Genomic DNA, 57671 nt, shown 5'->3' on the forward strand with positions numbered 1-57671 from the left:
GGCGCCATCCGGGCCTTGCCGCCGTTGTTCACCAGCGCGGTCACCGCGCTCGCGCCCCAGGTACCGGCGAGCGCCTCGGTCACCTGCCGCTTGAACTCGGGGAAGCCCTCGGTGCGGCCGAGGTCGAGCGGCAGCAGGACGGCCTTCCCGCCGGCCTTCTCCACCTCGGCGACGGTCTCCAGGCCGCGGTCGCGGCTGCCGGCGTAGGTGGCGATGACGCCCCAGCCGCGTTCGGCGAGTGCGACGGCGGCGCTGCGCCCGATGCCGGAGCTGGCGCCGGTGACGATCGCGATAGGCATGATGATGCTCCTCTGTGGATTCGTTTCGGGCCCGTCGCCAGTGGTTTCACCGGCGGCCCTTGTGTTTCAAGCAAAGCAGCGTTCGAGGGTCCCGCATAGGCCGATCCTGGCGGGGTCTTGCACGATCCTGCACGAATCGACCGGATCGGTCGGGGGCTCGCCGACGGGGGTGCTTGAATCGACCCATGTCCCTCGAAGAGCTGCGCGGCCTCGTCCTGCGTCATGCGCGCGACGACAACACGACCGCGATCGACGGCGTGCTCATGTCGGTCACGGCCGTGCCCGCGCCGCCGCACACCATGCCCTCGGGCACGTGCCTGGCGCTCATCGCCCAGGGCGCCAAGCGCATCGCCCTTGGCGAGCGCACCTTCGACTACGGGGCCGGGCAGTACCTCGTGTCCTCGGTGGATCTGCCGGTGACCGGTCAGTTCGTCAGGGCGAGCCGGGCCGAGCCGGCCGTCGGGTTCGGCCTGACTCTGCGCCCGGCAGTCATCGCCGAGCTCCTGCTGGAGCACGCGGACGCGCTTGCGCCGCAGGACGACCGCGGCGCGCCGCTGGGGCTGGCCGTCAGCGACGCCTCCCCCGAGCTCGTCGACGCCGCGATCCGCATGGTGCGGCTGCTGGAGCGCCCACGCGACCGCCCCGTCCTCGCGCCGATGATCGAGCGGGAGATCCTCTGGCTCCTGATCAACGGCGAGCAGGGCGCGGCGGTGCGCCAGCTCGGGCTCGCCGACAGCAGCCTCTCCCACGTCAGCCGGGTCGCGCGGTGGATCCGCGAGCACTACGCCGAGCGGTTCCGGGTCGAGGACCTCGCCCGCATGTCGCGGCTGAGCACCTCCGCGTTCCACCGCAGCTTCCGCGCGGTCACCACCATGACCCCGATCCAGTTCCAGAAGCAGATCCGCCTGCATCAGGCCCGGCTGCTCCTGGCGACCCGGGGCGACGACATCGCCCGCACGGGCCTGGCGGTCGGCTACGACAGCGCCTCGCAGTTCAGCCGCGAGTACCGGCGGCAGTTCGGCGTGCCCCCGGGCGAGGACGCGGTCCGCCTGCGGGCCGGCGGCGAGGCCGGGGTCCCGGCGTAGCGGCGGCCCGGTTTCGGACCTCCGGCGGGGGCGGGACTCCGTGGGAGAATGGCCGGGTGCAGATCGGGATGCTCGGGCCGCTGGAGGTCCGCGGGGACGACGGCGCCCTGATCGACGTGCCCGGCGCCCGGTTGCGGGGCCTGCTGGCGGCCCTCGCGCGCGATGCGGGGCGCGCGGTCCCCAAGGCCGCGCTCGTTGACTGGATCTGGGGCGGGCGACCGCCGACCGACGCTTCGAACGCCTTGCAGCGCTTGGCGTCGCGGCTGCGGAAGGTCCTGCCGGAGGCGGCGGTGGAGGGGCGCGCGGACGGCTATCTGCTGGCGGTCGGACCCGAGGACGTGGACGCCGTGCGGTTCGAGCGCCTCGTGGGGCGGGCCCGCGAGGCCGAGGGGCCGCGGCGGGTGCGGCTGCTGCGCGAGGCCCTGGGCCTGTGGCGCGGCGCGCCCATGCAGGACATCGGGTTGCGGGAGAGCGCCGCGTTCGACGCGACGGTCACGCGGCTGTCGATGCTGCGGCTGAACGCGATGGAGGACCGGTACGACGCCGAGACCGGCTCTGGGGGCGGGGCGGAACTGGTCGCGGAGCTGACCGATCTGGTCGCCGCGCATCCGGTGCGCGAACGGCTGGTCGCCGCGCTGATGCGCGCCCTGGTCGCGTCCGGGCGCGACGCCGAGGCGCTGCTGGTCTACCAGCGCACGCGGGAGGCGCTGGCCGCCGCGCTGGGCACCGACCCCGCACCGGAGCTGTCGGCCCTGCACGTCGCGATCTTGCAGGGCGAACTGCGGGGCGGACCGAAGCCGCGCGAGGAGCGCCGGCGGACCAACCTGCGTGCGGAGCTGACCAGATTCGTCGGCAAGGACGCCGACGTGGCCGCGGTGGGCGACCTGGTCGCCGGGCATCGGCTCACGACCCTGACCGGGCCGGGCGGCGCGGGGAAGACCAGGCTGGCCGCCGAGACCGCGCGCACGCTGCTGGACGGCCCGGAGGACGGGGTCTGGCTGGTGGAACTGGCGGCCCTCGGCGCTGAGGGCGACGTGGCGCAGTCGACGCTCGACGGACTCGGCCTGCGGGACGCGTTGCTGGGCGCCACCCCGGACACGGACGCGACCGACCGGCTCATCGCGGCGGTCCGCGAGCGCGAGGCGCTGCTGGTCCTGGACAACTGCGAGCACGTGATCGAGTCCGCCGCGGCGTTCGCGCAGCGGGTGCTCGGGGCGTGCCCGCGCCTGCGCATCCTGGCCACGAGCCGGGAGCCGCTCGGCATCACCGGTGAGGCGCTGTGGCCGGTCGAGCCGCTGGGACTGCCCGAGGCGGACGCGGACCCCGCCGCGATCGCGGCCTCGCCCGCCGTCCGGCTGCTGCGGGACCGGGCGGGCGCGATCCGCGGCGGCCTCGCCGTCGACGATCGGGCGCTGTCCACCATGGCGCGCGTGTGCCGCGCGCTGGACGGGATGCCGCTGGCGATCGAGCTGGCCGCGGCCCGGCTGCGCACCATGTCCCTCGATCAGCTCGCCGACCGGCTCCACGACCGGTTCCGGCTGCTGACCGGCGGCAGCCGCACGGCGCTGCCGCGCCACCGGACCCTGCGGGGCGTGGTCGACTGGAGCTGGGAGCTGCTCACCGACGCCGAGCGGACGGTGCTGCGCCGGCTCTCGGTGTTCGCGGGCGGGGCGAGCCTGGAAGCGGCCGAACGGGTCTGCGCCTCGGAGGCGTTCGCGGCGCAGCCGGTCGAGGCCGAGCGGGTGCTCGAACTGCTCACCTCCTTGACCGAGAAGTCCCTGCTGCGGGCCGAAGGGGACGACGCGCCGCGGTACCGGATGATCAGCACGATCGCCGAGTACGCCCGCGGCCGCCTGGCGGAGGCGGGCGAATCGGACCCGGCGCGGCGGGCGCACCTCGCGTACTTCACTGGGCTCGCCGAGACCGCCGAGCCGCGGCTGCGCCGGTCCGACCAGTTGACCTGGCTCGCCGTGCTCGAAGCCGCGCACGACGACCTCGGCGCCGCGATGCGCGGCGCCCTTGCCGCGGGCGAGACGGACGCGGCGCTGCGGCTCGCGGCGGGCGCGGGCTGGTACTGGTGGCTCAGCGGGCACCGGGCCGAGGGCCTCGAACTCATCGTCGCGGCGGCCCGGATGCCCGGCGACGCGCCCGACGAGACCCGCGCCATGGTGTGCGCGCTGGTCGTGCTGTTCCTGACCTCCGGGCGCGGCGACGAGCGCCAGGCCGCCGAGTGGATCCGCAGGGCGCACCGGTTCGACCGGCGCAGCCCGCGCCGCCACCCGCTGCTGGGGCTCGTGGAGCCGATGGAGCGGATGCTGCGGTCGCCGGAGGCGTTCCTGCCCGCGTTCGAGTCGCTGCTGGACGATCCGGACCCGTGGGTGCGTGCGCTGGCGCGGCTGCATCTGGGCAAGGCACGGGTCATGCTCGGCCGGGGCGTGGACGCGGACGCGTACCTCGAGAAGGCGCTCGGCGAGTTCCGGGTGCTCGGCGAACGCTTCGGGATCGCCTTCGCGCTGACCGAACTGGCCGAGCAGCTCGCCATGCGCGGCGAGTTCGCTGAGGCGTGCGAGCACTACGAGCAGGCGATCGCAACCATCACCGAGGTCGGGGCCGTCGAAGACCTCATCCGCCTGCGGGCGAGGCAGGCGCAGCTGTACCGGCTGCTCGGCGACGGCGAAGGCAGCGCCTCGGCGCTCGCGGCGGCCGAGCGGTGCGCCGAACGGGTCGCGTGGCCGCACGCGCTGGCCGAACTGGCCCTCGCGAAAGCCGACCTCGCCCGCTGGGACGGCGACGGCGAGGAGGCGCGCAGGCAGCTCGATGCCGCAACGGCGGTGCTCGGCGACGAGGCGGAGCGGGCGCACCTGCGGGCGGCCGCGCAGGACCTGCTCGGCTACCTCGCCGAGGATCTGGGTCAGGCCCGCGCGCACCGCGCGGCGGCGTGCCGGGCGGCGACCGAGGCGCGGCACGCGCCCCTGACCGCGCAGGTGCTCGTCGGGGTCGCCGACCTCGCGTTGCGGCGCGACCAGTGCGAGCAGGCCGCGCGGCTGCTCGCGGCGAGCGCCGCCGTTCGCGGTCTGGCCGACCGCTCCCTGCCGGACGCGGCCCGGATCGAGCGGGAGGCGCGCCGCCGCCTCGGCGACGAGCGGTTCGCGGAGGCGTCGAGTGCGGGCGCGAAGTCGGAATGGGCGGCATTGGCGGCGGTCACGCTCGACACGTGAGGCGGGCGGAAGCGTAACGGACGCCGGTCGTCGCTCAGGAGCCACCGCCACCGCCACCGCCACGACGGAGTATCGCCGCGGTGATCGCCCAGGTCAAGGACCATTCCGGGCGCCGTGTCAGCGTCGTGTCAGCCGGGCGTCAGGCCGGGCCCGGACCATCGCCGTATGCACAGTTCAGCGATCCCCGCCCGCCACGGTTCCACCACAGTGGAGAATGCGACCGCATGACCACCGCCTCCGAGACCCAGCCGCCGGTCGTCCAGCTGACCGGCGCCTCGCGCGTGTACGGCACGCGCGCCACCGCCGTCCGCGCGCTCGACGACGTCGACATCGCCTTCCCCGCCGGCTCCTGGACGGCGGTCATGGGCCCCTCCGGCTCCGGCAAGTCGACCCTGCTGCACTGCGCCGCGGGCCTGGAGCGGGTCACCGCCGGGAGCGTCGCCATCGCCGGCAGGGAGATCACGAACGCCTCCGACGCCGAGCTGACCGAACTGCGCCGCACCGTGGTCGGGTTCGTCTTCCAGACCTTCAACCTCATCGGCTCGCTCACCGCGGAGCAGAACGTCGCCATGCCGCTGCGCCTCGCCGGGCGAAAACCCCAGCGCCGCGAGGTGCACGAGGTCCTCGACGCGGTCGGACTGGCCGACCGGCGCGGGCACCGCCCACGCGAACTCTCCGGCGGGCAGCAGCAGCGCGTCGCGATCGCGCGGGCGATGGTCACCAAACCCGCCGTGCTCTTCGCCGACGAGCCGACCGGCGCGCTCGACACGAAGGCCGCCCGGGACGTCCTGGCCCTCATGCGGTCCATGGTGGACGAACGGGGTCAGACCACCATCATGGTCACCCACGACCCGAGCGCCGCCGCCAGCGCCGACCGGGTCGTCTTCCTCTCCGACGGCCGGCTGATCGACCGCCTGGAGCGCCCGTCCACCCGGCAGGTCGCCCAGCGCCTCGCCCAGTTGGAGGGGTAGCGGTGCTGCTGCTCGCCTGGAACACCTTCCGCGACCGCTGGCAGGTCTTCGCCGGGGCCATCGTGACCGTCTGCCTCGGCGTCGCGCTCGTCCAGTCCTCGCTGCTCACTCTGGTCGCGGCGTCGACCGCGCCGGTCCCGCCCGGGCTCTCGCGGGAGGAGGAGCTCGCGCTCAGCAACGGGTACGGGCTGGCGATCACGCTGCTGGGGATGCTGCTCGCGCTGGCGACGTTCGTTGCCGTCTTCATCGTCAGCTCGACGTTCGCGTTCGCGGTCGCGCAGCGGCGGCGCGAGCTGGCCCTGCTGCGGATGACCGGCGCCTCCCGGGGGCAGGTCCGGTCGCTGCTGGTCGGCGAGGCGGTGCTGCTGGGCCTGGTCGGCTCGGTCCTCGGGGTGGTGCTGGGGCTGCCGGTGATGGTCCTCCAGGTGCGGCTGCTGGTGGAGCTCGACTTCGCCCCGCCTGCGTTCGAGGCGCAGTGGCGGTGGTGGGCGGTCCCGGCGTCGGTCGGGGCGGGCGTGCTCATCGCGGTGGTCGGGGTGCTTGCCGCCTCGCGCCAGGCCTCGCGGGTCCGTCCGCTGGAGGCGCTGCGCGAGAGCGGGCGGGCCGCGCGCGTCATGACCGGTTCGCGGTGGGTCCTGGGCCTGCTGTTCGTCGCCTGCGGGGTGGTGCTGCTGGTGCTGCTCCCGGCGGGGGACACGGGGCTGCCGGTGTGGTTCGTGCAGATCACGCCGTTCCTGGTGTCGGTTCCGCTGGTGGTGGGGTTCGCGGCGCTGGCGCCGCTGATCGTGCCGCTGGTGGGGCGGGTCTTCGGGCTGTTCTTCCGTGGTCCGCTGGGCGAGCTCGCGATGTCGAACCTGCGGTTCGACGCCCGCCGCAGCGCCGCGACCGCGGCGCCGATCATGGTGCTGGTCGCGTTCGTGGCGAGCATCGGGGGGACGCTCAGCGCGGTGAGCGAGGCGGCCCGGCAGGAGACGCTGCGCGCGGTGGAGGGGGATTTCGTGGTCACCGCAGACGGTCCGGTCGGGGCCGAGCTGGCGGCGGTGGACGGCGTGGCGGTGGTGTCCCAGGAGACCACGATGCTGTTCGAGCTCAGTTTCGAGGACGGCTACGGCGGGCAGTGGTGGGAGACGCACGCCGCTGTGGCGGCGGACCCTGAGGCGTACGCGGCGACGCGCGACGTGGAGGCGACCGCCGGGAACCTGGCGAGCCTGGGCGGATCGGCGATCGCCGTGAGTCCCGATGCGTGGGAGCGGGACTGGCGGGTCGGCGACACGCTGCGGGTCCGGCTCGGCGGCGCGGAGCGGGAGGTGACGGTCGCGGCGCTGCTGCCCGCGTCGGTGGCGGGCCCGTACTTCGTCTTCTCGCCCGATGCGGTGCCGCCGGACACCGGTCCCTGGCGGCATCTCGTGAGGCTGGCGGACGGGGCCGACGAGGACGCGGTCGCCGCGGCGCTGGGCGGGTTCGGGACGGTGCAGACCGTCGGCGAGTGGGTCGGGGCGACGGCGGCGGCCGAGGAGCGCGCCACGCTCGACGTCATGATCGTGCTGCTGGGCATGACGATGCTCTACACCGTCATCGCGATGGTCAACGCCGTGGTGATCGCCGCTTCGGACCGGCGCCGCGAGTTCGCGGCGGCGCGCGTGACCGGGCTCGGCCGCGGCCAGGTGGTGCGGGTGGCGTTCTGGGAGTCGCAGGCGGTGGTGCTCATCGGGCTGCTGCTGGGCGGCCTGGCCGCGGCCGGTTCGTACGTGGGGGTGGCCCTGGCGATCCGCAACCTCATCGGGATCACCGTGGTGAGCGTCCAGTGGCCGCTCCTGGTCGCCCTGGCGCTCGGCGCGGCGGTCGTGGTCGGCGGGACCAATGTGGTCACGACGCTGTCGGCGACGCGGACGCCGCCGATCAGGCTGGTCGCCTCGCGCGAGTGAGGGGCCGTGCTCCGGGCGGGCCCTGGCCCGCCCGGAGCACGGTCACGGCAGGTCCGCGACGAGGGTCGTCATGTGGTGCTCGAACTCGGAGACGCGCACGTGGATCTCCAGTTCCCATGCGCCCGGGAGCGGCAGGTGCAGTTCGGTGGCGTACGCGCCGGGTTCGCCGGTGGGTTCGGCCGTGGACTGGAGCGGGCCGAACTCCTGCTCGGGCAGCGACGCGAAGACCATCGGGTCCTCGACGGGTTCCAGGGCGAGGCCTTCGGCATCGGTGAGGTGGAGCGTGAGGGTGTTCGTGCCGGCCGCGCCCGGGGTGAGCACGGCCTCGACCTGGCCGGTCCCCAGCTCCTGGACCTGCGTGACGCCGGCCGGTTCGGTCGGCTCGGGATCGGGTTCGGGGCTCAGGTTGACCAGGACCCCGGTCACGGCGATCGTCAGCAGGAGGATCGCGGCCTCGCCGAACAGGAGGCGCCGCAGGACTTCGAGGCCCCGCGACCGGGTTTCGGCGCTGCGGATCCTGGGCACCAGCCGCCACCGGTTCCAGCCCGCGAGGGCCAGCGCGATCGCGACCAGCGCGAGCTTGACGAGGAGCGCGCGGCCGTGGTCGGTGTCGAGCAGGGACGAGTCGAGGAGGTCGGTCCAGTCCGGGTGGATCATCATCGCCATGGCCACGCCGCTGGCGCCGAGGAGGGCCACGGTGACGCCGGCCCAGGTGGAGAAGCGGGCGACGATCCGCGCGGCGGGCAGCGCTTGGAGGCGGCCGCGTCGGGTCTGGTGCAGGGTGGCGATGAGGGCGGCGAGCCCGCCGGTCCAGATCGCGCCCGCGAACAGGTGGGTGATGTCGGCGGCGAGCATGAGCGTCTGCGGGCCGAACGCCATCGAGTGTCCGATGAGGACGGGTGCGGCGACGGCGAGCGATGCCGCGCCCAGGGCGGCGACGGGGGTCCAGGAGCCGCGGCCGCGGGTGTGCCACCAGTAGGCCGCAAGGACGCCGATGCCGGTGAGGGCCAGGACGGTCAGGGAGGCGCTGGTGACGGTGCCGGTCCAGGTTCCGGGGTCGAGGGCGTCGCGGAGCGGGCGGCCGGCGAGTTCGAGCGCGCCGACCGGGACGGCCAGGGCGGTGGCGGCGATGGCGAGGGCGCCGGAGGCGCGCAGGGTCCGGTGGCGCGGTCGCCCGGGCTGGGGCGGGGCGATCGCGATCTTGAAGAACAGGAAGCCCGCGAAGACGAGCAGCCCCAGGTAGTGGAGGGCGTTCAGGGTCATGACGGCGACGGGCCGCTCGTCGGTGCCGCCCTGGTCGGCCGGCGCGGGCGCCGGGGCCGCGTCGCCGACGGTGAACGCGAGGACGCCCGAGATCGGGTGCGCGTCGGTGGAGATGACGCGCCAGTTCAGGAAGTAGGCGCCGTCGGCGAGGTCGGCGGGCATCGTGACGACGATGTCGTCGTCCCTCGCGGCGGCCTCGACGGGTACGGCCGCTCCCCCGTCGACGATGAGGTGGACGGCGTCGGCGATCGGTTGGACGGGTTCGTTGAACGAGAGGGTGACGGTGCTCGGCATCGCGTCGAGCGCCGCGCCGTCGGCCGGGTCGGTGGCGACGAGCGCGGCGTGGGCCTGCGCGCCTTGGGCGGGCAGCAGGACCAGGAGGAGGGCCGCCAGGGCGAGCAGCAGGGCTCGCCCCGGCGGCGTCAGGCTTCGTGCGGTCACGCCGTTCGACGTCCTCGGAGCAGCGCGAGTCCGGCCAGCACGGTGCCGAGGGCGCCGAGGGCGATCGCCGCGTAGGTGAGCGTGTTGTCCTCGTCCGCGGCGGCGGGTTCGGTCGCGGCGCCTTCGACGGTCGCGGCGGTGTCCTCGGCCTCGTCTCCAGGGGCGGTCACCTCGATGAAGGGCGCCGGGGAGTCGAGTTCGTCGGCGTCCTGGCCGTCTTCGGCGATCTGGATCCAGGGGTGCTCGGCGTCGCCGCAGATCTGGACGACCGGGAAGTGGAGGGTCTGCCCGGCGGTCTCCTCGGGCAGGCGCAGGGAGAGTTCGAAGACGTCGCGGTAGCCGTCGGGGAGCGGGGTGTGCGCGGTGTAGCGGATCTCGCTGACGCGTTCGGTCACTTCGTTCCCGTGGCTGTCGACGACGGGCTCGTCGAGTTCGGTGAGGACCTTCTCGACGTCCCAGCCGGGGTTGACGGTGGGGGTGATCGCGTTGAGGGGTTCGGGGATCTGGATGGCGACGGCGGTGGTCGACGCGTCGTCGCAGCCGTGGGGGACGCTGAAGGTGAGGATCGTGTAGGTGCCGGCGTCGGTGCCGTCGGGGGTGACGGTGACGTGGGCGGAGGCGGGCGCGCCGAGGGCGAGCACTGCGGCGGCGGTGGCGAATCCGACGGCGGCGGCGCGCGCGAGGGCGCGCTTGTAGCGGCGTTGCTGCATGACGATGACTGCTTTCTCGAAAGGTGCGGACTGCGGAGGGGGTCGTGGAGGCGCTGGGGGCCGAGCCGCTGGCGGGTCGGCCGGGCCGCGTGCGGCGGGCCGCGCAGGCCGAGGCCGCCGAGGCGTTCGCGCATGGCCCGGCGTTTGCGGCGCACGACCGGTGCCGGGCGGCGCCGCGGCCTGAGCGGGGGCGCGGACCGGCGCTCTTGGAACGGTGCGAGGACGTAGGCGACGATGCGGGGGACGGCGGGTTCCACCCCTGCGACCCAGACGACCGCGGCGGCGGTCGCCGCGACGTGGAGCAGCGCCATGAGGGCCGCCTGCCGCGGGTGGTGGGCGGCGTGCGGGTCGGCGCTCAGGCTGAAGACGGTGTGCAGGCCCAGTTGCGCGACGATGAAGACGCTGAAGAGCCATGCGGCCCTGAGCGGTCCGCGGTGGGCGCAGAGGTAGGCGGTGGCGGCGATGGGGACGCCGGCGAGCGCCATCGCCTCGGCGGACACCGCGCCCCCGCCGCCGAGCATGTGGGCGAGGGCGGCGATCGGAACGCACACGGCCGCAAAGGCGGCCGCCTTGCAGGCGCCGATCAGACCGTCACGGATGAGCACGCTCCCATCATCCCAGAATATCGAGAAATATCAATACAAGAGTGCTGGAAACCCGGGACCGGAACGAGTCCTCTCCGGACCGAGGGGTCGATCGGGTCGGTGCGCCGCCAGGGCGTATTCACATTGATGGATGTATTGACTTGCGTCGATCACGTTGTTACCGTGAACATCACTCGGTGGACCCTCCACTCGGGTCACGATCCCCGCGAGTCCCGCGCCCTCGACCCTCCGGAGTTCCCATGCCCAGCGCACCCCTCGACCGCCGCCGGCTGTTCCAGGTCGCCGGCGCGGCCGCCGCCGTCACCGCCGCCTCGACCCTCGGCATCGCCGCCCCGGCCTCGGCCGCCCCCGGCGTGCTCTTCACCAACCCGCTCATCCAGCAGCGCGCCGACCCGCACATCGTGCGCCACACCGACGGCTACTACTACTTCACCGCCAGCGTCCCGGCCTACGACCGGATCGTCATGCGCCGCGCCACCACCATCCAAGGACTCGCGTCGGCCCAGGAGGTCACCGTGTGGTCCAAGCACGCCTCCGGCCCCATGAGCCACCACATCTGGGCGCCGGAGATCCACTACATCGACGGCAGGTGGTACGTCCACTTCGCCGCGGGCCGGGCCGACGACATCTGGGCCATCCGCATGTACGTCCTGGAGAACGCCGCCGCGAACCCGCTCACCGGGACCTGGACCGAGCGGGGCCGCGTGGTCACCCCCCGCGACTCGTTCTCCCTGGACGCCACCACGTTCACCAACGGGTCGACCCGGTACCTGTGCTGGGCCCAGAGCGACCCCGACCTCGGCTCGGGCACCAGCCTGTACCTCGCGGCGATGGCGAACCCCTGGACGATCACCGGCACGCCGGTGCGCATCAGCCGGCCGACCCTCTCCTGGGAGACCGTCGGCCACCGCGTGAACGAGGGCGCCGCGGTCGTCAAGCGGGGCGGGCGGATCTTCATGACCTACTCGGCCAGCGCCACCGACGCCAACTACGCGGTCGGGCTGCTCACCGCCTCCGAGGGCGCGAACCTGCTCGACCCGGCCTCGTGGGCGAAGAGCCAGCAGCCGGTGCTGCGCAGCAACGACGCCACGAGCCAGTACGGGCCGGGGCACAACTCGTTCACCGTCTCCGAGGACGGGCAGAGCGACCTCATCGTCTACCACGCGAGGCCCTACCGGAACATCAGCGGCGACCCGCTGTACGACCCGAACCGCCACACCAGGGTCCAGAAGGTCTACTGGAGGGCCGACGGCACGCCGGACTTCGGCATCCCGGTGGCCGACGGCCCGACCCCGTACCGCTTCGCGGCCCACGGCGCCTCGGGGGTGTTCTTGAACCACTACGACTTCCGGCTGCGGGCGAACGCGAGCCCGGCGATGCTGGCCGACTCGCAGTTCCGCATCGTGCCCGGGCTCGCCGGGTCGGGGACGGTCTCGCTGGAGTCGGCGAACTACCCCGGCCGCTACCTGCGGCACCGCGACTTCGAGGTGTGGCTCGACGCCGCGGACGGCTCGTCCCAGTTCAACGCCGACGCGAGCTTCCACCGCCGCGCGGGTCTGGCCGACGGCGCGGGCGCCTCGTTCGAGGCGGCGAACGCCTCGGGGCGGTACCTGCGCCACCGCGACGGCCTGGCGTACGTGCAGGCCGTGACCGGCGCGGAGCACGCCGCCGCGACCTTCCGCCTCGAATAGCCGCCGTTCGAGCGTTCGCGGCCCGCCGGGCTATGCTGGCGGCCGCGAAGCGCCCGGCGACGCGTGCGGATCCTCCAGTGCCGCAGCGGAATCCGGGGGACGAGACGGGGAGGCGACGATGGCGGTACCGGTGGTCGAGGCGCTGGTGTTCGACGTGCTGGGCACGCTGGTCGACGAGCCCGCGGGCATCCGGGCGGCGATCGGGGAGGCGGCGCCGGACCTGGACGGCCTGGGCCTGGAGGCGCTGCTCGGGATCTGGCAGCGCCACATCGCCCACGAACAGGAGCGCATCGTCGCCGGGGAGCGTCCCTTCACGCCCAGCGCCGCCTTGGACCGCGAGGCCGCGGTCCTCGTCGCCGAGGCCGCCGGCATCGGCGACGGTGCGGTCGAGCGGCTCGCCGGGGCGGGCCGGCGGCTGCGGCCTTGGCCCGACACGGTCGCCGGCCTGGCGCGCCTGGCCGAGCGGTTCCCGATCATCGGCCTGTCGAACGCCGACCGCCCGACGCTGCTGCGGCTCAACGCGCACGCCGGACTGCGCTGGCACCAGGCGCTGTCGGCCGAGGAGGCCGGGACGTACAAGCCCGCGCCCGAGGTCTACCGGCTCGCGGTCGAGGCGGCCGGCGTCGCTCCCGAGCGGCTGCTCATGGTCGCCGCGCACGCGTGGGATCTCCGGGGCGCGCAGGCGGTCGGGATGCGCACCGCCTACGTCGCCCGCCCGGTCGGGGACCCTCCGGCGCCGCAGGACGGGTTCGATCTGCGCGCGGACGGCCTCGACGACCTCGCAGGGCGGCTCGAACCGTTCTGATCGCGCGGCACCGCCGCATGAGCGCCGTTCGCACCCTAGGACGCGAGCGGATCCTCCGCGATCGTGTCGCGGCGCTCCGCCGCGAACGGCTTCACGAAAGCATCGAATTAGGGACAATGCGACCATGTTGGTCGTCATTCAAGTTCTCGCGGCGCTCGCCGGGCTCGTGCACGTGTACATCTGGGTGATGGAGAGCCTCCGGTTCGCCGACCCGAAGGTCCACCGGTGGGTGTTCAAGGTCGCGAGCGCGGACGTGGGGACCGTCCGGGACTGGGCGTACAACCAGGGCTGGTACAACCTGTTCCTCGCCGTGGGCGCCCTCGCCGGCGTCGCGGTGGTGCGGTGGGCGCCGGCCGTGGGCTGGACGCTCATCGTCTTCTCCTGCACCGCGATGCTCGCCGCCGCCCTCGTGCTCATCAGCACGAACCGGGCGATGCTCGCCGCGGCACTCAAACAGGGCGTCCTGCCCGCCCTGTCCCTGGCGTTCGCCCTGACCCAACTGTGACGGGCGCTGATAGGCTGGCAGCGCCAATTTCGATCCCCACCCCGGTTGGAGTCCCCCCATGTACCCCGCCCCCGGCGAGACCGTGCTCAAGCTGCGGCACAAGACCTTCTACTCGGTGCTGTACCTCGTCGCGGGGGTGCTGTTCCTCCTCAACGGCCTGATCGCCCTCATCGACGGCAGGTTCGGCTTCGGCCTGGTCCCGGGCATCCTCTTCACCGTCGGCGGCGCCATGACCTTCGGGATGCCCGCCTTCACCTACGAGTACGCGACCGGGGCCCTGCACGCGCACGCGCTGTTCGGCTACCGGGTGCGGACCTACGGCCCGCCGAAGGGCGAGCGGCTCTGGTTCGACGGCGAGAAGGTCGTGCGGCTGCGCCAGAGCGGCAACCCGCGCAAGGTCAACCTCAGGGCCTGCAACCCCGAGGACGTGCAGCGCCTCCTCCACCTGCTCGCCGCCCGGCAGCAGCACGAGCAGCAGCAACAGGCCCCGCAGCAGTAGGCGCGGGCGCCGCAGCGGAGTTCGCCGTGGACGAGCAGCGCCTCAAGAAGGTCTCGAAGTTCCTCTCGCGCCACCTGCGCCACGACCCCGGCCGGATCGGCATCACGCTCGACGCCGGCGGCTGGGTCGACGTCGAGGTCCTGCTCGCGGCGTGCGCCGCGCACGGGTTCGCCGTCGACGCCGCCGACCTGGAGCGGGTCGTGGCCGAGAACGACAAGCGCCGGTTCGCGCTGCGCGAGGGCCGGATCCGCGCCAACCAGGGCCACACGGTCGAGGTCGACCTCGGCCTGGAGCCGCTCGACCCGCCCGCGGTCCTCTTCCACGGCACGACCGGCCGGTTCCTCGACGCGATCCGCGAAGAGGGCCTCAAGCCGATGGCGCGCCACGACGTGCACCTCTCCCCCGACCGCGAGACGGCGATCCGCGTCGGGTCCCGGCGCGGGAAGCCCGTGGTGCTCGCGATCGACGCGGCCCGCATGGCCGAGCAGGGGCTGCGGTTCCGCCGCTCCGAGAACGGCGTCTGGCTGACCGGACACGTCCCCGCCTGGGCGATCATGTTCCCCGGATGAGCGAACGCCTCGGGCCGAAGCGGCCCGAGGCGCCGACCGCCCTAGCCGATCGCGGCCGGCACCGGCTCGGCCTCGGGCGCCTTGCGGGCCCTGATCACCGTGAACGCGACGACCAGCGCCGCCGCCGCGAGTCCGGCCGCGACGCCGTAGCCGAGCCGGAAACCGCCCGTGAGCGCCTCGGCCCGCGACGCGCCGCCCTCCGCGAGCGCCGTCGTGCGCGCCGCGACCGCGGTGCTGATCACCGCCAGTCCGATGGCGCCGCCGACCTGCTGCGAGGTGTTGAACAGCCCCGAGGTGACCCCGGCGTCCTCGGGCGCGGCGTCGGCCATGCCGAGCGTCATGAGCGCCGGGATCGCGATGCCGAAGCCGAGCGGCGCGGTCACCATGCCCGGCAGCACGTCCGCCAGGTAGTTCCCGTCGGCGCGCATCTGGGCGAACAGGACGAAGCCCGCGACCATCACCGCGAGGCCGGTGAGCACCAGCGGGCGCGTCCCGAAGCGGGTGATGAGCCTGGGGGCCAGCGCCATCGAGACGACCGCGATCACGATCGGCGCGGGCAGGAACGCCAGGCCCGCCTCCAGCGGCGTGAAGCCGAGGACCTGCTGGAGGTACAGGACGGTGAAGAACATGAACCCGAACGCCGCGCCGACCATCAGGGCCTGGGCCAGGTTCGCCCCGGTGACGTTGCGGGAGCGGAGGAGACGCGGCGGGATCAGCGGCGCGGCGGCCCTGGCCTGGCGCAGCGCGAAACCGGCTAGGAGCGCGACCGCGAGGACGCCGAAGACGAGCGTGCGCGCCGAGGCCAGGCCGTACCGGTCGGTCTCGACGAGGGTGTACACCGCGAGCATGAGACCGGCGGTCACCAGGGCCGCGCCGAGGAGGTCGACCCCGGCCCGCAGGCCCGCGCCGCGCTCGGCGGGCAGGAGCCTCCAGGCGAGCGCCCCGACGACGAGGCCCAGCGGGAGGTTCACGTAGAACACCGACTCCCAGCCGAAGGTCTCGGTGAGCACGCCGCCGACGACGCTGCCGGCCGCGCCGCCGCCGGCGGAGGCGAAGCTGTAGAGCCCGATGGCCTTCACCCGGTGCCTCGGCTCGGGGAAGATCGTGACGATCATGCCGAGCAGCCCGGCGGCCGTGACGGCCCCGCCGACGCCCTGCACGAAGCGGGCGGCCAGCAGGAAGGCCTGGCCGTCGGCGAGCGCGGCCGCCACCGAGGCGGCGGTGAACAGGGCGAGGCCTGCGAGGAAGACCCGTTTGCGGCCGACGAGGTCGCCGAGCCGGCCGGCGAAGAGCAGCAGGCCGCCGAAGGGGATCACGTAGGCGTTGACGGTCCAGACCAGGTTCGCCTGGCTGAAGGCGAGGTCCTCGCGGATGGCGGGCAGGGCGATGGTGACGATGTTCTGGTCGAGGACGATCATGACCTGGGCGGCGGACAGCGCGATCACCGCGAGCCAGCGGGATCTGAGGCTGCGGGCGGGTTCGGTGGACATCGGGGCTCCCTCTCGGAACGGTGATCGCCGAAGCGTTCGGGGAACGTTTTGTTCCTGAGGCCATCTTGTGTTCCAATTGGGGAATCCGTAAGAAGGCACTTTGATGTGCCAGAGGGGACACGGATGTTCCCGTCCAGGTCATCCGGCCCGAACCCCGAATGCGACTTGCATCACCACAGCGGCGCGCCACGGTCGTGGCGCCCGAGAGGAGGCGGCGGACCCATGAGCGACGACTGCGACGAGCCCCAGTCCGACGTGCAGGCCGAGGCCTGCCCGATCGTGCAGATCATCGACCGCGTCGCGGGCAAGTGGGCGGTGTCGATCCTGGTCGCGGCGACCAGGGGCCCGGTGCGCTACACCGAGCTGGAGCGCAGCATCCCCGGCGTCAGCCGCCGGATGCTGACCCTGACGCTGCGCAACCTCGAACGCGACGGCCTCCTCGACCGGACCGTCTACGCGACCGTCCCGCCGAAGGTCGAGTACAGCGCGACCGAGAGCGCCCGGGAGCTCTACGGGCACCTGACGGGGCTGCTCGACTGGGCCGAGCGCCACCGGCCCGACATCATCGAGGCCCGCCGGGCCTACGACGAGGCACTGGCGGCCTGATCAGCCGAGTTCGGCCAGGAGCGCCCGGTGGACCTGCGGGCCGGCGGCGAGCACGGACATGGCGCCCGAGCCGTAGTCGACGCCGTCGAGGTCGGTGACCAGGGCCCCGGCCTCGCGGGCGATGACGGTGCCCGCCGCGACGTCCCAGAGGTTGATGCGGTCGTGCAGGACCGCGTCCACACGGCCCGACGCGAGCCAGCACAGGTCGAGCGCGGCGGTGCCGAGCATCCTGATGCGCTGGACCTTGGGGACCAGGCGCTGGAGCAGCGCGAAGCGGCGCTGCGTGCGCCGCTCGGCGTCGGGTCCGAACGGGAAGTCCGCCAAGGCGACCACGGCCGAGGACAGCTCGGCGGGCCCGGTGGTCTTCAGCGACTGCTTGTTCAGGGCCGCGCCGTGGCCGAGGGCGGCGCTGAAGCGCTCCTCGGCCATGGGGGCCTGGACGACGCCGACCACGGGCATCCCGCTGCGCGTGAGCGCGAGCGAGATCCCGAACAGCGGGGAGCGGTGGGCGAAGTTGATCGTGCCGTCGATGGGGTCGAGCACCCATTCGTAGTGCGAGTCGGTGTCGCCGGTGCGGCCCCGCTCCTCCCCCAGCAGCGGGATACCGGGGGTCTCCTCGGCGAGGAAGGCGCGGATCTGGTCCTCGACAGCGTAGTCGAGGTCGGTGGCGAAGTCCCGGTCGCCTTTGCCGCTGATGGAGCGCTCGCGCCCGATCCCGCTGCGGACGACCGCCACCGCCGCTTCGACCGCCCGCTCGGCCGTGCCCAGGTAATCCAGCAGATCGTCCATTATTCGGTTCCTCGTCTCCGTCTAACCCACCCGACGGACCTCATCCTAGAGGTGCAAGACCATGCGCCCCTTGGACTCCCAGTGCGATTCTCAGGACCGGTCACGGCGCGGCCCGCGCCGCGGCCGGCCGATGCTCAGATCCGCGGCAGCCACACCCGCATCGTGGCCGGGTCTCTGGTGGCGCGCAGGTGGAACGGCACGAGCGGTACCTCGGCCTCCTCGCCCGCGGTGTCGGCGGCGGCCGGTCCGTAGGGCCAGGCGTCGGGTCGGTCGTGCAGCCGCGCGGCGACGCGGACGCGCCCGTCGCGTTCGATCGGGGCAATCGAGGCGTCCACAGTGAGATCGGCGACATCGGCCCCGCCGGGCAGGTCGACCGACTCGGCGCACAGCACGACGGGGCCGCGTTCGACCGCGGCGCAACCGCGCACGGCGTCCACGCGCGGGTCCGGGTGCGTCCAGCGCGCGGCGATCGGGAGATCGAGGCGGATCTCGTCGCCCGCGGCGAACGATGCGGTGACCGACGCCGCCTGTCCCGCGGGGACCTCGCGGGCCGCGCCGGAGGCGTCGGTGAGCCGCGCGCCCTCGGCCCACGGCGGGACGCGGAGGGTCAGGGTCCGCTCGCCGCCCTCGTTGGCCTCGACGCGGACGCGGACCGCGCCCTCGTCGGGGTAGGCGGTGGCGACGGTGAGCGCGAAGCGGGCCCCGTCCACCGAGGTGTCGATCGTGCAGGGCGTGTACTGGTGGATCTGGACGCCTTCGTCGTCGGAGGTGGCCACATAGGACGCGAAGGCGGCGAAGGTCCGGGCGAGGTTGGTCGGGCAGCACGAGACGTCGAACCACGGGACGCGCCGCCCTCCGGCCCTGGCGTGCGGCAGGGCCTCGTCGGCGGGCGGGTCGGCGTCGGCGGTGCGCTGGTGCAGCGGGTTGGCGTAGAAGAACGACTTCCCGTCCGGGGCGACCGCGCCCGCGAGGACGTTCCAGGCGACGCGTTCGACGGCGTCGGCGTAGGCGCTCTCGCCGGTGGCCAGCAGCAGGCGCCAGGCGGTCATGACCGCGCCGACCCCGGCGCAGGACTCGGCGTACGCGCGGTCGGGTGAGAGCGCGAAGTCCGCGCCGAAGGCCTCATCGGCGTACTGCGAGCCCATGCCGCCGGTCAGGTGGGTGCGGCGGTGCACGGTGGCGTCCCATTGGCGCCGGACCGCTTGCAGCAGTTCGGCATCGCCAGTGTCCACCGCGACGTCGACCGCGCCCGAGGAGAGGTAGAGGGCGCGGACGGCGTGGCCGCGGAGCACCGCGGCCTCGCGCACCGGCGCGTCGTCCTGGTAGTAGTACCCGGCGTCGGCGAGCGTGCCGTGCCCGTGGCGCTCGATGAAGAGCCGCGCCTGCTCCAGGTACCGCGACTCGCCGGTGGCGCGCGCGAACTCGGCCAGCGCCGTCTCGATCTCGGCGTGGCCGCAGATCCGCTCGTCGCCGCCGGGCCCGAAGACCTCGCACACGTGGTCGGCCACGCGGCGGGCGACGGCGGTGAACCCGTCCTCGCCGCGGGTGCGCAGGCGGGCGACGGCGGCCTGGAGGAGGTGCCCGTAGCAGTACAGCTCGTGGCCCCATTCGAGGTCGGAGTAGCGCTCGCGCTGCCCGGGGTTGCCGAACATGGTGCTGAGGTAGCCGTCGGGCCGCTGGGCGGCGGCGATCCGCTCGGTGAGACGGGCGAAGCGCTCCTCCAGTTCAGGTGAGCCGCTGCGGCCGATCTCCCAGGCCATGGCCTCGGCGAGCTTGTAGATCTCCGAGTCGGAGAACTCGCGGCCGGCCCGTTCGAAGGGCGCTCCGGCGGCGGCCTTGTCGAAGTTGGCGATCCAGCCGAGCGTCTCGAGCCAGTGGAGGCAGTGCCCGATGGTGGCCTCGGCGTTGACCTCCTGCCGGGCGCCCCAGTAGCCGCCGGTGAGGCGCACCTCGTCGAGGCCCAGTGGGCGCAGCCGGCCGGTGGAGGGCAGGACGGGTGTGGACTCGCTCATCGTCTGGTCGCTCCTGACGTGGATCCTCGGACGGGGTGCGGCCGGGAGTCCGAAAATATCCGAAAACCTTTTCGGAACCTGTGCCGTCCACGATGCTAGGGGTCGCAAGGCCGCGCTGTCAATGCGGCGGTCACCCCGGAACCGGGCGGGGACATGGCGCTGGGGCGGTCCGGTCGAAAGCCGGTGCGGCACGGTCCGCGCCGGTCCGATAGAGTCGGGCGGTCTCCCGCCGAAACCGCCCCCAGGGCGCGATGCGCCGGGAGCTCCGGCGGAAGGAGGACGGACGTGGCCCGAACGCCGGCCTCGCGCGGCACCCGCGCCGCCACGCTCGCCGATGTGGCCAGGTTGGCGGGCGTTTCAGTCGCCACCGCTTCGAAGGCCCTCAACGGCCGCGACCACGTGCACGTCCGCACCCGCGAGCGGGTCGTCGAAGCGGCCGCGCAGCTGTCCTTCTCCCCCAACCCGCTCGCGCGGGGCCTCCTCGCCGGCCGCACCGGCACCGTCGGGCTCCTGGCCTCGGACCTGGGCCGCTTCAGCCTCCCGATCCTCATGGGCGCCGAGGACGCCTTCGGCGCGGGGCGGATGTCGGTGTTCCTGTGCGACGCCCGCGGCGACGCGATCCGCGAGAGCCACCACGTGCGGGCGCTTCTCGGCCGCCGCGTGGACGGGCTCATCGTGGTCGGCTCCTCGACCGACCCGCGCCCGCCACTGGCCGACGAGGTGGACGTGCCGGTCGTGTACGCCTACGCCCCTTCCGAAGACCCCGAGGACCGCTCCATCGCGCCCGACAACGTCGGGGCCGGCCGCATGGCCGTGGAGCACCTCATCGCCTGCGGGCGCACCAGGATCGCGCACATCAGCGGCGACCGGGACTTCAGCGCCGCGCGCGACCGGGCGACGGGCGCACTGGCGGCCCTCGCCGAGGCCGGGCTCGCCCTGGTCGGCGAGGTCGCCTACGGCACTTGGCAGGAGGGCTGGGGCCGCGCGGCAGCGGCCATGCTCCTCGATCGCGAACCCGAGGTCGACGCGGTGCTCTGCGGTTCCGACCAGGTGGCCCGGGGGGTACTCGACACGCTGCGCGAACGCGGCCGCCGCGTCCCCGAGGACGTGGCGGTCATGGGCTTCGACAACTGGGAGGTCATGACCTCCGGGGCCCGCCCGCACCTGACGAGCGTGGACATGAACCTTGAGGAGCTGGGCCGGGCCGCGGCCAGGGCCCTGTTCGAGGCGATCGACGCCGAGCACGGGCAGGGCCTGCACACGGTGCAGTGCCGCGTGGTCGTGCGGGGCTCGACCGCGCCCGACGCCTGAAGCGGGCCGCTACGGGGCCTCGGGGACGTGGCAGTCGGCGAGGTGGTCGTCGACCATGCCAATCGCCTGCATCATCGCGTAGGCGGTGGTCGGCCCGACGAACCGGAACCCGCGCTTCTTGAGGGCCTTGGACAGGGCGGTGGACTCCGGGGTCACCGCCGCGATGTCGGCGTTCCGCTTCGGGCGCTGCCGCCGTTCGGGCGCGAAGGACCAGATCAGGTCGCTCAGGGAGCCGTCGAGTTCCCTGGCGGCCTTGGCGTTGGCGATGGTGGCGGCGATCTTGGCGCGGTTGCGCACGATCCCGGTGTCGGCCAGGAGCCGTTCGGCGTCCTTCTCTGTGTACTCGGCGACCGCGGCGATCTTGAAGTCCGCGAAGGCCCTGCGGAAGCCCTCCCGCTTGCGCAGGATGATCAGCCACGACAGGCCCGATTGGAAGGCCTCCAGGCTGATGCGCTCGAACAGGGCGTCGTCGTCCCTGCGGATCGGCCGCCCCCACTCCTGGTCGTGGTACTCCCGGTAGACCTCCGGTTCCACGCCCCAAGGGCACCGCGCCAGACCGTCCTCACCGGACGTCACGGCATCGCTCACGGCCACCTCCCGTACCTCGCCACGAACGGTCCGAGCCTACGCGCCGCCACCGACATTCCCCGCGAGGCGCCGAATCCGAGCAGCTTGTTGCCAGTATCTTGCAATAGGATGCGAGGATGTCGAACGACCGAGCCGCTGACGACCAAACCACCGCCGATCATGCCCTCGCCGAGCTCGTCATGGCCTGGGGCCGCGGCCGGGCCGTCTCGCGGATCACCGCCCCGCCCGTCCCGGTGCCCGGCGGGTTCGAGGTCGCGGTCGGCCCGCCGAGCACCGAGGTCCGCCAGGTCTTCCACACCTGCACGGCCGAGAGCCTCGCGGCCGCCGCCGAGCGCCACTCCGAGCCGGGCCGCCAGATCATGATCGCCGGGCCCGCCGCGCTGCTGCGCGAGGCGGTGCCCGCGAGTTGGACCATGGACGAGGCCGGGCACCTCATGACCGCCGGTTTCGCCCCCACCGCCTACCGCGTCCCGGACGGGTACCGGCTCGCCATCGAGACCGAGGGCGCGCTCACCGTCGCGAGGGCCTTCCACCGCAACGGCGACCTGGCCGCCTCGGCGCGGCTCGGGCGCTCGGGCGAGTTCGGCGTCTTCGACAAGGTCGTCACCGCCCCCGCCCACCGGCGCCGCGGCCTCGGCTTGACCCTCATGCGGGCCCTCTCGGGCCACGCCGCCGCGCTCGGCATGACCTGGGGCCTCCTGGTCGGCACCGACGAGGGCCGGGCGCTGTACGAGCACCTCGGCTGGACCCGGGTGAGCGACTTCCCCGGGGCGCGCAGCGAACGCGCCTGAATAAACCGGTTGCCGGCTTCGGGGCGCACTGCGAGGGTGGACCGCGCGGCCCCTGCGCGCTCCGCCGGGGCCTCCTCCTTTCGGCGCGATCGCGCCGATCCCGGACCACCGCACGAGAGGACGAGCCATGTCCGAAGCGACGCCGCAGCCCGAACCGAAGGACGCCGCCTGGATCGCGGCCAACCGGGCGATGTGGGACGAGCGCGTGCCCATCCACGCCGCCAGCGAGTTCTACGACCAGGCGGGCTTCCGCGCCGGCGCCGACCGCCTCAACGCGTTCGAGGTCGCCGAGGTCGGGGACGTGACCGGCAAGCGCCTGGTGCACCTCCAGTGCCACATGGGGCAGGACACCCTGTCGTGGGCGCGGCGCGGCACGTCCCGCGTGGTCGGATTGGACTTCTCCGAACCGGCGGTCGAGGTCGCCCGCGGCCTCGCGGCCGACCTCGGCTTCACCGCCGCCGAGGCCGAGTTCGTCGCCGCCGACGTCTACGACGCGAAGGCGGCCCTGCCCGAGGCCGACTACGACATCGTCTACACCGGCCTGGGCGCGCTGTGCTGGCTGCCCGACATCGAGCGCTGGGCCGAAGTGGCGTCCTCGCTGGTCGCGCCCGGCGGGTTCCTGTACCTCGCGGAGTTCCACCCGGTGTCCGACGCGCTCGACTGGGACACCGGGAACCGCTTCGACCGCGACTACCTCGGCGGCACCGTCCAGGTCTACGACGAGCCGGGGACCTACGTCGACGGCGACGCGGACACCGTCAACAACCTCAACTACCTGCGAATCCACCCGATCGGCGAGGTGGTGACGGCGCTGGCCGCGAACGGCCTGCGCCTCGAGTTCCTGCACGAGTTCGACTGGACCCTGTTCCAGCAGTTCGGCACGCTCGTCAAGGACGAGGAGGGGTATCGCCAGCCCGAGGGCGCGCCGAGGGCGCCGCTGATGTACTCGCTGAAGGCGACGCGCCCGGCCTGAGGTCCCGGTTTTCCCATGGTCCTCTGACGATGCTCACAGTCCGGCCTTGAGATTCGGCCGAACAATCGGAACTCGACCGACAAGAGGGGACTGTGGTGCGCATGGGATGGAAGAGGCCGACATATGAGGGCCGTCCGTACGACCGGCCCGAGGAGGAGCTGGTCGATCAGGGGCTGCGCTTCGACATCGGGACGCTGCTGAGCCGGCGGGGCGTGCTCGCCGCGGGGGCGGGCGCGGCGGTGGCCGGACTGGCCGCGTGCAATGCCGACGAGAGCGGTGCCGGCGACGCGGCGGATTCAGGGGACCTCGCGGAGATCCCGGAGGAGACCGCGGGGCCGTATCCGGGCGACGGCTCGAACGGCGCGGACGTGCTGGAGCAGAGCGGGGTCGTGCGCAGCGACATCCGGTCGAGCTTCGGGACGGGCACCGCCACGGCCGAGGGGGTGCCGATGACGCTCGAGCTCACGGTCTACGACCTGGCGAACGGCAACGCCCGCTTCGAGGGCGTGGCCGTGTACGTGTGGCACTGCGACCGCGACGGCGAGTACTCGATGTACGCCGAGGGCCTGGAGGAGGAGAACTACCTGCGCGGCGTGCAGATCGCCGACGCCGACGGGCTCGTGTCCTTCACGAGCGTCTTCCCGGCCTGCTACGACGGCCGCTGGCCCCACATCCACTTCGAGGTGTACCCCGACGAGGCGTCCATCGCCGACAGCGCCAACGCGATCGCGACCTCGCAGGTGGCGCTGCCGCAGGACGTGTGCGACACGGTGTACGCCGAGAGCGGCTACGAGCGGTCCGCCGAGAACTTCGCGCGGGTGTCGCTGGACTCGGACAACGTCTTCGGCGACGACGGCGGCGAATCGCAGCTCGCTGCGGTGTCCGGGGACGTCGCCGGCGGCTACACCGTGTCGCTCCCGGTCGGCGTCGACACCACGACCGAGGCCGGAGGCGGCGGTCAGGCGCCCTCCGGTGACGGCGGTCCTGGTGCGGGCGGGCCGGGCGGGGACGGCGGTCCCGGTGGCGGCGGCGAGCCGCCGTCGGACATGGGCTCCCCCGGCGACTCCGAGGGCTGACCCGACCGTCAGTGCAGGACGACCAGGCCGGTCTCGCCGAAGAGCGTGGCCGCGAGTGAGGCGCGGTTCCCGGCCTTGAGCGGGAGCTTCGCGCCGATCGCCTCCAGGGGCGTCTCGATCCGCTCCGGGTCGGGGTGGACCGCTTCGAGGCCGACGAACGGCACGACCGGCAGCCCCGCGGACGGGTGCGGTGTGGCGCCCCAGTCGATGAGGAACGGGACGAGGCCGGTGCGGCCCTGCCCGCGGTCGAGCGTGAGCCGCCAGGTGAGGCGGTCCCCCGCCGGGGTCTGGCGCGACAGCTCCCACGGGTCGCCCGGGTCGTATCCGGCGGCGCGGGCCGCGGCCACCGCGGCGTCGACGTCCTCGACCCTGACCGCCCAGGTCACCAGCCGGGCCTCGCCGAGCGCGTCGATCCCGAAGGGGCGCGGGCCCTCCGGCTCGCCCTGCTCGGGGTCGGGGCCGACGATCTCGAGGTAGGCGCCGTCGCCGAGGCCGAGGAGGAAGTTCCGGGTGCCGAGCGCGGGGTGGGCGCCGCCGGGAACCGGTCGGGTCCCGGTGAGGCGGGCGACCTCGGCCACGGTGCCGGCGAGGTCGGGGGTGGCGAGGACGAGATGGTCGAGTGAGGACATGGGCCGCAGTTTAGTCACGCTGCGCCACAGCCGTAACGGCTGTCGCTCGAATCGGCGCGGAGAGGTTCAGCGGGGCGGGTCGGTGAGGGCCTTGAGCATCTCGTCGGTCGGTTCGGCGAGCACCCGCTCGGCCGCTTCGCGCGCCTCGGTCTCGCCGGGCGTGTAGTCGACGCGGCAGCCGTCGGCGGTGAACGCGGCGTCGGCGGGCGGGTCGCCCTCGCGGCGCATGAGGTCGCCGATGCCGTTCTCCAGCAGCCCGAAGGCGTGCTCGGCGGCGGTCACGGCGGCGGCGCGGATCTCCTCGATCGGGTCGCCGGAGAGCACCCGGTGCACGTTGACCTCCACGAGGATGTACTGGGTGTGCATCAGCTGCGAGGCGACCAGCCGCGCGGTCAGCGCGGGGTTGCCCTCCTCGATGAGGCCCTCGGCGAGTTCGACGGCCGAGCGGCGCCGGTAGTCCATGGCGCTCACCATCAGCGAGGGCGTGGACGCCAGCAGGCCCTGCACCTTGAGGAACATGGGGTTGTCGCTGAGCCCGGTCTGCGGCGCGCCGCGTTCGAGCAGGTGGAGGTAGTGCTCCCGGAGGGCCGCGTGCGGGGTCTGCCCGCGGCGGCGCTCGCGCACGACCCGGGCGGCGTCGCCGGTGTGGTGCCGCATGCCGCCGATGACGAGGTCCTCCTTGGTCGGGAAGTAGTTGAAGACGGTCGCCTTCGAGACCTCGGCGACCGCCGCCACCTCGGCGACGGAGACGTTGTCGTAGCCGCGCTCGGTGAACAGCTCCAAGGAGGTCGCCTTCAGCAGCTCCCAGGTCGCGTTCTTCTTCCGCTCGCGCAGGCCGGCTCGTCGCTCCACACCATTACTGTACCAGATCGAAATATGCGCCGGGAAAAAACTTGTACCCGGTCAAATTCCACTGCTATGCTCGCCGACATGACAGGAAACCCACCCGCGACACCGGCCCGCGAGGGCGCCGACCCCGGCGAGGAGGCCGTGCCAGAGGGCTCCATCGTCCGGCTCCTCGTCGAGTACCTCCGGCCCCACCGGCGCCTCGTCGCGCTCACCGTCGTCTTCCAGATCGTCCAGACGATGGCCACCCTCTACGTGCCGACCCTCAACGCCGACCTCGTCAACAACGGCGTCGCCACCGGCGACACCGACTACGTGCTGCGCCACGGCGCCTTCATGCTCGCCGTCACCCTCGTGCAGATCGGCGCCGCCGCCTTCGCCGTCTACTTCGGCGCCAGGGCCGCCATGGGCCTCGGCCGCGACCTCCGCGCCGCACTGTTCTCGCAGGTCCAGCGCTTCTCCGCCACGGAGATGGACCGGTTCGGCGCGCCCTCGCTCATCACCCGCACCACCAACGACGTCACCCAGATCGTCACCATGCTCGTCATGGCGCTCACGATGCTGCTGACCGCCCCGATCGCCGCCTTCGGCGGCCTCGCGCTCGCGCTCAGCCTCGACGTCCCCATGACCGGCGTCCTCCTCGCCGCCGTCCCCGTCGTCGCGCTGGTCGTCTTCCTCATCGTCCACGCGATGATCCCCGCCAGCCGCGTCATGCAGCGCTGCATCGACGGGATCAACCAGGTCATGCGCGAGCACATCACCGGCATCCGCGTCATCCGCGCCTTCGTCCGCGACGGCCACGAGCAGCGCCGCTTCGCCGCGGCCAACACCGAGCTCACCGACGCCTCGCTCCGCGTCGGGCGCGTGCAGGCCTTCTTCGGCGCCACCGCCATGGTCTTCGGCAACCTCACCTCGATCGCCATCGTCTGGATCGGCGCCGGCCGCATCGCCGACGGCTCCATGCAGATCGGCGACCTCATCGCCTTCCTCACCTACGCCGGGCAGATCCTCGGCGCGGTCATGATGTCCATGGGCGTGTTCATGATGGCCCCGCGCGCGAAGGTCGCCGCCGGCCGCATCCGCGAGGTCCTCGACACCAGCCCGGGCATCCACGACCCGGCCGAGCCCGTCACCGAACTCCCCGGCCCCGGCGAACTCGACGTCACCGGCGTCGCCTTCCGCTACCCCGGAGCCGAGGAGGCCGTGCTCCGCGAGGTCGACCTCATCGCGCGCCCCGGCCAGACCACCGCCGTCATCGGCTCCACCGGCTCGGGCAAGACCACCCTGCTCCACCTCATCCCCCGCCTGTTCGACGTCGGCGCCGGGTCGATCCGCGTCGACGGCGTCGACGTGCGCGAGATGGACCGGGCCCTCATCGCCCGCACCATCGGACTCGTCCCCCAGCGCGCCTACCTGTTCTCCGGCACCGTCGGCTCCAACCTCCGCTACGGCGACCCCGACGCGAGCGACGAGACCCTCTGGCGCGCTTTGGAGACCGCCCAGGCCGCCGACTTCGTCCGCGCCATGCCCGACGGCCTCGACACAGTGATCGGCCAGGGCGGCACCACCGTCTCCGGCGGCCAGCGCCAGCGCCTCGCCATCGCCCGGACCCTGGTGGCGCGGCCCAGGATCTACCTGTTCGACGACTCCTTCTCGGCCCTGGACACCGCCACCGACGCGGCGCTGCGGGCCGCGCTCGCCACCGAGATCGCCGACGCGGCGCAGGTGATCGTGGCCCAGCGGGTCGCGACCATCCGCGACGCCGACCGGATCGTGGTGCTCGACGCCGGCCGGGTGGTCGGCACCGGCACCCACGAGGAGCTGCTGGCGACCAATCCGGTGTACGCCGAAATCGTCACTTCCCAACTCACCCTTCAGGAGGCGATATGACCATGCGCGGCGGACCGGGTGTGCCGGTCCTGAAGAAGGCGGACGACTTCCGCGGCACGGTCCGGCGGATCTTGCAGCTGCTGCGCCGCGACCGGCTGCGGCTGGCCTCGGTGATCGGCTTCGGCGTCCTCATGGTGTGCGGGATGCTGTCGATCCCGACGGTGCTCGGGCGCGCGACGGACCTGGTGATCGAGGGCACGGCCTCGGGCGAGCTGGACTTCGGTGCGCTGGGCCGGATGCTCGGGCTGGCGGTGGCGCTGGCGCTGGGCACGTTCCTCATCACCGTCCACAACGGGCGCACGATCGCGAGGCTCGCGCAGGGCATGGCGTTCGGGCTGCGGGCCGAGGCGGACCGGAAGGTCTCCTCGCTCCCGTTGGGGTACTTCGACTCGCGTTCGCGCGGTGAGGTGCTCTCGCGGGTCACCAACGACATCGACAACCTGACGCAGACGGTGGGGCAGGTGACCCAGCGGATCGTGCAGGGGCTGCTGTTCATGATCGGCGTGCCGATCATGATGCTCACGATCTCGCCGCTGCTGACGCTGGTGGTGATCTTGACGATGCCGCTGACGGTGCTGGCGACCCGGTTCATCGGCAGGCGGAGCCAGCCGCGGTTCGCGAAGCAGTGGGCGACCACCGGCAAGCTGAACGGCCATGTCGAGGAGATGATCACCGGGCACCAGCTGGTGACGCTGTTCGGCCGCCAGGCGCAGGGGGCGGCCACGTTCGAGCGGCAGAACGAGGAGCTGTACGAGAACTCGGTGCGGGCCCAGTGGGTGGCCGGGCTGCTCGGTCCGGCGATGGCGTTCCTGGGTTCGGTGACGTACGTGCTCGTGGCGGTGGTCGGCGGCTTGCAGGTGGCGGCCGCGGTGCTGTCCTTCGGGCAGATCCAGGCGTTCATCCAGTACACCGGGCAGTTCTCGAACCCGTTGAACATGCTGGCGGCGCTGTTCGGCCAGGTCCAGTCGGCGGTGGCCTCGGGCGAGCGGGTCTTCGAGTTCCTCGACGCCGAGGAGCAGTCGCCGGAGCCGGCGGTGGTCGACGCCGCGCTGGCGGCGGTGGACGGCCGGGTGGCGTTCGAGGACGTCTCGTTCCGGTACCTGGAGGACGAGCCGCTGATCGAGCACCTGTGGCTGGCGGCGGAGGCGGGCCAGACGGTGGCGATCGTGGGGCCCACGGGGGCGGGGAAGACGACGCTGGTGAACCTGCTCATGCGCTTCTACGATCTGGACGCGGGCCGGATCACCGTGGACGGCGTCGACGTGTCCACGGTGGAGCGGGAGCGGCTGCGGCGCAGGATCGGCATGGTCTTGCAGGACACGTGGCTGTTCGACGGCACGATCGCGGAGAACATCGCGTACGGCAGGCCGGAGGCGACCCGCGAGGAGGTGGTGGCGGCCGCGTCGGCGGCGCACGCCGACCACTTCATCCGGACGCTGCCGGAGGGCTACGACACGGTGGTGGGCGCCGAGGAGGGCAGTCTGAGCGCCGGGGAGCGCCAGTTGGTGACGATCGCTCGGGCGTTCCTGATCGATCCGTCGATCCTGATCCTGGACGAGGCGACGAGTTCGGTGGACACCCGCACCGAGATGCTCGTGCAGCAGGGGATGGTCGCGTTGCGGCAGGGGCGCACGAGTTTCGTGATCGCCCACCGGTTGTCGACGATCCGGGACGCGGACGTGATCGTGGTGATGGAGCACGGCCGCGTGGTCGAGCAGGGGGCCCATGAAGCGCTGCTGACCTCGGGCGGGGCGTACGCGCGCCTGTACGAGGCGCAGTTCGCGCAGCCGGCGGTCGAGGAGGAGGAGCCGGCGGGCCGTCCTTGACCGATCGCCGCGTCGCCGCGGGGAATGCGGTGTCTCAAAAGGGGTTCCGGTGTCTCGGGCTGCACGGCCCGGGGCGCCGGGACCATGTTCGCCGAGGCGGCGGCGATCGGTCGCCGAGACTGCGGTGATCCGGCGGCGATCGGTCGGCACCGCGCCATGAGGCCAGTGCGGCCGGTCTCGTCGGCACCGCGGCACGGAGCCGGAAAGTGCGGCCGGTCTCGCCGCCGCATCATGGTGCCGATGCGGCCGGTCTCGTCTGCGGCGGTTCGGGTCAGATCGTGAGGGCCTGTCCGTCGGGGAGGCGCCGGTAGGCCCCTCGGAAGAGGTGTTCGAGCCTTCGGTCGACCGTCGCGAGGCCGATGTCGCTGAGGGAGGCGTCGTGGATGGGGATCACGGCGGGGGCGTCGACGGCGCGGAGGTAGTCGACGACTTCGGCGATCTTCGACCAGGGCGCGGCCACCGGCGCGAGCAGGAGCCGGATCGGGAAGTCCGGCACGGTGAAGGCGTCGCCGGGGTGGAACACGCCGTCGACGAGGTAGCCGACGTTGGGGACGCGCGGGAGGTCGGGGAGGACGACCGCGTGGTGTCTGCCGAGGACCTTGACCTCGGTGCCGGCTTCGGGGACGGCGTCGCCTTCGCTCACGACCGAGACCGGGAGGTCCATGAGGGTCTCGGCGACCGCGGTGGGACCGTAGAGGCGGGTGCCGGGCCGGTCGTTGAGGAGCCGGCGCAGTTCGGCCTCGTTGCAGTGGTCGGCGTGCTGGTGGGTGATGAACACGGCGTCGACGCCGTCGAGGGCCGCCGGGTCGGAGTAGACCCCGGGGTCGATCGCGAGGGAGCCTTGGTCGGTGTCGAGGCGGACGCAGGCGTGCCCGAATCTGGTCAGTCGCATGGTCTCACCGTAGGTCGCGGTGGGGCGGCCCGCGGGCCGGTCTCCGGGAATCCCGGAGCGGTGCCGGTGGGCGGGTTCAGCTCAGGGCCGTGAAGGTGCCGTAGGCGACGCTGGTGGCGACGGCCGCCGCGCACGCGGTGAGGGCCAGCGCGGCCACTGCCCAGTCGGCGGGGCGCATCCGCTGGACGCGCGCGTAGGTGCGCGGGGTCTGGGAGTCGAAGCCGCGCGCGTCCATGGCGGCGGCGAGGCGTCCGGCGCGGCGGATCGCGCCGACGAGGAGGGTGAACATCGTGGAGGCGAACAGGCGGGCGCGCCGCAGCGGGTTCCAGCCGCCTTCGAGGCCGCGGGCGCGGCGGGCGGTGGTGATCTGGCGCCATTCGGCGGCGAGGAGCGGCAGGAGCCGGAGTGCGGCGAGCGAGCCGAGGGTGAACCGCGGCGGGGCCTTGAGCTGCTGTGTGAGGGCGTCGGCGAGGTCGGTCGGGTCGGTGGTGGCGAAGACGAGCACTCCGGCGGTGGCGGCGACGAGGACGCGCAGGCCGATCGCGACGCCGCCGACGAGGGCGTCCTCGCTGATGGTCAAGGGCCCCAGGGTGATCAGGATGCGGCCGGTCTGCTCGGCGGCGAAGATCGCGTTGACGATGACGACGGTGCCGGCGGCGAGCCACAGCCATCGGAGCCGGTGCGCGAGGGCGCCGATCCTGATGCCGGTGAACGGGAGCGTGACGACGAGCATCGCGAGCAGGAGGAGGGGCGTGAGCCAGTCGGCGGCGACGAGCGCGGTGATGGTGACGGCGGCGACGGCGAACACCTTCGCGACGGGGTTGACGCGGGCGATCGGCGAGTGCGGCGCGCAGATGGGAACGAGTGTCAGCACGCGGGCCTCCCAGAGCGGGCGCACGCCGCCGCGACACCGACGAGGGCACGGCGGCCGGTCGGGCTCGGGAATGCCGCATGGTTCGTCCTCGCGCCGGTCGGAGTCGTGCACCCGCGCAGCGCGGTCGGGATCGGAACCGGGGCCGGGGCCGCGATCGGACCGACGGCCCGGCCACGGTGGTGGCGACGGTTCGGGAAGCGCGATGCCACGGGCCGGAAGGCACCCGGCGAAGCGGTCCGGGCCGCCCACCTCCTAGCCTGCTGGACCGCGAACACAGGGATACCCCCATGCAGAGCCCGGCACCGGTAGTGACCGCCGTTCGGGAGGCGCAACACCACGGGCCCGAACGCATCCGGCGAAGCAGTCCGGGCCGCCCACCTCCGAGACCGCTGAGCCACGGGCGCAGGGCTACCCCCATGCAGGACCCAGCACCGGTAGTGACCGCCGTTCGGGAGGCGCAACACCACGGGCCCGAAGACACCCGTCAAAGCGGACCGGGCCGCCCACCTCCGAGACCGCTGAGTCTCCGGCGCAGGGCTACCCCCATGCGGGACCCGGCCACGGTGGTGACCGGGGTGCGGCGGGGGCGCGATCAGGGTGGCGAAGGTCGGGCTCATCGGCGCACCTCTTCGGTGATGCGGCCTTCGCCGAGGATGAGTTCGCGTCCGGCGAGGGCGGCGGCGAAGTCGCGGTCGTGCGTGACCGCGAGGAGCGCGGTGCCTTCGTCGCGGATGTCGGCGGTGAGGTCGACGAGTTCGCCCCAGGTGCGCCGGTCCTGGCCGAAGGTGGGCTCGTCGAGCAGCAGCACGCCCGGTGCGGCCGCGAGGGCGCCGGCCACCGAGAGCCGCCGGGCCTCGCCGCCCGAAAGCGTGTGGGGGTTGGCGAGGGCCAAGGGCGCCAGGCGGAGTCGTTCGAGGAGTTCGTCCACGCGGGCGTCGGTGCGGTCCTTCGACCAGCCGGCCTGCCGCGGCCCGAAGGCGAGCTCGTCGCGGACGGTGGCGGTCACGAACTGGTGCTCGGGGTCTTGGAAGACGGTGCCGACGCGGGTGGCGAGCCGCCTCGCCGGGAGCCGGTGCAGCGGCCGGGTCTCGCCGGGGACGGTCGCCTGTCCCCTGGTCGGGCGGGCGAGGCCGCCCGCGAGGAGGGCGAGCGTGGATTTGCCGGAGCCGTTCGGTCCGGTGATCGCGAGGAGTTCGCCTTCGCGCGCTTCGAAGGAGACGCCGTCGAGGGCGGGCCGCTCGGTCCCGGGGTAGGCCAGCGCGAGGTCTTCGCCGCGCAGGGCCGTCGGTCCGGCGGTGCGGGCCGCTCGGACCGGCAGGGGCAGGTCGGGGACCCAGACGCCTTGGGCGGCGAGGGCTTCGCCGTGTTCGGCGAGGACCGCGGCGGCGGGTCCGTCGGCGATGGGGGCGCCGCCGGGGCCGAGGGCAACGACCCGGTCGACGAGGTCGAGGATGTCGGCGACGCGGTGCTCGACGACGATCATGGTCGCCTCGGTGTCGGCGAGGGTGTTCCGGAGCGCCTCGCGGACGCTCCGGGCGCCTTCGGGGTCGAGGTTCGCGGTGGGTTCGTCGAGGAGGATCAGGTCGGGGCGACGGGCGAGGACGCCGGCGAGGGCGAGCCGCTGCTGCTCGCCGCCGGAGAGGGCGTGCGTGTCGCGTTCGGGTCCGTAGGGGAAGCCGACGGCGTCGAGGGCGCGGTGGACCTCGGTCCAGATGCGGTCCGGGGGGAGGGCCTGGTTCTCGAGTCCGAATGCGACGTCGTCGCCGCTGCGGGCCATGATGAGTTGCGTTTCGGGGTCCTGGAAGAGGATGCCCACGCGTTCGCGCTGGTCGGCGACGGGCTTGCCGTCGAGGAGGACCTCGCCGTCCTGCTCGCCGGAGTCGCCGGTGAGGAGCCCGGCGAGCGCGGCGAGCAGGGTGGACTTGCCCGACCCGGAGGGGCCGAGCAGGAGCACCCGCTCGCCGGGCTCGACGCGCAGGTCGACGTCCGCGACGGCTTTGGCGCGGCGTCCGGCGTGGCGCCAGGCGAAGCCGCGGAATTCGACCGAGATCACGGCGGGGTCAGATCCGGGCCCGTTCGCGGCCGGCGGGGAACCGGTCGAGTACGCCGGTGGGGAGCATGGCCTTGACGAGGGCCTGGGATCCGAGTCCGGCGACGAGCGCGCCGGAGAGCATGGCGAGCACGAAGTAGGGGATCTGGAACTCCCACAGGCCGGTGGCCGCGTAGTAGTTGCGGATGTCGAAGGTGGCCAGGGCGACCGCGGAGAGCGCGCCGCCGAGGAGGGCGACGGCGGTGTTGTAGCGGCGGTAGCGGGTGGAGGCGAACGCGAGTTCGCCGCCGAGGCCTTGGAGGAGGCCTTGGAGGATGACCGCGGCGCCCCAGTAGGCGCCGAGGAGGGCCGAGACGGTGGCGGCGAGGCCTTCGGTGAACAGGCCGGCGCCGGCGCGGCGGACGATGAGCGGGGCGAGGACGGCGGGGATGAGCCACACGCCGTTGATGATCGACTTCAGGGGCGGGTAGAAGGCGAGGACGGGTTCGAGGCCGGTCCAGACGAATCCCCAGGCCCAGAAGACGACGCCGAAGGCGACGGCGAGGACGGCGCAGGTGAGGATGTCGACGGTGCGCCAGCGGGCTGGGGCGAGGGCGTTGCTGTCGGCGGGCATGGGCTTGCCTTTCGGAGTCTGCGGACAAGGCGCGACAGCGGCGACGACGACTTCCTACGCCGGTATGACCCGGATCAGGTGCGAGGGTCTGCGGTCGGTTCCGCACTCTCAGCCAATCGGCTCCCCTGTCGGCTTCGACGTTAACACCAAGTGGTGCGGTCGTAGCGGGTGCGCGGGTCGGGGGTGACGCGCGGGATGGGGCGCGGCGGCGGGGCGGGCGCGCCGTAGATTGCTCGGATGACGACTGAACGGGAATGGGAGCTGGTGCGCCGGGTCGTGGAGGCGCTGCCGGAGGGCACCTGGACTTCGTACGGGGATCTGGCCGAGCTGATCGGGACCGGGCCGAGGCAGGTCGGGGCGTACATGCGGGACGGGGACGTCGGGCGGGCGTACCGGGTGCTGACGGCGGGCGGTACGGTGTCGGAGGGTTTCCGCTGGTCGGACGGCCGCACCGGCAAGGATGTGCCGGACCTGCTGCGCGAGGACGGCGTGAAGGTGAACGCGAGGGGCAGGGCCGACCGGTCCCAGCGCATGTCGGTCTACGACCTGAAGCTCCTGGCGGCCGAACTCGAAGCGGATGACCCGTCACCATCCGACGATGATTTCAGTATTTAACCCGCAAAATCATGATATTTCCGGTCTAAGGGACCCCTGGCGTAAAAGTACACGTGTGGTGTGACATCGTCCCTTCGAACAGAACGCGAATGCGATTCGTGCGGACGGCGAACGCGCGGCGGGCGGCGGGCGGTCCGAAAAACGCGCGGCGGCGTTCTGCGGGGAACGCGGCGAAGGGTCGGGGCCATTCGTCTGCGGCGATGCTTCGCGGTCGCGAATCGAGAGCGACTCCGGCACGACCGGAGTGCGCGCGGTTCCGAGTGCAGGGGGGTCTCCCGGATCCGCGGGTTGAGTGCGGTCGGCGGATCTTCGCGGTCGCGACTCGGGCGCGACCGGCGTGCACTCGGCTCCGAGTGCGCAGGTCTCCCGAATCGGCGGATTCAGCGCGGTCGGTGGTGCGGGGCGGGCCGGTCGCGTCGTAGTGATGGGGTACAACGGTCGGTATGGCGGCAGACAGCACAACGGGAAACAACGGGGAATCGCTCGGCGCGCACGAACACGGAACACTGCGCGAGGAGGCCGAGGCGCTCCTGCGGGCCCTCGCCGGTGACCACGCGCGGCTGCGCGAGGACCAATGGCGGGCCATCGAGGCCCTGTGCGGCTCCGCCGCACAGGAACCACAGCGCCCCGATCAGACCGGCGAACCGAGCCGCGAGCCGCGGCCCGTCGGCCGGCGCGTGCTCCTGGTGCAGCGCACCGGGTTCGGCAAGTCCGCCGTGTACTTCACCGCCACCTCGCTCCTGCGCCGCCGCGACGCCGGCCCCACCGTCATCGTCTCTCCCCTGCTGGCGCTCATGCGCAACCAGATCGAGGCCGCCCAGCGCGCCGGCGTGCGCGCCCGCACCATCAACTCCGCCAACCCCGAGGACTGGGACGCCATCGCCGAGGCGATCGCCGAAGACGCCGTGGACGTGCTCCTCATCAGCCCCGAGCGGCTCAACAACCCCGCCTTCCGCGACTACCAGCTCCCGAAGCTCGCCGCCGGCTGCGGGATGCTCGTGGTCGACGAGGCCCACTGCATCTCCGACTGGGGGCACGACTTCCGGCCCGACTACCGGCGCATCGCCTCCTTCCTCCACGACCTGCCCGCGGCCGTCCCCGTCCTCGCGACCACCGCCACCGCGAACGCGCGCGTCTCCGACGACATCGCCGAGCAGCTCGACCGCTCCGGCGAGCCGACGCTCGTACTACGAGGCAGCCTCGACCGCGAGTCGCTGCGCCTGTCCGTGGTCAACATGCCCGACAACGCCCACCGCCTCGCCTGGCTCGACGAGCACCTGCCGAAGATGGACGGCTCGGGCATCGTCTACACGCTCACCGTGGCCGCCGCCGAGGAGGTCAGCGACTACCTCAACGGGCGCGGCCACACCGTCGCCTCCTACACCGGCCGCACCGACAACGCCGAGCGCCTCGAACGCGAGGAGGACCTGCTCGGCAACCGGATCAAGGCGCTCGTGGCGACCAGCGCGCTCGGCATGGGCTTCGACAAGCCCGACCTCGGCTTCGTAGTCCACTTGGGAGCGCCCTCCTCCCCCGTGGCGTACTACCAGCAGATCGGCCGCGCCGGCCGCGCCCGCGACCGCGCCGAGGTGGTCCTCATGCCCGGCAGCGAGGACCGCGCGATCTGGGACTACTTCGGGTCGCTCTCGTTCCCGGCCGAGGAGGCGGTGCGCCGGACCCTGGACGTGCTCGCCGCCGAGGGCCGGGCCCTGTCCACCGCCGCGCTCGAGACGCGTGTGGACCTGCGCCGCTCCCGGCTGGAGATGATGCTGAAGGTCCTCGACGTGGACGGCGCGGTGCGGCGGGTCAAGGGCGGCTGGGAGTCCACGGGCGAGCCGTGGGCCTACGACGCCGACCGGTACGCGAAGGTCGCCGCCGCCAGGCGCCACGAACAGCAGCGGATGCTCGCCTACGAGGCGACCGACCGGTGCCGCCTGGAGTTCCTGCGCGCCGAGCTCGACGACGCCGAGGCCGCGCCGTGCGGGCGCTGCGACAACTGCACCGGGACCCGCACGGAGGCGAAGGTCTCGGCCGAGGCGGCCGAGGGCGCGGCGGCGGCCCTGTCGAAGCCGGGCGTGGCGTTCGAGGCGAAGCGCATGTGGCCCACCGGGTTGCAGGCCATCGGGATCGACCTGAAGGGGAAGATCCCGGTCGACAAGGGCGCCGAGACGGGCCGGGCGCTCGCGCGGCTGTCGGACATCGGCTGGGGCGGTCCGCTGCGGGCGCTGCTGTCGGACGGCGCCGACCGCGAGGTCCCCGAGGACGTGTTCGCCGCGGTGGTGAAGGTGCTCGCGGCCTGGGACTGGTCGGACCGGCCCTCGGCGGTGGTCTCGATGGGCTCGCTCTCGCGCCCGCGCCTGGTGAACGGCCTGGCCGAGCGGATCGCGGCGCTCGGCCGCATGGAGTACCTGGGGGCGCTGGGCCGCACGCCGGAGGCCGGCTCGGGGGCGCCCCGCGCCAACAGCGCGCAGCGCCTCCAGCAGGTCCTGCACGCGTTCACCGTGGACTTCCCGGTGCCCGCGTCGAGCGTGCTGCTGGTGGACGACGTGCGTGACAGCGGATGGTCGATGACCGTGGCGGCCATGCGGTTGCGCGAGGCGGGCGCCTCGGCGGTGCATCCGCTGACGCTGGCCTTGCAGGCGTGATCCGTGACCCAAGGGTCCTGATTTACGGCGGCGGGCCCGGCGGTGATCCGCCGGGCCCGCCGCGCGGGGTCTACAGCGCGCCGAGGAGCGCCGGGAGGTAGCCCTGGCTGTGGCCGCTGGCGTTCGGGTGGTACGGGATCTCCGAGACCGTCAGGCCGTGGAGCCACGGCGGGGAGCCGCAGATCTCGTGGCCCGAGAACTCGTCGCGCACGTCCACATAGGTGAACCCGTGCGCCGCGGCCGCGGACTCGATCACCGAGGAGAGCAGGTCGGCGGCCTGGTTGATGCGCACCTGCTCGGCGATGCTGATGAGCCCGAGGGCGTCGCAGTGGTTGACCGCCGCGAACAGCCGCGGGTAGCCGAGCACGTAGACCTCGGCGTTCGGCGCGTTCTGGGCGATCGCGGCGTAGACCGCGTCGAGCTTCGCGGGCAGCTCCTGTGTGGCCTTGCGCTCGGCCTCCTCGATGTCGGGGGTGCAGTTCTTGAACGGGAGGATGCAGGCAATGATCACGTCGACCCAGCCGACGTCGTTGCCGCCCACGCTGATCGAGACCAGGTCGGTGTCCGCGTCGAGGTGGCCGACCTGACCGGCGAGCACGTCGCCGGTCTTCGCGCCGCCGCAGGCGGCGAAGTCGAGGTCGGCGCCCAGCTCCTGGGAGAGCAGCCAGGGGTACGCGTTCTGCGAGCGCTGGCAGGAGAGGTCGAGGTAGGACCCCGCGCCGGAGCCCGAGGCGTAGGAGTCGCCGAGGGCGACGTAGTCGAGGGTCTCCTCTTGCGCTTGGGCCGCAGTCGGTATGAACAACAGTGGGAGGAGGAGGGCGGCGGCCGTGGCCGCGACGAGTCGGAGTCGGCGCATGGGGGGAGTTCCTTTGCGAGTCGGCGTTGACTTGACCCATATTGTGAACTCGCCGGTAACTTGTGCGACACCCCAAGACAGTAACAAATCGGGAACTTTACATATCTCGTTCTTTAACGGTGCGTTCGCGGAGGTCGCGGGCATGTCGCGCCGCCGCAGCGGGCGGCCTGCGGCGAAACGGGCGCCCGGGCCGCCCCGCTCCCCTAGGCTGGCGGCATGGGTGCACCCGCGGCGCCGCGGCGCCAGAGCATGTCCGACCAGGCCCTCATCGAGGGCACCGGAGCGGACTGGAAGACCTGGCTGGCCCTCCTCGACGAACGGGGAGCGGCCGCCCTCGACCACGCCGCCATCGCGCGGATGGTGATGGAGGAGTTCGAGATCGACGGCTGGTGGGCGCAGTCCATCACCGTCGGATACGAGCAGGAGCGGGGCCTTCGCGAAGCCGGCCAGCGCGCCGACGGCACCTACAGCGCCACCGCCTCCAAGACCGTGAACGCCCCGATCACCACGGCCTTCGAGCACGTGGCCGACCCCGACTCGCAGGCCGCGTGGCTCGGCGACCTCGAACTGTCGCAGCGCTCGGCGACGCCGCCCAAGTCGGTCCGGTTCGACGCCTCGGACGGCAGCCGGGTCTTCGCGAACCTCACCGCCAAGGGCGAGGCGAGGACGGCGGTGCAGGTCGAGATCGCGAAGCTCGACTCGGCCGCGGACGCCGAGGCGGCCAAGGCCGCGTGGAAGGCGCGCCTCGACCGCCTGGCACAGCGGTTCGAGGCTTAGCGGGTTCGAGACTTAACGGTTCGAGGTCTAGCAGTTCGAGGCTTAAAGGCTCAGGTCTTCGCGGCGGGGGCCGCGGCGTCGGTGGCCTCCACGGGCGGGACCGGACCGGTGCCCTTGCGTCCGCGCGAACGCGAGATCGCGACGCCGACCAGCGCCAGCGCGCCGCCGGCGAGGGTCAGCCAGGTCGGGACCTCGCTGAGCAGGAGCCAGGACATGCCCACGACGATCGCGGGGACCACGTACGTGGTCGCGCCCAGTTTCCCGGCGGTGGTGTACCTGAGGGCGTATCCCCAGGTGAGGAAGGCCAGCGCGGTCGGGATCAGGCCGAGGTAGAGCACGTGGAGGGTCGCCGAGGTCGGGGCGGCGTCGAGTTGGGAGGCCAGGAGCGGGGCGAACGGCAGGCACAGGACGGCGGCGATGGCGTTGCCGAACGCGGTGAACTGGAGCGAGGAGCAGTGCTGGAGGGTCGGTTTCTGGACGACCACGCTGATGGCGTAGGTGATGGCCGAGACCAGGCACAGCAGGACGCCGGCGACCGAGGCGGCACCGTGCTGGGACATCGAGAGGCTGACGACGGCGACGCCGGCGAAGGAGACGGCGATGCCGAGGAAGAGGCGGGGCGGGAAGCCCTCTTTGAGGATCCAGCCGCCGAGGAGGGCGATGAGGATGGGGCCGATGTTGACGACGAGTGCGGCGGTGCCGGCGTCGACGAGCTGCTCGCCCCAGTTGAGGGCGATCATGTACACGCCGAACCAGAGGACGCCGGCGGTGAGGATGCCGGGCCAGGCGCGGCGGCCGGGCAGGCCCTCGCGGCGGACGGCCCAGACGGCGAGGAGGACGACGGCGGCGACGGCGGCTCTGCCGAGGGTGAGGGGGCCGGGGTCGAGGTGCCTGCCGGCGTCGCGGATGGAGACGAAGGCCGAGGCCCAGCACAGGACGGTGACGCCGATGGCAAGCGCGGCACGGGTGTTGATTCGCTCGCTCATGGGCGGCGGCTCCTCGCGGTGGGCGGCGGGCGGCCTGGTGGGGCACGGGCGCCTGGGCGGTTCGGCGGTCAGCCGGGGGCGCGGTCGGCGCCGCGGTAAACCTAGCACCGGGGGCGGTTTCGGGGCATCCGTTATTCGACTGGGGAACCGGGCGGCGGCGGGCGGCGTCGAAGGGACATGATGGGACACATGACAGTGCAACGGTTCATTCCGATCGCGGCGGTGTTCGCGCTGGCGGCGTGCGGGCAGGGCGCCGGTTCGGGCGATTCGGGTTCGGGCGATGTCGGGTCGCCGCCGGGCGGGGGGACGACGGATTCGGTGCTCTACCAGGGCGCTTTGACGGTGCTCCAGGACGCGGAGGGCGAGGTGCCGGAGCTGTGCGGGGTGGTCGCGGAGTCGTACCCGCCGCAGTGCGCGGGCCTGCCGGTGAGCGGCTGGGACTGGGACTCGGTCGAGCACGAGGAGGCCTCGGGGGTGCGGTGGGGCTCGTTCCTGGTGACCGGTTCGTTCGACGGCGAGTCGCTGGTGCTGACCGAGGAGCCGGTGCCGACCGCGGAGATCGACATGGCCGACTACCCCGATCTCCAGTACACCGAGCCGGAGATCGGGGAGCCGGCGGAGGACTTGAGCGTCGAGGAGTTGCAGGCGATCGCCGACGAGCTGGTGGCGGAGTTCCCGGTGTACGTGGTCGGGGGCTGGGCGGACGAGCAGAACGGGGTGGCGCTGGTGGACGCGCTGCTGGTGACGCCGGAGTTGGAGGCGTACGTGCAGGAGCGCTTCCCGGAGGGCACGGTGGCGTTCTCGCAGATGCTCAAGCCCGTGGAGTAGCCGCGAAAGCGTTATCCGAACGTTGTCGCCGCGCGGGGGCGGACCCGGGAGCGTGACCGGTAACTTGGGGCGGGCCGGAACGCATTCGGGAGAGGGAGCCTGGCGATGAGTCGCACCGATGTCAGCTACGTGGAGAGCGTCAGCCCTGGAAGCGGGCGGTGCGCGCCCCGGGCCGCGGCGGATTCGGACGCGGCCGCGCTCGCCCTCGACGGCGAGTGGCGGTTCCGGCTCGGGGCCGGGCTGCACGACCTCGCCGAGGGCTTCGAGGACCCCGGCTTCGACGCGAGCGGCTGGGACGGTGTCGCGGTCCCCTCCATGTGGCAGATGCACGACCTCGACGGCGAGGCCCCCTACGGCAGGCCGCAGTACACCAACACGTACTACCCGTTCCCGGTCGACCCGCCGCGGGTCCCCGACGCGAACCCGACCGGCGAGTACCGCCGCGTCTTCGACCTCCCCGCCGACTGGCCCGACACCGGCCGCACCGTCCTGCGGTTCGAGGGCGTCGACTCCTGTTTCGCCGTGTGGCTCAACGGGACGCGCCTGGGCGACGGCAAGGGCTCGCGCCTGCCGACCGAGTTCGACGCCACCGATCATCTGCGCCCGGGGGCGAACACCGTTGCCGTCCGCGTCCACCAGTGGTCCGCCGGGTCCTATCTGGAGGACCAGGACATGTGGTGGCTGTCGGGGATCTTCCGGCCCGTCGCCCTCCTCCACCGCCCCGAGGGCGGCGTCGGCGACCTGTTCGTCCACGCCGGCTACGACCACCGGACGGGCCTGGGCTCGCTCACGGTGGACGCGCCCGAAGGCGCCCGCGTCACCGTCCCCGAACTGGGCCTCGACATCGCCGCGGGCGAAACCGTCGAAGTGCCGGTCGAGCCGTGGACGGCCGAGACGCCGCGCCTGTACGACGCGGTCGTGGCCACCGCGACCGAGCGGGCCTCGGTCCGCGTCGGCTTCCGCACCGTCGCGGTCGAGGGCGGCGTGCTCAAGGTCAACGGCCGCCGCCTCCTCCTGCGCGGGGTCAACCGCCACGAATGGGACCCCGACCGCGGCCGGACCCTCTCGGTCGAGACGATGCGCCGCGACCTCGAACTCATGAAGCGGCACAACGTCAACGCCGTCCGCACCAGCCACTACCCGCCCGACCGGCGCTTCCTCGACCTGTGCGACGAGCTCGGCGTCTGGGTCGTGGACGAATGCGACCTGGAGACCCACGGCTTCGTCCACCACGGCTGGCGGCAGAACCCCTCCGACGAGCCGATGTGGCGCGAGGCCTACCTCGACCGCATGGCGCGCATGGTCGAACGCGACAAGAACCACCCCTCCGTCGTCATGTGGTCCCTCGGCAACGAGAGCCACACCGGGCAGAACCTCGCCGCGATGTCCCACTGGGCCAAGGAACGCGACCCCGGCCGCCCCCTCCACTACGAAGGCGACTGGGACAGCGGCTACGTGGACGTCTACAGCCGCATGTACGCCGACCACGCCGAGACCGACCGCATCGGCCACCGCACCGAGGCCCCGACGAAGGACCCCGCGCTCGACGAGCACCGCCGAGGCCTCCCCTTCATCCTCTGCGAGTACGCGCACGCCATGGGCAACGGCCCCGGCGGCATGAGCGAGTACCAGCGCCTGTTCGAACAGCACGACCGCTGCCAGGGCGGGTTCATCTGGGAGTGGATCGACCACGGCGTGCGCCGCCGCACCAAGGACGGCCGCGAGTGGTTCGCCTACGGCGGCGACTTCGGCGAGCCGATCCACGACGGCAACTTCGTGATCGACGGACTCGTCTTCCCCGACCGCGTGCCCTCCCCCGGCCTCGCCGAGTTCAAGAAGGTGGTCGAACCCGTCCGCATCGGCGCCGACGCGGGCACGCGCACCATCGCCGTGACCAACCGCCGCGACTTCGCCGACACCGCCGACCTGCGGTTCACCTGGACCGTCGAGGACGGCGGCCGCCCCGTCGCCCACGGCGAACTCGACCTCCCCGCGATCGACGCCGGCAACGCCGCCGTCGTGCCCTTCCCCGCGGGAATCACCGGCGAGGCCGAAGGCGAACGCTGGCTCACCGTCCGCGCCGTCCTCGCCGAGGACGCGCCCTGGGCCGGGGCCGGACACGGGATCGCCTGGGGCCAGGCGCGACTCGCCTCGGCCGAGCGGGCGGCCCCGACCGGGTCCACCGCCGCGCCGACGGCGCTGGATCGCGGCTGGCGGCTCGGGGACGCCGCATTCGACGCGCTCGGGCGCCTGACCTCCCTGGGCGGCCTGGAACTCGACGGCCCCCGCCTCGACCTGTGGCGCGCGCCCACCGACAACGACCTGCGCAGCTGGCACACGCCGCTCGCCGACCGGTGGAAGAGCCGCAACGCGGCCCTGCACCGCCTGGAGCACAAGGTCCTCGACATCGACGCGAACGAGGGCGGGCTCACCGTCGCCACCCGCGTCGGCGCCGCCGGGGCCGCCCTCGCCATGGACGCGGTCTACCGCTGGCGCCTCGCCGGGAACCGGCTGTGGCTCACCGTGGAGGTCAACCCCAAGGGCGAGTGGGACTTCCCGCTGCCGCGCCTGGGCGTGCGCATGGCCGCGCCGAAGCACCTCGACCACGTCTCCTGGTTCGGCGGCGGGCCCGGCGAGGCCTACGCCGACACGCGCGAGGCCGCCCGCGTCGGCCGCTTCGAGGCCGGCGTCGCCGAACTCCAGACCCCGTACGTCTTCCCGCAGGAGAACGGCTCCCGCATCGACGTGCGCAGCGCGACCCTCACCGGACGCGGACAGACCTTCACCGTGCTCGGCGCGCCGCACTTCGCGCTCACCGTGCGGCCGTGGACCAGCGAGGACCTCGAAGCCGCCGGGCACCGGAGCGACCTCGTCGAACGCGACCGGCTCTTCCTCAACCTCGACGCGGCACTCCAGGGCATGGGCTCGGCCGCGTGCGGCCCCGGCGTCCTGCCCGAGCACCGGCTGCTCGCCGGGCCCACCGCGTTCAGCCTCGGATTCGAGGCCTGAGGCAACCGCCGGGACGCACGGATGGGGGCCGACCGCAGTGCGGTCGGCCCCCATCCAGCCGTCAGCGTCTCCTGGGCTGCTGCGGCTCGTCTATCGGCGCTCGTCGCGCCCGCCTTCGTCGGTGAGGCGTTCCTTGGCGTCGCGGAGCTTGTCCTGGCCGCCCTCGCGGGCGTCGTGGAACTTCTCCTTGGCCTTGCCCTTGAGCTCGTCGCGATGACCCTCGTTCTCAAGGCTCTCGTTGTCGGTCGCGTCGCCCAGCTTCTGCTTCGCGCGACCCTTCATCTGCTCGGCCTTGTCCTTCGCCTTGTCGAAAGCGCCCATGTGCTCCGTCCTCTCCGCGAGTGTTGTGACCAATGGGGTACCCGTGCCGCGCTGGACGACACCTTTCCTGGTCAGCACCCTCGAACGGCGGGCGATACGCACCGGGCTGGTCGCCGCGGCGTGCCCCTCGGCCAGGGCCGTGAAGTCAGGAGTAGAACGTCGTCCGCCTGCGGGCAGCAGCGGAGAAGCGAGTGGCGGGCGGGACTCGCGCGGGGGCAGAATGCCGGGGTGACCTCTTCGATCCCCTTCGCGATCCGCCCCGTCCTCCTCGCCGAGCACGACGCGCTCGGCGAACTGACCGTCCGGTCCTACCTCGCCGGCGACCTGCTCATCGGCGGGCCCGACGACCCGTACGCGCCGCGCCTGCGCGACGTCGCCCACCGGGCCGCCGGGGCGCACGTGATCGTCGCGGCCGAGCCCGACGGGGCCCTCCTCGGCGGCGTCACGCTCGCGTTCCCCGGCAGCCCGATGGCCGAACTCGCCGGACCCGGTGACGCCGAGATCCGGATGCTCGCGGTCGACCCGGCCGCGCAGGGCCGCGGCGTCGGGTCGGCGCTGGCGGCCGCGTGCGTGGAGCGGTCGCGGGCCGAACCGGGGATCGGGCGCGTCGTCCTGTGCTCGCAGCGGCAGATGCGCACCGCCCACCGCATCTACGGGCGGCTCGGCTTCACGCGCGCGCCGGGCCTGGACTGGACGCCCGCGCCCGGCGTCGACCTGTGGGCGTTCGCCCTCGACCTCTAGAGCATCGCGGCGAAGTCGCGCTTGTAGCCGGCCAGGGCCTGGTCGACCTCGCCTTCGGCGAGCCCGTACTGCGCCAGCTCGTGCTTGCGGCCGTGGGTGCGCCCGGCGAGCGAGGCCTCCAGCGCGCCCTGTTCCGCAGCGCCCCAGGGCGCTTCGAGGCGGGCGAAGAGCGCCGGCAGTCGCTCCTGTGCCTCGTCGGTGAGGTCCCGGTAGGGGACGTCGATGAACGAGGAGGGGTGCATCCGGGAGCGCACGGCGCGGGCCCGGTCGATGCCGGTCGCGAAGAGCCCCAGCCACATCCGGCCCAGTTCCTGCGGGTCGACCTCGGCGTTGTTCAACGCGGAGGCGGTCTCGCTCATGTTGCACATCGAGGCGAGGGCCGCGGCCGGGTCGCGGTGGGTCCACAGGATCTGCGCGTCGGGGAAGACCTTCACGAGGGCGCCGAGCTGCCACAGGTGCGCGGGGGCGCGCAGGACCCAGCGGCGGCGCGGGCGCCCGTGCTGGAGCACCTGGAGCGCCTGCTTGAGGTAGCGGTAGTCGGCGGTGTAGTCGCGTTCGAGCATCCACTGCGCGTACCCGGGCGGCTGGGCGCTCACCAAGAGGCCCACGCCGTGCGGGAGGACCCGCACGCACGAGTCGGGCTTGTCGGGGTCCATGTCGTAGACCGCGGCGAAGGTGGGGACGGCCTTGCGGACGGCGCCGACGGTGCGCTCGGCGCGGCGGCGCGGGTCGGCCGGGGCGCCTTCGAGGTCGGTGTGGATGAGTTCGCGCAGCAGCGGGGAGCGGTGGGCCTCGTGCCCGGCGAGGAGCCGCTGGAGCATCGTGGTGCCGGTGCGGGGGATGCCGGTGACGACGATCGGCCGGGAGATCGGCTCGTAGGCGATCTCGGGGTTGAGGGCGTGGAGCTTGCGCACGCGCAGGCGGTTCTCGAGCCGGTCGGTGACCTCCTGGACGGCGCCGAGCCAGCCGGTGAGGGTGAGCCCTTCGATCTCGGCGTGCCCGGCGAGGAGGACCCGCATGGCCTCGATGAAGTCCTCGTCGCCGTGCGCGGTGGAGCCGGTGCGCTGCTCGGCGTCGCGGACGGCGCGTTCGAGGACGCGGTCCACCTTCCCGCGGCGGCCGGCGATGGCGGGGGTGAGGACGGTGTTGACGGCCTTGATCCAGGGTGCGACTCGTTCCATTCGAACGACTCCTTTTGTCCCGCATGTGAATAAGAGGTGAGCCTACATTCAGGTTCGAATGCGGGCCCACCTCGGTGCGTCGATTGTGTCCGCGGCTAGCGGACCGGCTCGGCCTCCAGCGGGATCGACACGGACAGTTGCGGCGCGAGTTCGGCCACGAAGCGGGCCGAGAGGTGGTTGGAGTCGCGGTAGACGAGGATGTTGCCGATGACCACCGGGCAGGTGCCCTGGTCGAGGTCGCACAGCCACGGGATCGGGTCGACCACGGTGGCCCCGGCGTCGCCGATCGCGTCCATGAGGGACTCGCGCTCCTCCTCGGGCAGGACGATCACGTCCTCCATGTCCCCCACGCACACCCGGGCGTCGGTGGGGTTCTCGGCGAGGCAGTCGGGCACGTCCTTGATGAGGTCGGTCGAGTCGGCCATGTAGTAGACCCGGTCGGCGCTCTCCTGGAGGCGCTCGATGCTGTCGACCCAGCCGTCGGCCCAGGCCTGCGCGGGGTCGTCGGCGACGACCTCCTTGTGGTCGTAGGCGGAGGTCACCACGGCCTCGGGCTCGATGTCCTCCAGGAGGGCGAAAGCGTCGTCCTTCCACTCCTCGCACTCGGTGTAGCGGCGCTCGAGCTTCCAGTCGATCTCCTCGACCTCGGGGACCGAGCAGTTGGCCTTGGTCATGGCGAACAGCTTCCAGCCGGAGGCCTCGGCGAGCTGGTTCAGCGCCGGGAACCACTGCGCCGCATGGGAGTCGCCGAAGAGCACGATGGTCTTCTCGCCCTCGGGGTCGCCGTACCAGCAGCCGTCCTCCTGGACCTCGACCGCGTCGCGCTCGACCACGCACCCGTCGTCGTACAGCGAGGGCTGGTCGAGCCGGGCCTCCTCCAGCTGCGGGGTGAGGTTCGCCGGGACCACGTCCACATCGGAGGACTCGTCGAGGAGGTCCCAGACGGTGGTGCCGTTGCCGGTGACCTCCTGGGCCTCCTCGTTCGTCGCCGTCGGCATCGGCTGGAGCACCAGCATGAGCGAGACCGCCAGGGCCGCGGTGATGAGGCCGCCGCCCATCGCCAGCGCGCGCGAGGGCACCTGGATGAGGGGCCTGCGGGTGCGGATCGGGTTCTCCACCAGGTGGAATGAGGCGACGCTGAGCAGGAAGGCGGCGGCCATGAGCACGAGGTAGTGGCGCAGGCGCGGCTCCTCGACGCCGAGGATCGCCGGTCCGATCATCACCAGCGGCCAGTGCCACAGGTACAGGCCGTAGGAGATCTTCCCGATGTACTGGAAGGGCGCCAGGCGCAGCAGTGCGGTGGCGCCGAAGCGGTCGGGGGCGCATCCGGCGGCGATGACGAGCGCGGTGCCGGCCACCGGCAGCACGGCGGCGTAGCCGGGGAAGACGGTGCGCTCGTCGATGACGAGCACGGCGGCGAGGATGAGCGCCAGGCCGGTCCAGGAGGCGAGGGCGGCGGTCCACCGGGGGACGTGACGCAGGCGGGCGGCCGCGATGGCGACGAGCGCGCCGGCGGCGAGTTCCCATGCGCGGGTGTGGATGCCGAAGTAGGACCAGATGGGGTCGGGGCCGGACCGGGTGACGCTCAAGGCGAAGGAGGCGGCGCCGATGAGGAGGAGGACGGCGGCTATGGCGGTGGTGCGGCGGCGGTGGAGGTGGCCGCGCCGGGCGAAGCGCCCGCCCCAGATCCGCTTGGCGACCAGGGCGATCGCCAGGAGCAGGAGCGGCCAGGCGAGGTAGAACTGCTCTTCGACCGCGAGCGACCAGAAGTGCTGGAGCGGGGAGGGCGCGGTCTCGGCGTTGAGGTAGTCGGTGCCGGTCTGGGCGAGGCGGAGGTTGACGACGTTGAGCGCGGCGGTGGCCGCGTCGGCGGCGATTTCGCGCATTCTGGTGCGCGGCAGCCATATCCAGGAGGCGGCGAGGGTGGCCATGAGGACGAGGACCGCGGCGGGCAGGAGGCGCACGGCGCGGCGGGCGTAGAAGCCGGTGAGCGAGACGCGTCCGGTGCGGTCGATCTCGCGCAGCAGGAGTGAGGTGATGAGGAAGCCGGAGATGACGAAGAAGACGTCGACGCCGACGAAGCCGCCCTCGGAGTGGAAGAACCCGATGTGGGCGGCGATGACGGCGCCGACCGCGACCGCCCGCAGGCCCTCGATGTCGGGCCGCCAGTGCGAGGGGCGCGGCGCGCTCTTCGGTTCATCGGCGGCCTGGGGCGGCCGCTCCTGTAGTGGTGCGTCGGTCGAACGCATGCGTGTCGGTCTCCGAACGGTTCGTCGGGCGCTGCTCCTCCAGGTGGGCGTCCTGGAGCTGACTTCGGGCGTCGGGAGGCGGTTCCCGACGATAACACCGTCGGTCGAATGGGGCCGAGTCCTACCATGGGAGTGGTATTCGCCTCATATCGCTTCGCTAAACCGGCTTCGGCGGTTTCGACGTCGGGATCACCGTCGATGGGGATCACCGCGGCCAGTTGCGGCGCCAGTTGGGAGGCGAACGTCGGGGTGAGGTGGCTGTCGTCGCGGTAGACGAGGAGGTTGCCGACCACGACGGGGCATTTGCCGGCCTCGACGTCGCAGATCCAGGGGACGGGGTCGATGACGGTGGCCCCGGCCTCGGCCACGGCGTCGAGGGCCGCCTCGCGGCGCTCGGGGTGGGAGATGCCCGCTTCGAGGGTGTTGACGCACACCGAGGCGTTGTCGGGGTTGGCCGAGAGGCAGTCGGGGACGTTCCCCGCGGCCCAGGGGGTGTCGGCGAGGACGTAGATCTCCTCGGTGCCTTCCTGGAGGCGTTCGAGCGAGGCGAGCCAGCCGTCGACCCAGGCGGTGTCGGGGTCGTCTTCGAGGACCTTCTTCTTGTCGGAGGAGGTGGCGATGATCATGTCGGGTTCGAGGTCGGCGATGGTGTCGAGGGCCTCGTCGCGCCATTCGGCGCATTCGGTGTACTCGCGTTCGAGGCTGCCGCTGTACTCGCTGACCTCGGGGATGGAGCACCCGGACTTGGTGAGCACGAGCATCCGCCAGCCGGAGGCCTCGGCGAGCTGGTTGAGCGGCGGGAACCACTGGGCGGCGTGGGAGTCGCCGAACAGGACCAGGTCCTTCTCGCCTTCGGGGTCGCCGAACCAGCAGTGGTCCTTGACCTCGGTGCTCTCCTGGCCGGTGAAGCAGCCGTCGGCGTAGTAGGCGGGCATGTCCTCGGGGGCGTCGTCGAGGGAGGGTTCGAGGTTCGCCGGGACGACGTCCACGCCGGTGGACTCGTCGATGAGCTGCCAGACGGTCGCCCCGTTGCCGGTGACGGCCTCGGCCTCGCCGCCGTCGGTCGTCTGGGCGGGCTGGAGGACCGCCGCGAAGGACACCGCGAGGGTGCAGACCATGAGCGCCCCGCCGAGCGCGAGGGCGCGCGAGGGGACCTGGACGAGGGGCTTGCGGGTGCGGATGGGGTTCTCGACGAGGTGGAAGGTGGCGACGCTGAGCACGAACGCGGCGGCCATGAGCACGAGGTAGTGGCGCAGGCGCGGCTCCTCGACCCCGAGTACGGCCGGGCCGATGACGACCAGCGGCCAGTGCCACAGGTACAGGCCGTAGGAGATCTTCCCGACGTACTGGGCCGGTGCGATGCCGAGCAGGGTCTGGGCGCCGAACCGGTGGGGCGCGCAGCCGGCGGCGATGACGAGGGCGGTGCCTGCGACCGGCAGCAGGGCCGCGTAGCCGGGGAAGACGGTGTTCTCGTCGATGACGAACACGGCGGCGGCGATGAGCGCCAGGCCGATCCAGGAGGCGAGGGCCGCGAGGGGGGCGGGCACGCGCCGCAGCCGGGCGGCGGCGACGGCGATGAGCGCGCCGGCGGCGAGTTCCCATGCGCGGGTGTGGATGCCGAAGTAGGACCAGACCGGGTCGGTCGCCGTCTGCGTGACGCTGAGGAGGAAGGACCCGGCGGCGACGAGCAGCAGCAGGCCCGTGACGGCGCCGACGCGGCGGCGCCGTTCGAGCCCGCGCGGCAGGAACCGCCCGCGGTAGAGGCGGGCGGTGAGCAGGGCGACGCCGATGAGGATGAGCGGCCAGGCGAGGTAGAACTGCTCCTCGACCGCGAGCGACCAGAAGTGCTGGAGCGGCGAGGGCGGGGCGTCGGCGTTGAAGTAGTCGGTGCTGACGTACGCCAGGCGCAGGTTGATGACGTTGAGGGCCGCGGCGACCGCGTCGGCGGCCACGTCGCCGAGGCGGGTGCGCGGCAGCCAGATCCAGGCGGCGACCAATGTGGCGAGCATGACCGTCGCGGCGGCGGGCAGGAGGCGCACGGCGCGGCGGGCGTAGAAGCCGGCCAGGGAGATCTTCCCGGTGCGGTCGATCTCGCGCAGCAGCAGCGAAGTGATGAGGAAGCCGGAGATGACGAAGAAGACGTCGACGCCGACGAAGCCGCCCTCGGAGTGGAAGAACCCGATGTGCGCGGCGATGACGACGATGACGGCCAGGGCGCGCAGCCCTTCGATGTCCGGGCGCCAGTGGCTCGGACGCGCCCGGGGACCCGGCTCGGTGTCGGAGGTCGGGCTCGCGGGTGCAGTTACGGTCGGCCGCATGGCTGGAGGATCTCCGGATTCGCTCGCTGAAAGTGCCCTGCTCCACTGTGAACACGGGAGTGGCCGTCGGACGGGCCGATCGCGGGGGACGGGGCGCCCCGGCGGCTTCCGCCGAACTCGGTCCAGTTTACTGTCGCCGGTCCGGGGCCGACGGCGAGGTGGGGGCGGTCCACACTGAGCGGACCGCCCGTCACGAACCGTGCCTCACGGGACGCCCGGGGGCTCGGGGGTCTCGCGGAGCAGGCCCTCTTGCGTGGCCGAGGCGATGTGGCGGCCGTCGCGGTCGAAGAAGCGCCCCTGGGCGAGGCCGCGCCCGCCCGAGGCGGCCGGGGACTCGGCGTCGTACAGGATCCACTCGTCGGCGCGGAACGGCCGGTGGAACCACAAGGCGTGGTCCAGGCTCGTGCCGAGGTAGCCGCCCGAGCCCCACACCGCGCCGTGGCGCGACAGGACCGAGTCCAGCAGCGTCAGGTCCGAGGCGTAGGTGAGCACGCACACGTGGATGAGCGGGTCGTCGGGGAGCTTCCCGTCGGCCTTCATCCACACCCGCTGGCGCGCTTCGGCGGGCCGCTCCCCCGAGCGGAAGTAGCCCGAGCCGCCCAGGTAGCGCACGTCGATGGGGCGCGGGATGCGCGCCCACATGCTCAAGCGGTCCGGGTCGGCCCGGAGCCGCTCGGCGATGGTCGGCACGTCCTCGGGCGCGGCCACCTCGGGCGCCGGGTCCCCGTGTTCGAGGCCCCGCTCGCCGGTGTGGAAGGACGCGGACATGAAGAAGATCGTCCGCCCGCCCTGGAGGGCCACGGTCCGCCGCACCGAGAAGGAGCGGCCGTCGCGGATGTTCTCCACCTGGTAGAGGATCGGCTTCGAGGAGTCCCCGGGCCGCACGAAGTACCCGTGCAGGGAGTGGACGCGCCGCTCGGGGGCGACGGTGCGGCCGGCGGCGACGAGCGCCTGCCCGGCCACCTGGCCGCCGAAGACCCGCTGGAGCCCGACCTCCGCCCGCGGCCCGCGGTACAGGCCCGTGTCGATCTGTTCCAGGTCGAGGACGGCGAGGAGCGAGTCCACCGCGTCCTGTCCCACCAGGACCTCGCTCATCTACGAGCCGATCTGGTGGACCCGGACGGTGTTCGTCGAACCGGGGGTCCCGGCCGGCGTGCCGGCCACGATGACCACGAGGTCGCCGGGAGCGGCCAGGTGGTGCTCCTGCATGGTCTTGTCGACCAGCTGGAACATCGCGTCGGTGTGGTCGACGTGCTCGACGAGGTAGGAGTCGGTGCCCCAGGACAGGGCCATCTGGTTGCGGACCGACTCGATCGGGGTCAGGCCGTAGATCGGGCGGTTCGGCTTGAGCCGGGCCAGGCGCTTGACGGTGTCGCCGGTCTGGGTGAACACCGCGAGGGCCTTCGCGCCGATCGCCTCGGCGATGTCGACGGCCGCGTGGGTGACCGCGCCGGGCTTGGTCTTCGGGTCGTGGTCGAGGCTCGCCAGCCCGATGGGGCCGCCCTCGGTGGTCTCCACGATCTTCGCCATGGTGCGCACGGTCCCGATCGGGTACTTGCCGACCGAGGTCTCGCCCGAGAGCATCACGGCGTCGGTGCCGTCGAGGACGGCGTTGGCGACGTCGGAGACCTCGGCGCGGGTGGGCCGGGCGTTCTCGATCATCGAGTCGAGCATCTGGGTGGCGACGATGACCGGCTTGGCGTTCTCGCGGCAGAGGCGCACGATCTCCTTCTGCACGATCGGGACCTCGTCCAGGGGCATCTCGACGCCCAGGTCGCCGCGGGCGACCATGACGCCGTCGAAGGCCAGGACGATCGACTCCAGGCGGGCGACGGCCTCGGGCTTCTCGACCTTGGCGATGATCGGGCGGCGCACGCCGACCTCGTCCATCACCTTGTGGCCCAGGCGCACGTCGTCGGGGCTGCGCACGAACGACATGGCGATGAGGTCCACGCCGAGGTTGAGCGCGAACTTCATGTCGGCGATGTCCTTCTCGGACAGCGCCGGGACGGAGATCGCCACGTTCGGCAGGGACAGGCCCTTGTTGTTCGAGACCGGGCCCCCTTCGACCACCAGGCACTCGACGTCGGTGTCGTCGGCGCCGAGCACCTCCAGGGCGAGCTTGCCGTCGTCGACCAGGAGGCGGTCGCCCTTGCTGACCTCGCCGGGCAGCTTCTTGTAGGTGCAGGACACGCGGTCGTGGGTGCCCTCGACGTCGTCGGAGGTGATCTTGACGCGGTCGCCCTCGTCCCACTGCTCGACGCCGTTGGCGAAAGTGCCGAGGCGGATCTTGGGGCCCTGCATGTCGGCCAGGATCGCCACGGGCTTCCCGGCGGCCTCGGCGGCCTCGCGGACCATCTGGTAGACGGCCTCGTGGTCGGACTGGGCGCCATGGCTGAAGTTCATGCGGGCGACGTTCATGCCGGCGTCGATCAATCCGGCCATGCGCTCTGGCGTGGCGGTCGCCGGTCCAATGGTGCAAACGATTTTTGCTCTACGAGTCACCCCGTGAGCTTATATCGGACCCGCACTCGCACTCAGGGGGTCACCGCAGATGAGAGGTGCAATGCACCGGTCCGCGAATGCGAGAAAGACATAGGCGGAATTGAGCGGGAACACTAATCGATCCCGCTCGATTCCGCCTATTGCACTTTATGCCGCGAGCGGCTGTGCGCTCGCTTCGACGGGCGCCGGAAGCGCCGTCTGGCCGCCGAGATAGCGGTGCGCGGCCGCGGCCGCGGCGCGCCCCTCGGCGATGGCCCACACGATGAGCGAGGCGCCCCGGTGGGCGTCGCCGGCGACGAACACGCCCGGCGCGTCCGTCTGCCAGTCGTCGCCGCAGTCGATGACGTTGCGCCGGCTGCGCTCGATCCCGAACTGGCGCAGCAGCGGCTGGTCCTCGGTGCCGGCGAAGCCGATGGCCAGCAGCACCAGGTCGGCCGGGACGATCCGCTCGGTGCCCTCGACCGGGATGATGTCCCGCCGGCCCTGGGACTTGTCGACCCGGACCTCGCTGAAGCGCATCTGGCGCACGTGCCCGTGCTCGTCGCCGATGAACTCGGCCGCGGCGCTCGCGTAGTCGCGCTCCCCGCCCTCTTCGTGGGCCGGGTAGTTGCGGACGATGACCGGCCAGGTCGGCCACGGGTCGCGGCCCGCGTCGCGGACCTCGGGCGGGGTCGCGTACAGGTCGAGCTGGCGGACCGAGGCCGCGCCCTGCCGGTGGGCCACGCCCAGGCAGTCCGCGCCGGTGTCGCCGCCGCCGATGATGACCACGTGCTTGCCCTTGGCGTCGATCGGCGCGAACGGGGCCTTGCCCGCCACGACCTGGTTGGCGCCCACGAGGTGCTCCATGGCCTGGTGGATGCCGGCGAGCTCGCGCCCGCTCTGGTCGGTCTCGCGGCCCTCCAGGGCGCCGACGGCGAGGATCACCGCGTCGTGGCGCTCGCGCAGGTCCTCGGCGGTGATGTCGACCCCGACGTTGGTGTCGCAGGCGAACTCGACGCCCTCGGCCCGCATCTGGTCGACGCGCCGGTCGATCTGGTGCTTCTCCAGTTTGAAGTCGGGGATGCCGTAGCGCAGGAGCCCGCCGGGGGCGTCGTCCCTCTCGTAGACGGTGACGGCGTGGCCCGCGCGCGCGAGCTGCTGGGCGGCGGCCAGGCCCGCCGGGCCCGAGCCGACCACCGCGACCGACTTGCCGCTGGAGGCCTCGGCCGGGCGCGGCGCGACGTTCGCGTCGTCGAAGGCGCGGTCGATGATCTCGACCTCGATGTTCTTGATGGTGACAGGGTCGTCGCCGATGCCGAGCACGCACGCGGCCTCGCACGGCGCCGGGCACAGCCGCCCGGTGAACTCCGGGAAGTTGTTCGTCGCGTGCAACTGCTCGATCGCCGCGCCCCACCTGCCGGTGCGGGCCAGGTCGTTCCACTCCGGAATCCGGTTGCCGAGCGGGCAGCCGTTGTGGCAGAACGGGATGCCGCAGTCCATGCAGCGCTCGGCCTGGGCGGTCACCAGCGCCTGCGTGGTGCGGGTGTAGACCTCGCGGTTGTCGAGGATGCGCACCGGCACCGGGCGCTTCCTCGGGACCTCGCGGCCGTGCTCCAGGAATCCGCTGGGATTAGGCATTCGCCGCCTCCTTCTCGGTCAGCACCAGGGTGCGGGTGGCGACCTTGTCAAGGGCCTGCTTGGCGAGGACGGCCTTGTACTCGCGCGGGATGACCTTCGTGAAGCCGCTGGCGGCCCGCGGCCACTCGGCGAGCAGCTCGGCGGCCACCGCCGAGCCGGTCGCGCGGCCGTGGCGCAGCAGCAGGGAGTGGACCAGGTCGATGTCGGAGGCCGACAGCGGGTCGAGGTCCGCCAGCGCGGTGTTGGTGCGCGACTCGTCCAGGCGCCACACGTAGGCGGTGCCGCCGGACATGCCCGCGGCGAAGTTGCGGCCGGTGGGGCCGAGGACGAGGACGGTGCCGCTGGTCATGTACTCGCAGCCGTGGTCGCCCACGCCTTCGACCACGGCGACCGCGCCGGAGTTGCGGACGGCGAAGCGCTCGCCGACCTTGCCGCGCACGTACAGCTCGCCGGAGGTCGCGCCGTACAGGATCGTGTTGCCCGCGATGACGTTGTCCTCGGCCTTGAAGGGCGCGGCGGGGTCGGGCATGACGGCGATGCGCCCGCCCGAGAGGCCCTTGGCGACGTAGTCGTTGGCGTCGCCGAGGAGCTTGAAGGTCGCGCCGCGGGTGAGGAACGCGCCGAAGGACTGCCCGGCGGTGCCGCGGAAGGCGAGGTGGACGGTGTCGTCGGGCAGGCCCTCGCGGTGGGTGCGCGAGATCGCCGCGCCCAGCAGGGCTCCGACGGAGCGGTCGGTATTGCGGATGTCGAGTTCGGCGGTGACGCGCTCGCCGGTCTCGATGGCGGGCCCGGCGAGCTCGACCAGGCGGGCGCCGAGGGTGCTCTGGACGCCGTGGTCCTGGACGGTGGCCTGGATGCGCGGGCCCTCGACGGGCGCGGCGATGATGCCCGACAAGTCCACGCGGGCGGCCTTGCGGCCGGGGCCGGGGATCTGCTTGAGGCGTTCGACCTCGCCGATGGCCTCGTCGAGGGAGCGGTAGCCGAGTTCGGCGAGCAGCTCGCGGACCTCTTCGGCGATGTAGCGGAAGAAGTTCTCCACGAACTCGGGCGAGCCGTCGTAGCGTTCGCGCAGGACCGGGTCCTGGGTGGCGACGCCGACCGGACAGGTGTCGAGGTGGCACACGCGCATCATGACGCACCCGGCGACGACGAGCGGGGCGGTGGCGAAGCCGTAGCCCTCGGCGCCCAGGAGCGCGGCTACGACGACGTCGCGGCCGGTCTTCATCGCGCCGTCCACTTCGAGGCGGACGCGGTCCCTCAAGCCGTTGCGCACCAGGGTCTGCTGGGCCTCGGCGAGGCCGATCTCCCAGGGGGTGCCCGCGTGCTTGATGGAGTTGGCCGGGCTCGCGCCGGTGCCGCCGTCGTAGCCGGAGATGAGGATGGTGTCGGCCTTGGCCTTGGAGACGCCCGCGGCGACGGTGCCGACGCCCACTTCGGAGACGAGCTTCACGTGGACCTCGGCGTCGCCGCCTCCGGCGTGCTTGAGGTCGTGGATGAGCTGGGCGAGGTCCTCGATGGAGTAGATGTCGTGGTGCGGGGGCGGGCTGATGAGGCCCACGCCGGGCGTCGAGTTGCGGGTCTTGGCGATCCACGGGTGGACCTTGTTGCCCTGAAGCTGCCCGCCTTCGCCGGGCTTGGCGCCCTGGGCCATCTTGATCTGGATGGCGTCGGCGGTGGCGAGGTATTCGGAGGTGACGCCGAAGCGGCCGGAGGCGACCTGCTTGATGGCGCTGCGCCGCTCGGGGTCGTAGAGGCGTTCGACGTCCTCGCCGCCCTCGCCGGAGTTGGAGCGTCCGCCGAGGCGGTTCATGGCGATCGCGAGGGTCTCGTGGGACTCGATGGAGAGCGCGCCGTAGGACATGGCGCCGGTGTGGAAGCGCTTGACGATCGCCGAGACCGGTTCGACCTCGTCGATGGGGACGGGCGGGCGGCTGTCGTCGAAGCCGAGCATCCCGCGCAGCAGCCCGGAGTCGGCGGCGAGCGCGTCGACTTTGCCGGTGTAGCGCTTGAAGACCTCGTACTGGCCCGAGCGGGTGGCGTGCTGGAGCAGGAACACCGTCTCGGGGTTGAACAGGTGGACTTCGCCTTCGCGGCGCCACTGGTAGTCGCCGCCGGGCGGCAGCGGCTCCTCGGCGTCGACTTTGCGCTCGTAGGCGGCGCGGTGGCGTTCGGCGACCTCTTTGGCGAGGGTCTGGAGGCCGATGCCGCCGATGGAGGAGTCGGTGCCGGTGAAGTAGCGGTCGACGAAGTCGGTGTCGAGGCCGACGGCCTCGAAGATCTGCGCGCCGGTGTAGGAGGCGATGGTGGAGATGCCGATCTTCGACATGACCTTGAGCACGCCTTTGCACAGCGCGTTGATGTAGTTCTCGATCGCCTGGGCGGGTTCGGCGTCGACCACGCCCTGGGCGCACAGCTCCTCGACGGAGTCGAAGGCGAGGTAGGGGTTGATCGCGGCGGCGCCGTAGCCGAGGAGGACCGCGGCGTGGTGGACCTCGCGGCAGTCGCCGGTCTCGACCAGGAGCGCGACCTTGGTGCGGGTCTGCTCGCGGACGAGGTGCTGGTGGACGGCGGCGGTGAGCAGGAGCGAGGGGATCGGGGCGAAGTCGGCGGTGGAGTCGCGGTCGGAGAGCACGAGGATGCGCACGCCGTCCTCGATGGCCTCGGAGACGTGGCGACAGATCTCGACCAGGCGGTCCTTGAGGCCCCGCGAGCCGTGGCGGGCCTTGTAGACCCCGGAGACGCGCACGGCTTTGAAGCCGGGCATGTCGCCGTCCTCGTCGATGTGGAGGATCTTCGCGAGTTCCTCGTTGGTGAGGACGGGGCGGGCCAGCTCGATCTGGCGGCACGAGTGCGGGCCCGGTTCGAGCAGGTTGCCCTCGGGGCCGACGGTGGTGCCCAGCGCGGTGACGAGCTGTTCGCGGATGGCGTCGAGCGGGGGGTTGGTGACCTGCGCGAACAGTTGCGTGAAGTAGTCGAACAGGAGCTTGGGGCGCTTGGAGAGCCCGGCGATGGGCGTGTCCGAGCCCATGGAGACCAGGGGCTCTTCGCCCTTGGCGGCCATGGGGGCGACGAACATGCGCAGTTCCTCGTCGGTGTAGCCGAAGGTGAGCTGGCGGCGGCGCACGGACTCGGGGTCGTAGGGCAGGTGCCGGCGTTCGGGCAGCTCTTCGAGGCGGATGAG

At 72.7% G+C, this 57671-nt stretch carries 44 protein-coding genes, 1 pseudogene and 1 riboswitch (2 of these 46 running past the window's edge); of the genes and pseudogenes, 22 read left to right on the top strand and 23 right to left on the bottom strand.

Annotated features, from left to right (window positions below; translation table 11 throughout):
- On the bottom strand, positions 1-299 hold the start of the coding sequence (locus IF12_RS0115725) for an SDR family NAD(P)-dependent oxidoreductase (protein ID WP_030159976.1). It extends 460 nt beyond the left edge of the window; the window shows 299 of its 759 coding nt (coding positions 1-299); the start codon lies at positions 297-299; its stop codon lies off the left edge, out of view.
- A gap of 185 nt (positions 300-484) precedes the next feature.
- Between IF12_RS0115725 and IF12_RS0115730 the strand changes: the two genes are divergently transcribed.
- The 4 genes from IF12_RS0115730 (at position 485) to IF12_RS0115745 (ending at position 7498) form a co-directional block, all read left to right on the top strand.
- Positions 485-1384: an AraC family transcriptional regulator gene (locus IF12_RS0115730; protein ID WP_030159978.1), complete on the top strand. Its 900-nt coding sequence runs from the start codon at positions 485-487 to the stop codon at positions 1382-1384.
- A 56-nt stretch (positions 1385-1440) separates the two neighbouring features.
- The gene (locus IF12_RS0115735; RefSeq protein ID WP_030159980.1) at positions 1441-4602 is read left to right on the top strand and encodes a BTAD domain-containing putative transcriptional regulator; all 3162 of its coding nucleotides are present in this window, start codon (positions 1441-1443) and stop codon (positions 4600-4602) included.
- Between the two features lie 224 nt (positions 4603-4826).
- Positions 4827-5573, top strand: coding sequence for an ABC transporter ATP-binding protein (locus IF12_RS0115740; protein ID WP_030159982.1), 747 nt, complete (start codon positions 4827-4829; stop codon positions 5571-5573).
- A 2-nt stretch (positions 5574-5575) separates the two neighbouring features.
- On the top strand, positions 5576-7498 hold the full coding sequence (locus IF12_RS0115745; RefSeq protein ID WP_030159984.1) for an FtsX-like permease family protein: 1923 nt from the start codon (positions 5576-5578) through the stop codon (positions 7496-7498).
- A gap of 42 nt (positions 7499-7540) precedes the next feature.
- Here the strand turns inward: IF12_RS0115745 and IF12_RS0115750 are convergent, their stop codons facing one another.
- Positions 7541-9202 carry a copper resistance protein CopC gene (locus IF12_RS0115750; protein WP_030159986.1) on the bottom strand — a complete coding sequence of 554 codons (1662 nt, stop codon included), beginning with the start codon at positions 9200-9202 and terminating at the stop codon, positions 7541-7543.
- Positions 9199-9912, bottom strand: a complete 714-nt coding sequence (locus IF12_RS25770; RefSeq protein WP_030159988.1) for a DUF1775 domain-containing protein — start codon at positions 9910-9912, stop codon at positions 9199-9201. Before IF12_RS25770 ends, IF12_RS0115750 begins: the two co-directional genes overlap by 4 nt.
- Positions 9913-10756: 844 nt before the next feature.
- Here IF12_RS25770 and IF12_RS0115765 point away from each other — a divergent pair.
- The 5 genes from IF12_RS0115765 to IF12_RS0115785 all read left to right on the top strand — a co-directional run bounded on the left by IF12_RS0115765 (position 10757) and on the right by IF12_RS0115785 (position 14586).
- Positions 10757-12208 carry a family 43 glycosylhydrolase gene (locus tag IF12_RS0115765; protein ID WP_030159992.1) on the top strand — a complete coding sequence of 484 codons (1452 nt, stop codon included), beginning with the start codon at positions 10757-10759 and terminating at the stop codon, positions 12206-12208.
- A 118-nt stretch (positions 12209-12326) separates the two neighbouring features.
- On the top strand, positions 12327-13013 hold the full coding sequence (locus IF12_RS0115770; protein WP_030159993.1) for a haloacid dehalogenase type II: 687 nt from the start codon (positions 12327-12329) through the stop codon (positions 13011-13013).
- A 124-nt stretch (positions 13014-13137) separates the two neighbouring features.
- Complete coding sequence (locus IF12_RS0115775) at positions 13138-13518, top strand: DUF1304 domain-containing protein (protein WP_030159995.1); 381 nt, start codon at positions 13138-13140, stop codon at positions 13516-13518.
- Positions 13519-13576: 58 nt separating this feature from the next.
- Complete coding sequence (locus IF12_RS0115780; RefSeq protein WP_030159997.1) at positions 13577-14017, top strand: hypothetical protein; 441 nt, start codon at positions 13577-13579, stop codon at positions 14015-14017.
- Positions 14018-14043: 26 nt separating this feature from the next.
- The gene (locus IF12_RS0115785) at positions 14044-14586 is read left to right on the top strand and encodes an RNA 2'-phosphotransferase (RefSeq protein ID WP_030160000.1); all 543 of its coding nucleotides are present in this window, start codon (positions 14044-14046) and stop codon (positions 14584-14586) included.
- 41 nt (positions 14587-14627) lie between these two features.
- Here IF12_RS0115785 and IF12_RS0115790 read toward each other — a convergent pair whose 3' ends face one another.
- Positions 14628-16076 (bottom strand): DHA2 family efflux MFS transporter permease subunit, encoded by a 1449-nt coding sequence (locus tag IF12_RS0115790; RefSeq protein WP_030160001.1) that lies wholly within the window; start codon positions 16074-16076, stop codon positions 14628-14630.
- Positions 16077-16298: 222 nt separating this feature from the next.
- Between IF12_RS0115790 and IF12_RS0115795 the strand changes: the two genes are divergently transcribed.
- Complete coding sequence (locus IF12_RS0115795; protein ID WP_030160003.1) at positions 16299-16682, top strand: helix-turn-helix domain-containing protein; 384 nt, start codon at positions 16299-16301, stop codon at positions 16680-16682.
- On the opposite strand, the gene IF12_RS0115800 is transcribed toward IF12_RS0115795, so the two are convergent.
- Complete coding sequence (locus tag IF12_RS0115800) at positions 16683-17471, bottom strand: inositol monophosphatase family protein (protein WP_030160005.1); 789 nt, start codon at positions 17469-17471, stop codon at positions 16683-16685.
- Between the two features lie 134 nt (positions 17472-17605).
- Positions 17606-19483 carry a glycoside hydrolase family 127 protein gene (locus IF12_RS0115805; protein ID WP_030160007.1) on the bottom strand — a complete coding sequence of 626 codons (1878 nt, stop codon included), beginning with the start codon at positions 19481-19483 and terminating at the stop codon, positions 17606-17608.
- 285 nt (positions 19484-19768) lie between these two features.
- Here IF12_RS0115805 and IF12_RS0115810 point away from each other — a divergent pair, with 285 nt between their 5' ends.
- Entirely contained in the window at positions 19769-20794 is a 1026-nt protein-coding gene (locus IF12_RS0115810; protein WP_030160009.1) for a LacI family DNA-binding transcriptional regulator, read from the top strand.
- Between the two features lie 9 nt (positions 20795-20803).
- Here the strand turns inward: IF12_RS0115810 and IF12_RS0115815 are convergent, their stop codons facing one another.
- Positions 20804-21388 (bottom strand): DNA-3-methyladenine glycosylase I, encoded by a 585-nt coding sequence (locus IF12_RS0115815; protein ID WP_369807729.1) that lies wholly within the window; start codon positions 21386-21388, stop codon positions 20804-20806.
- A gap of 110 nt (positions 21389-21498) precedes the next feature.
- Here IF12_RS0115815 and IF12_RS0115820 point away from each other — a divergent pair, with 110 nt between their 5' ends.
- From IF12_RS0115820 to IF12_RS0115830, 3 genes are all read left to right on the top strand, one after another.
- Complete coding sequence (locus IF12_RS0115820; RefSeq protein WP_051704459.1) at positions 21499-22173, top strand: GNAT family N-acetyltransferase; 675 nt, start codon at positions 21499-21501, stop codon at positions 22171-22173.
- A 127-nt stretch (positions 22174-22300) separates the two neighbouring features.
- Positions 22301-23146 (top strand): bifunctional 2-polyprenyl-6-hydroxyphenol methylase/3-demethylubiquinol 3-O-methyltransferase UbiG, encoded by an 846-nt coding sequence (locus IF12_RS0115825; RefSeq protein WP_030160015.1) that lies wholly within the window; start codon positions 22301-22303, stop codon positions 23144-23146.
- 101 nt (positions 23147-23247) lie between these two features.
- Positions 23248-24222 (top strand): intradiol ring-cleavage dioxygenase, encoded by a 975-nt coding sequence (locus IF12_RS0115830; protein ID WP_030160017.1) that lies wholly within the window; start codon positions 23248-23250, stop codon positions 24220-24222.
- Positions 24223-24230: 8 nt separating this feature from the next.
- On the opposite strand, the gene IF12_RS0115835 is transcribed toward IF12_RS0115830, so the two are convergent.
- The gene (locus tag IF12_RS0115835; protein WP_030160021.1) at positions 24231-24851 is read right to left on the bottom strand and encodes a VOC family protein; all 621 of its coding nucleotides are present in this window, start codon (positions 24849-24851) and stop codon (positions 24231-24233) included.
- Between the two features lie 66 nt (positions 24852-24917).
- A complete protein-coding gene (locus IF12_RS0115840; protein WP_081913644.1) occupies positions 24918-25703 on the bottom strand; it encodes a TetR/AcrR family transcriptional regulator in 786 nt (261 codons plus the stop codon).
- A 78-nt stretch (positions 25704-25781) separates the two neighbouring features.
- Here IF12_RS0115840 and IF12_RS0115845 point away from each other — a divergent pair, with 78 nt between their 5' ends.
- Together IF12_RS0115845 and IF12_RS0115850 are read left to right on the top strand one after the other, a co-directional pair.
- Positions 25782-27587: an ABC transporter ATP-binding protein gene (locus IF12_RS0115845; protein ID WP_081913669.1), complete on the top strand. Its 1806-nt coding sequence runs from the start codon at positions 25782-25784 to the stop codon at positions 27585-27587.
- Positions 27584-29413 carry an ABC transporter ATP-binding protein gene (locus IF12_RS0115850; RefSeq protein WP_035749190.1) on the top strand — a complete coding sequence of 610 codons (1830 nt, stop codon included), beginning with the start codon at positions 27584-27586 and terminating at the stop codon, positions 29411-29413. The genes IF12_RS0115845 and IF12_RS0115850 overlap by 4 nt, the downstream gene beginning before the upstream one ends.
- 271 nt (positions 29414-29684) lie before the next feature.
- On the opposite strand, the gene IF12_RS0115855 is transcribed toward IF12_RS0115850, so the two are convergent.
- The 4 genes from IF12_RS0115855 to IF12_RS0115870 form a co-directional block, all read right to left on the bottom strand.
- Entirely contained in the window at positions 29685-30305 is a 621-nt protein-coding gene (locus tag IF12_RS0115855; protein WP_030160027.1) for an MBL fold metallo-hydrolase, read from the bottom strand.
- A 76-nt stretch (positions 30306-30381) separates the two neighbouring features.
- On the bottom strand, positions 30382-31179 hold the full coding sequence (locus tag IF12_RS0115860) for an energy-coupling factor transporter transmembrane protein EcfT (protein WP_030160028.1): 798 nt from the start codon (positions 31177-31179) through the stop codon (positions 30382-30384).
- 613 nt (positions 31180-31792) lie between these two features.
- Positions 31793-33232 (bottom strand): ABC transporter ATP-binding protein, encoded by a 1440-nt coding sequence (locus IF12_RS0115865; protein WP_030160030.1) that lies wholly within the window; start codon positions 33230-33232, stop codon positions 31793-31795.
- Between the two features lie 7 nt (positions 33233-33239).
- The gene (locus tag IF12_RS0115870) at positions 33240-33842 is read right to left on the bottom strand and encodes an ECF transporter S component (RefSeq protein ID WP_030160032.1); all 603 of its coding nucleotides are present in this window, start codon (positions 33840-33842) and stop codon (positions 33240-33242) included.
- 34 nt (positions 33843-33876) lie between these two features.
- Positions 33877-33979, bottom strand: a riboswitch (TPP riboswitch).
- Positions 33980-34079: 100 nt separating this feature from the next.
- Here IF12_RS0115870 and IF12_RS0115875 point away from each other — a divergent pair.
- Together IF12_RS0115875 and IF12_RS0115880 are read left to right on the top strand one after the other, a co-directional pair.
- Positions 34080-34457, top strand: a complete 378-nt coding sequence (locus tag IF12_RS0115875; protein ID WP_030160034.1) for an MGMT family protein — start codon at positions 34080-34082, stop codon at positions 34455-34457.
- A gap of 443 nt (positions 34458-34900) precedes the next feature.
- Entirely contained in the window at positions 34901-37102 is a 2202-nt protein-coding gene (locus IF12_RS0115880) for a RecQ family ATP-dependent DNA helicase (RefSeq protein WP_081913645.1), read from the top strand.
- Between the two features lie 70 nt (positions 37103-37172).
- On the opposite strand, the gene IF12_RS0115885 is transcribed toward IF12_RS0115880, so the two are convergent.
- A complete protein-coding gene (locus IF12_RS0115885) occupies positions 37173-37958 on the bottom strand; it encodes an SGNH/GDSL hydrolase family protein (protein ID WP_030160038.1) in 786 nt (261 codons plus the stop codon).
- Positions 37959-38174: 216 nt separating this feature from the next.
- Here IF12_RS0115885 and IF12_RS0115890 point away from each other — a divergent pair, with 216 nt between their 5' ends.
- Positions 38175-38735: a hypothetical protein gene (locus IF12_RS0115890; protein WP_051704460.1), complete on the top strand. Its 561-nt coding sequence runs from the start codon at positions 38175-38177 to the stop codon at positions 38733-38735.
- Positions 38736-38785: 50 nt separating this feature from the next.
- Here IF12_RS0115890 and IF12_RS0115895 read toward each other — a convergent pair whose 3' ends face one another.
- Positions 38786-39721, bottom strand: a complete 936-nt coding sequence (locus tag IF12_RS0115895) for a DMT family transporter (RefSeq protein WP_051704461.1) — start codon at positions 39719-39721, stop codon at positions 38786-38788.
- 189 nt (positions 39722-39910) lie between these two features.
- Here IF12_RS0115895 and IF12_RS24285 point away from each other — a divergent pair, with 189 nt between their 5' ends.
- Entirely contained in the window at positions 39911-40549 is a 639-nt protein-coding gene (locus IF12_RS24285; protein ID WP_133884332.1) for a hypothetical protein, read from the top strand.
- A 105-nt stretch (positions 40550-40654) separates the two neighbouring features.
- The gene (locus IF12_RS0115905) at positions 40655-43558 is read left to right on the top strand and encodes a glycoside hydrolase family 2 TIM barrel-domain containing protein (protein ID WP_030160046.1); all 2904 of its coding nucleotides are present in this window, start codon (positions 40655-40657) and stop codon (positions 43556-43558) included.
- 90 nt (positions 43559-43648) lie between these two features.
- On the opposite strand, the gene IF12_RS0115910 is transcribed toward IF12_RS0115905, so the two are convergent.
- Positions 43649-43879, bottom strand: coding sequence for a CsbD family protein (locus IF12_RS0115910; RefSeq protein ID WP_030160048.1), 231 nt, complete (start codon positions 43877-43879; stop codon positions 43649-43651).
- Positions 43880-44107: 228 nt separating this feature from the next.
- On the opposite strand from IF12_RS0115910, the gene IF12_RS26265 reads away from it, so the two are divergent.
- A complete protein-coding gene (locus tag IF12_RS26265; protein ID WP_197034744.1) occupies positions 44108-44620 on the top strand; it encodes a GNAT family N-acetyltransferase in 513 nt (170 codons plus the stop codon).
- Here the strand turns inward: IF12_RS26265 and IF12_RS0115920 are convergent.
- The 7 genes and pseudogenes from IF12_RS0115920 to gltB all read right to left on the bottom strand — a co-directional run.
- Positions 44617-45801: a sulfotransferase gene (locus tag IF12_RS0115920; protein WP_030160052.1), complete on the bottom strand. Its 1185-nt coding sequence runs from the start codon at positions 45799-45801 to the stop codon at positions 44617-44619. The genes IF12_RS26265 and IF12_RS0115920 overlap by 4 nt on opposite strands.
- Positions 45802-45896: 95 nt before the next feature.
- Positions 45897-48050, bottom strand: a complete 2154-nt coding sequence (locus IF12_RS26685) for an acyltransferase family protein (RefSeq protein WP_030160054.1) — start codon at positions 48048-48050, stop codon at positions 45897-45899.
- A gap of 224 nt (positions 48051-48274) precedes the next feature.
- Positions 48275-50368: pseudogene (locus IF12_RS0115930) on the bottom strand (acyltransferase family protein); the annotation flags it as partial.
- 204 nt (positions 50369-50572) lie between these two features.
- Positions 50573-51463: an acyl-CoA thioesterase II gene (locus tag IF12_RS0115935; protein WP_030160058.1), complete on the bottom strand. Its 891-nt coding sequence runs from the start codon at positions 51461-51463 to the stop codon at positions 50573-50575.
- The gene (gene pyk / locus IF12_RS0115940; protein WP_081913646.1) at positions 51464-52873 is read right to left on the bottom strand and encodes a pyruvate kinase; all 1410 of its coding nucleotides are present in this window, start codon (positions 52871-52873) and stop codon (positions 51464-51466) included.
- A gap of 147 nt (positions 52874-53020) precedes the next feature.
- Complete coding sequence (locus IF12_RS0115945) at positions 53021-54490, bottom strand: glutamate synthase subunit beta (RefSeq protein ID WP_030160067.1); 1470 nt, start codon at positions 54488-54490, stop codon at positions 53021-53023.
- Positions 54483-57671, bottom strand: the 3' portion of a protein-coding gene (gene gltB, locus IF12_RS0115950; protein ID WP_051704464.1) for a glutamate synthase large subunit. The gene runs 1323 nt beyond the window's last position; only the last 3189 of its 4512 coding nucleotides appear in the window; its start codon lies beyond the right edge, outside the window; it ends in the stop codon at positions 54483-54485. Before gltB ends, IF12_RS0115945 begins: the two co-directional genes overlap by 8 nt.

The sequence above is a fragment of the Glycomyces sp. NRRL B-16210 genome (genome assembly GCF_000719515.1).
Taxonomy (GTDB): Bacteria; Actinomycetota; Actinomycetes; order Mycobacteriales; family Micromonosporaceae; genus Glycomyces.

Bases quoted from the DNA above. Each gene is read 5' to 3' on its own strand.
- IF12_RS0115730 (WP_030159978.1), top strand. From the start codon at position 485: ATGTCCCTCGAAGAGCTGCGCGGCCTCGTCCTGCGTCATGCGCGCGAC.
- IF12_RS0115740 (WP_030159982.1), top strand. From the start codon at position 4,827: ATGACCACCGCCTCCGAGACCCAGCCGCCGGTCGTCCAGCTGACCGGC.
- IF12_RS25770 (WP_030159988.1), bottom strand. From the start codon at position 9,912: ATGCAGCAACGCCGCTACAAGCGCGCCCTCGCGCGCGCCGCCGCCGTC.
- IF12_RS0115765 (WP_030159992.1), top strand. From the start codon at position 10,757: ATGCCCAGCGCACCCCTCGACCGCCGCCGGCTGTTCCAGGTCGCCGGC.
- IF12_RS0115770 (WP_030159993.1), top strand. From the start codon at position 12,327: ATGGCGGTACCGGTGGTCGAGGCGCTGGTGTTCGACGTGCTGGGCACG.
- IF12_RS0115775 (WP_030159995.1), top strand. From the start codon at position 13,138: ATGTTGGTCGTCATTCAAGTTCTCGCGGCGCTCGCCGGGCTCGTGCAC.
- IF12_RS0115780 (WP_030159997.1), top strand. From the start codon at position 13,577: ATGTACCCCGCCCCCGGCGAGACCGTGCTCAAGCTGCGGCACAAGACC.
- IF12_RS0115790 (WP_030160001.1), bottom strand. From the start codon at position 16,076: ATGTCCACCGAACCCGCCCGCAGCCTCAGATCCCGCTGGCTCGCGGTG.
- IF12_RS0115795 (WP_030160003.1), top strand. From the start codon at position 16,299: ATGAGCGACGACTGCGACGAGCCCCAGTCCGACGTGCAGGCCGAGGCC.
- IF12_RS0115800 (WP_030160005.1), bottom strand. From the start codon at position 17,471: ATGGACGATCTGCTGGATTACCTGGGCACGGCCGAGCGGGCGGTCGAA.
- IF12_RS0115805 (WP_030160007.1), bottom strand. From the start codon at position 19,483: ATGAGCGAGTCCACACCCGTCCTGCCCTCCACCGGCCGGCTGCGCCCA.
- IF12_RS0115820 (WP_051704459.1), top strand. From the start codon at position 21,499: ATGTCGAACGACCGAGCCGCTGACGACCAAACCACCGCCGATCATGCC.
- IF12_RS0115825 (WP_030160015.1), top strand. From the start codon at position 22,301: ATGTCCGAAGCGACGCCGCAGCCCGAACCGAAGGACGCCGCCTGGATC.
- IF12_RS0115830 (WP_030160017.1), top strand. From the start codon at position 23,248: ATGGGATGGAAGAGGCCGACATATGAGGGCCGTCCGTACGACCGGCCC.
- IF12_RS0115835 (WP_030160021.1), bottom strand. From the start codon at position 24,851: ATGTCCTCACTCGACCATCTCGTCCTCGCCACCCCCGACCTCGCCGGC.
- IF12_RS0115845 (WP_081913669.1), top strand. From the start codon at position 25,782: ATGACAGGAAACCCACCCGCGACACCGGCCCGCGAGGGCGCCGACCCC.
- IF12_RS0115850 (WP_035749190.1), top strand. From the start codon at position 27,584: ATGACCATGCGCGGCGGACCGGGTGTGCCGGTCCTGAAGAAGGCGGAC.
- IF12_RS0115855 (WP_030160027.1), bottom strand. From the start codon at position 30,305: ATGCGACTGACCAGATTCGGGCACGCCTGCGTCCGCCTCGACACCGAC.
- IF12_RS0115870 (WP_030160032.1), bottom strand. From the start codon at position 33,842: ATGCCCGCCGACAGCAACGCCCTCGCCCCAGCCCGCTGGCGCACCGTC.
- IF12_RS0115875 (WP_030160034.1), top strand. From the start codon at position 34,080: ATGACGACTGAACGGGAATGGGAGCTGGTGCGCCGGGTCGTGGAGGCG.
- IF12_RS0115880 (WP_081913645.1), top strand. From the start codon at position 34,901: ATGGCGGCAGACAGCACAACGGGAAACAACGGGGAATCGCTCGGCGCG.
- IF12_RS0115885 (WP_030160038.1), bottom strand. From the start codon at position 37,958: ATGCGCCGACTCCGACTCGTCGCGGCCACGGCCGCCGCCCTCCTCCTC.
- IF12_RS0115890 (WP_051704460.1), top strand. From the start codon at position 38,175: ATGGGTGCACCCGCGGCGCCGCGGCGCCAGAGCATGTCCGACCAGGCC.
- IF12_RS0115895 (WP_051704461.1), bottom strand. From the start codon at position 39,721: ATGAGCGAGCGAATCAACACCCGTGCCGCGCTTGCCATCGGCGTCACC.
- IF12_RS24285 (WP_133884332.1), top strand. From the start codon at position 39,911: ATGACAGTGCAACGGTTCATTCCGATCGCGGCGGTGTTCGCGCTGGCG.
- IF12_RS0115905 (WP_030160046.1), top strand. From the start codon at position 40,655: ATGAGTCGCACCGATGTCAGCTACGTGGAGAGCGTCAGCCCTGGAAGC.
- IF12_RS0115910 (WP_030160048.1), bottom strand. From the start codon at position 43,879: ATGGGCGCTTTCGACAAGGCGAAGGACAAGGCCGAGCAGATGAAGGGT.
- IF12_RS0115920 (WP_030160052.1), bottom strand. From the start codon at position 45,801: ATGGAACGAGTCGCACCCTGGATCAAGGCCGTCAACACCGTCCTCACC.
- IF12_RS26685 (WP_030160054.1), bottom strand. From the start codon at position 48,050: ATGCGTTCGACCGACGCACCACTACAGGAGCGGCCGCCCCAGGCCGCC.
- IF12_RS0115935 (WP_030160058.1), bottom strand. From the start codon at position 51,463: ATGAGCGAGGTCCTGGTGGGACAGGACGCGGTGGACTCGCTCCTCGCC.
- IF12_RS0115945 (WP_030160067.1), bottom strand. From the start codon at position 54,490: ATGCCTAATCCCAGCGGATTCCTGGAGCACGGCCGCGAGGTCCCGAGG.